General features: G+C 67.2%; 50 protein-coding genes and 1 pseudogene (1 of these 51 cut by a window edge). 19 read left to right on the top strand and 32 right to left on the bottom strand.

The annotated features are described in order from the left end of the window. Positions 1-633, bottom strand: partial view of a lysylphosphatidylglycerol synthase domain-containing protein gene (locus tag AC5JDC_RS22970; RefSeq protein WP_245428282.1) — the 5' portion only. Its footprint begins 267 nt before the window's first position; 633 of the gene's 900 nt are visible here — the first part of the coding sequence; it begins with the start codon at positions 631-633; the stop codon falls past the left edge of the window. 241 nt (positions 634-874) lie between these two features. On the opposite strand from AC5JDC_RS22970, the gene AC5JDC_RS22965 reads away from it, so the two are divergent. Together AC5JDC_RS22965 and AC5JDC_RS22960 are read left to right on the top strand one after the other, a co-directional pair. Beyond that, entirely contained in the window at positions 875-2,245 is a 1,371-nt protein-coding gene (locus AC5JDC_RS22965; protein ID WP_495844897.1) for a Ppx/GppA phosphatase family protein, read from the top strand. Beyond that, complete coding sequence (locus AC5JDC_RS22960; protein WP_495844895.1) at positions 2,242-2,934, top strand: RlmE family RNA methyltransferase; 693 nt, start codon at positions 2,242-2,244, stop codon at positions 2,932-2,934. The genes AC5JDC_RS22965 and AC5JDC_RS22960 overlap by 4 nt, the downstream gene beginning before the upstream one ends. Before the next feature lie 8 nt (positions 2,935-2,942). Here the strand turns inward: AC5JDC_RS22960 and AC5JDC_RS22955 are convergent, their stop codons facing one another. Further along, complete coding sequence (locus AC5JDC_RS22955; protein WP_495844893.1) at positions 2,943-4,352, bottom strand: MFS transporter; 1,410 nt, start codon at positions 4,350-4,352, stop codon at positions 2,943-2,945. Positions 4,353-4,558: 206 nt separating this feature from the next. Here AC5JDC_RS22955 and AC5JDC_RS22950 point away from each other — a divergent pair, with 206 nt between their 5' ends. Continuing rightward, positions 4,559-5,533 carry an MBL fold metallo-hydrolase gene (locus tag AC5JDC_RS22950; protein ID WP_207770943.1) on the top strand — a complete coding sequence of 325 codons (975 nt, stop codon included), beginning with the start codon at positions 4,559-4,561 and terminating at the stop codon, positions 5,531-5,533. 55 nt (positions 5,534-5,588) lie between these two features. Here the strand turns inward: AC5JDC_RS22950 and AC5JDC_RS22945 are convergent, their stop codons facing one another. The 4 genes from AC5JDC_RS22945 to AC5JDC_RS22930 all read right to left on the bottom strand — a co-directional run bounded on the left by AC5JDC_RS22945 (position 5,589) and on the right by AC5JDC_RS22930 (position 9,585). Beyond that, a complete protein-coding gene (locus AC5JDC_RS22945; protein WP_106770341.1) occupies positions 5,589-5,996 on the bottom strand; it encodes an OsmC family protein in 408 nt (135 codons plus the stop codon). A 62-nt stretch (positions 5,997-6,058) separates the two neighbouring features. After that, positions 6,059-6,718: an NADPH-dependent F420 reductase gene (locus AC5JDC_RS22940; RefSeq protein WP_495844890.1), complete on the bottom strand. Its 660-nt coding sequence runs from the start codon at positions 6,716-6,718 to the stop codon at positions 6,059-6,061. A gap of 61 nt (positions 6,719-6,779) precedes the next feature. Then, the gene (locus AC5JDC_RS22935; protein WP_495844888.1) at positions 6,780-8,036 is read right to left on the bottom strand and encodes a flavin-dependent oxidoreductase; all 1,257 of its coding nucleotides are present in this window, start codon (positions 8,034-8,036) and stop codon (positions 6,780-6,782) included. 718 nt (positions 8,037-8,754) lie between these two features. Next, positions 8,755-9,585, bottom strand: a complete 831-nt coding sequence (locus AC5JDC_RS22930; RefSeq protein ID WP_495844886.1) for a hypothetical protein — start codon at positions 9,583-9,585, stop codon at positions 8,755-8,757. 330 nt (positions 9,586-9,915) lie between these two features. Between AC5JDC_RS22930 and guaB the strand changes: the two genes are divergently transcribed. Beyond that, positions 9,916-11,418 carry an IMP dehydrogenase gene (guaB, locus tag AC5JDC_RS22925; RefSeq protein WP_495844884.1) on the top strand — a complete coding sequence of 501 codons (1,503 nt, stop codon included), beginning with the start codon at positions 9,916-9,918 and terminating at the stop codon, positions 11,416-11,418. A 15-nt stretch (positions 11,419-11,433) separates the two neighbouring features. On the opposite strand, the gene AC5JDC_RS22920 is transcribed toward guaB, so the two are convergent. The 5 genes and pseudogenes from AC5JDC_RS22920 to AC5JDC_RS22900 form a co-directional block, all read right to left on the bottom strand. Further along, complete coding sequence (locus tag AC5JDC_RS22920) at positions 11,434-11,757, bottom strand: BrnA antitoxin family protein (RefSeq protein ID WP_495844882.1); 324 nt, start codon at positions 11,755-11,757, stop codon at positions 11,434-11,436. A 91-nt stretch (positions 11,758-11,848) separates the two neighbouring features. After that, positions 11,849-12,102: pseudogene (locus AC5JDC_RS22915) on the bottom strand (BrnT family toxin). An 80-nt stretch (positions 12,103-12,182) separates the two neighbouring features. Continuing rightward, positions 12,183-13,340: a ribonuclease D gene (gene rnd / locus AC5JDC_RS22910; RefSeq protein WP_495844880.1), complete on the bottom strand. Its 1,158-nt coding sequence runs from the start codon at positions 13,338-13,340 to the stop codon at positions 12,183-12,185. A gap of 83 nt (positions 13,341-13,423) precedes the next feature. After that, the gene (locus AC5JDC_RS22905) at positions 13,424-14,671 is read right to left on the bottom strand and encodes an MFS transporter (protein ID WP_495844878.1); all 1,248 of its coding nucleotides are present in this window, start codon (positions 14,669-14,671) and stop codon (positions 13,424-13,426) included. Between the two features lie 119 nt (positions 14,672-14,790). Continuing rightward, positions 14,791-15,465 carry a hypothetical protein gene (locus AC5JDC_RS22900; protein WP_495844876.1) on the bottom strand — a complete coding sequence of 225 codons (675 nt, stop codon included), beginning with the start codon at positions 15,463-15,465 and terminating at the stop codon, positions 14,791-14,793. On the opposite strand from AC5JDC_RS22900, the gene aspS reads away from it, so the two are divergent. Then, positions 15,464-17,254, top strand: a complete 1,791-nt coding sequence (gene aspS / locus AC5JDC_RS22895) for an aspartate--tRNA ligase (protein ID WP_495844874.1) — start codon at positions 15,464-15,466, stop codon at positions 17,252-17,254. The two genes, AC5JDC_RS22900 and aspS, sit on opposite strands and share 2 nt — an antisense overlap. A gap of 5 nt (positions 17,255-17,259) precedes the next feature. Further along, entirely contained in the window at positions 17,260-17,895 is a 636-nt protein-coding gene (locus tag AC5JDC_RS22890) for a pyroglutamyl-peptidase I (RefSeq protein WP_495844872.1), read from the top strand. 6 nt (positions 17,896-17,901) lie between these two features. On the opposite strand, the gene AC5JDC_RS22885 is transcribed toward AC5JDC_RS22890, so the two are convergent. After that, a complete protein-coding gene (locus tag AC5JDC_RS22885) occupies positions 17,902-18,333 on the bottom strand; it encodes a hypothetical protein (RefSeq protein WP_495844870.1) in 432 nt (143 codons plus the stop codon). Between the two features lie 436 nt (positions 18,334-18,769). Further along, positions 18,770-19,960: an aq_1923 C-terminal domain gene (locus tag AC5JDC_RS22880; RefSeq protein WP_495844868.1), complete on the bottom strand. Its 1,191-nt coding sequence runs from the start codon at positions 19,958-19,960 to the stop codon at positions 18,770-18,772. Positions 19,961-20,156: 196 nt separating this feature from the next. Between AC5JDC_RS22880 and parC the strand changes: the two genes are divergently transcribed. From parC to AC5JDC_RS22855, 5 genes are all read left to right on the top strand, one after another. Further along, entirely contained in the window at positions 20,157-22,412 is a 2,256-nt protein-coding gene (parC, locus tag AC5JDC_RS22875; protein WP_495844866.1) for a DNA topoisomerase IV subunit A, read from the top strand. Positions 22,413-22,748: 336 nt separating this feature from the next. Continuing rightward, positions 22,749-23,420 carry a TetR/AcrR family transcriptional regulator gene (locus AC5JDC_RS22870; protein WP_495844864.1) on the top strand — a complete coding sequence of 224 codons (672 nt, stop codon included), beginning with the start codon at positions 22,749-22,751 and terminating at the stop codon, positions 23,418-23,420. Positions 23,421-23,451: 31 nt separating this feature from the next. Beyond that, positions 23,452-24,666: an efflux RND transporter periplasmic adaptor subunit gene (locus AC5JDC_RS22865; protein WP_495844862.1), complete on the top strand. Its 1,215-nt coding sequence runs from the start codon at positions 23,452-23,454 to the stop codon at positions 24,664-24,666. Then, complete coding sequence (locus tag AC5JDC_RS22860; protein ID WP_495844860.1) at positions 24,663-27,800, top strand: efflux RND transporter permease subunit; 3,138 nt, start codon at positions 24,663-24,665, stop codon at positions 27,798-27,800. The genes AC5JDC_RS22865 and AC5JDC_RS22860 overlap by 4 nt, the downstream gene beginning before the upstream one ends. Before the next feature lie 299 nt (positions 27,801-28,099). Further along, positions 28,100-29,278: an AI-2E family transporter gene (locus tag AC5JDC_RS22855; protein ID WP_495844858.1), complete on the top strand. Its 1,179-nt coding sequence runs from the start codon at positions 28,100-28,102 to the stop codon at positions 29,276-29,278. 18 nt (positions 29,279-29,296) lie between these two features. Here AC5JDC_RS22855 and AC5JDC_RS22850 read toward each other — a convergent pair whose 3' ends face one another. Beyond that, positions 29,297-29,755, bottom strand: coding sequence for an Lrp/AsnC family transcriptional regulator (locus tag AC5JDC_RS22850; RefSeq protein WP_106770324.1), 459 nt, complete (start codon positions 29,753-29,755; stop codon positions 29,297-29,299). A gap of 163 nt (positions 29,756-29,918) precedes the next feature. Between AC5JDC_RS22850 and phhA the strand changes: the two genes are divergently transcribed. Beyond that, positions 29,919-30,827, top strand: coding sequence for a phenylalanine 4-monooxygenase (gene phhA / locus AC5JDC_RS22845; protein WP_495844856.1), 909 nt, complete (start codon positions 29,919-29,921; stop codon positions 30,825-30,827). Further along, positions 30,820-31,518 carry an SDR family NAD(P)-dependent oxidoreductase gene (locus AC5JDC_RS22840; RefSeq protein WP_495844854.1) on the top strand — a complete coding sequence of 233 codons (699 nt, stop codon included), beginning with the start codon at positions 30,820-30,822 and terminating at the stop codon, positions 31,516-31,518. Before phhA ends, AC5JDC_RS22840 begins: the two co-directional genes overlap by 8 nt. Before the next feature lie 41 nt (positions 31,519-31,559). On the opposite strand, the gene AC5JDC_RS22835 is transcribed toward AC5JDC_RS22840, so the two are convergent. Next, complete coding sequence (locus tag AC5JDC_RS22835) at positions 31,560-32,633, bottom strand: adenylate/guanylate cyclase domain-containing protein (RefSeq protein WP_495845061.1); 1,074 nt, start codon at positions 32,631-32,633, stop codon at positions 31,560-31,562. Between the two features lie 128 nt (positions 32,634-32,761). Here AC5JDC_RS22835 and AC5JDC_RS22830 point away from each other — a divergent pair, with 128 nt between their 5' ends. Next, positions 32,762-33,196: an SRPBCC family protein gene (locus AC5JDC_RS22830; protein WP_106770321.1), complete on the top strand. Its 435-nt coding sequence runs from the start codon at positions 32,762-32,764 to the stop codon at positions 33,194-33,196. A gap of 129 nt (positions 33,197-33,325) precedes the next feature. On the opposite strand, the gene AC5JDC_RS22825 is transcribed toward AC5JDC_RS22830, so the two are convergent. From AC5JDC_RS22825 to AC5JDC_RS22815, 3 genes are all read right to left on the bottom strand, one after another. Beyond that, entirely contained in the window at positions 33,326-34,612 is a 1,287-nt protein-coding gene (locus tag AC5JDC_RS22825; RefSeq protein ID WP_495844852.1) for a DUF2778 domain-containing protein, read from the bottom strand. Positions 34,613-34,892: 280 nt separating this feature from the next. Beyond that, positions 34,893-35,969, bottom strand: coding sequence for a retroviral-like aspartic protease family protein (locus tag AC5JDC_RS22820; RefSeq protein WP_495844850.1), 1,077 nt, complete (start codon positions 35,967-35,969; stop codon positions 34,893-34,895). Between the two features lie 81 nt (positions 35,970-36,050). Continuing rightward, positions 36,051-37,658 (bottom strand): carboxyl transferase domain-containing protein, encoded by a 1,608-nt coding sequence (locus AC5JDC_RS22815; protein WP_495844848.1) that lies wholly within the window; start codon positions 37,656-37,658, stop codon positions 36,051-36,053. 248 nt (positions 37,659-37,906) lie between these two features. Between AC5JDC_RS22815 and AC5JDC_RS22810 the strand changes: the two genes are divergently transcribed. Together AC5JDC_RS22810 and AC5JDC_RS22805 are read left to right on the top strand one after the other, a co-directional pair. Next, positions 37,907-40,102: a DNA/RNA non-specific endonuclease gene (locus tag AC5JDC_RS22810; RefSeq protein ID WP_495844846.1), complete on the top strand. Its 2,196-nt coding sequence runs from the start codon at positions 37,907-37,909 to the stop codon at positions 40,100-40,102. Between the two features lie 208 nt (positions 40,103-40,310). Then, positions 40,311-41,234 carry an SMP-30/gluconolactonase/LRE family protein gene (locus tag AC5JDC_RS22805; RefSeq protein ID WP_495844844.1) on the top strand — a complete coding sequence of 308 codons (924 nt, stop codon included), beginning with the start codon at positions 40,311-40,313 and terminating at the stop codon, positions 41,232-41,234. On the opposite strand, the gene AC5JDC_RS22800 is transcribed toward AC5JDC_RS22805, so the two are convergent. The 14 genes from AC5JDC_RS22800 to AC5JDC_RS22735 all read right to left on the bottom strand — a co-directional run bounded on the left by AC5JDC_RS22800 (position 41,231) and on the right by AC5JDC_RS22735 (position 54,287). Continuing rightward, positions 41,231-41,614 carry a type II toxin-antitoxin system VapC family toxin gene (locus tag AC5JDC_RS22800; RefSeq protein ID WP_495844842.1) on the bottom strand — a complete coding sequence of 128 codons (384 nt, stop codon included), beginning with the start codon at positions 41,612-41,614 and terminating at the stop codon, positions 41,231-41,233. The two genes, AC5JDC_RS22805 and AC5JDC_RS22800, sit on opposite strands and share 4 nt — an antisense overlap. Then, positions 41,611-41,982, bottom strand: a complete 372-nt coding sequence (locus AC5JDC_RS22795; protein WP_495844840.1) for an AbrB/MazE/SpoVT family DNA-binding domain-containing protein — start codon at positions 41,980-41,982, stop codon at positions 41,611-41,613. The genes AC5JDC_RS22800 and AC5JDC_RS22795 overlap by 4 nt, the downstream gene beginning before the upstream one ends. A gap of 81 nt (positions 41,983-42,063) precedes the next feature. Next, complete coding sequence (locus tag AC5JDC_RS22790; protein WP_495844838.1) at positions 42,064-43,227, bottom strand: isovaleryl-CoA dehydrogenase; 1,164 nt, start codon at positions 43,225-43,227, stop codon at positions 42,064-42,066. Next, positions 43,193-43,837, bottom strand: a complete 645-nt coding sequence (locus AC5JDC_RS22785) for a TetR/AcrR family transcriptional regulator (RefSeq protein ID WP_495844836.1) — start codon at positions 43,835-43,837, stop codon at positions 43,193-43,195. The genes AC5JDC_RS22790 and AC5JDC_RS22785 overlap by 35 nt, the downstream gene beginning before the upstream one ends. A 164-nt stretch (positions 43,838-44,001) precedes the next feature. Further along, positions 44,002-44,931, bottom strand: a complete 930-nt coding sequence (gene dapA / locus AC5JDC_RS22780; protein WP_495844834.1) for a 4-hydroxy-tetrahydrodipicolinate synthase — start codon at positions 44,929-44,931, stop codon at positions 44,002-44,004. Between the two features lie 90 nt (positions 44,932-45,021). Continuing rightward, complete coding sequence (locus tag AC5JDC_RS22775; RefSeq protein WP_495844832.1) at positions 45,022-45,231, bottom strand: hypothetical protein; 210 nt, start codon at positions 45,229-45,231, stop codon at positions 45,022-45,024. Between the two features lie 456 nt (positions 45,232-45,687). Further along, the gene (gene hutC / locus AC5JDC_RS22770; protein WP_495844830.1) at positions 45,688-46,458 is read right to left on the bottom strand and encodes a histidine utilization transcriptional repressor HutC; all 771 of its coding nucleotides are present in this window, start codon (positions 46,456-46,458) and stop codon (positions 45,688-45,690) included. Continuing rightward, entirely contained in the window at positions 46,455-47,477 is a 1,023-nt protein-coding gene (locus AC5JDC_RS22765; RefSeq protein WP_495844828.1) for a zinc-dependent alcohol dehydrogenase, read from the bottom strand. The genes hutC and AC5JDC_RS22765 overlap by 4 nt, the downstream gene beginning before the upstream one ends. Positions 47,478-47,489: 12 nt before the next feature. Continuing rightward, positions 47,490-48,806 (bottom strand): histidinol dehydrogenase, encoded by a 1,317-nt coding sequence (hisD, locus tag AC5JDC_RS22760; RefSeq protein ID WP_495844826.1) that lies wholly within the window; start codon positions 48,804-48,806, stop codon positions 47,490-47,492. A gap of 33 nt (positions 48,807-48,839) precedes the next feature. Beyond that, the gene (locus tag AC5JDC_RS22755) at positions 48,840-49,640 is read right to left on the bottom strand and encodes an ABC transporter permease (RefSeq protein WP_495844824.1); all 801 of its coding nucleotides are present in this window, start codon (positions 49,638-49,640) and stop codon (positions 48,840-48,842) included. Beyond that, the gene (locus tag AC5JDC_RS22750; protein WP_495844822.1) at positions 49,637-50,581 is read right to left on the bottom strand and encodes an ABC transporter permease; all 945 of its coding nucleotides are present in this window, start codon (positions 50,579-50,581) and stop codon (positions 49,637-49,639) included. Before AC5JDC_RS22750 ends, AC5JDC_RS22755 begins: the two co-directional genes overlap by 4 nt. Before the next feature lie 464 nt (positions 50,582-51,045). Then, positions 51,046-52,158 carry an ABC transporter substrate-binding protein gene (locus AC5JDC_RS22745; protein WP_495844819.1) on the bottom strand — a complete coding sequence of 371 codons (1,113 nt, stop codon included), beginning with the start codon at positions 52,156-52,158 and terminating at the stop codon, positions 51,046-51,048. A gap of 89 nt (positions 52,159-52,247) precedes the next feature. After that, entirely contained in the window at positions 52,248-53,393 is a 1,146-nt protein-coding gene (locus tag AC5JDC_RS22740; RefSeq protein WP_495844817.1) for an ABC transporter ATP-binding protein, read from the bottom strand. 123 nt (positions 53,394-53,516) lie between these two features. Further along, the gene (locus AC5JDC_RS22735; RefSeq protein ID WP_106770302.1) at positions 53,517-54,287 is read right to left on the bottom strand and encodes an SDR family NAD(P)-dependent oxidoreductase; all 771 of its coding nucleotides are present in this window, start codon (positions 54,285-54,287) and stop codon (positions 53,517-53,519) included. A 194-nt stretch (positions 54,288-54,481) separates the two neighbouring features. Between AC5JDC_RS22735 and AC5JDC_RS22730 the strand changes: the two genes are divergently transcribed. From AC5JDC_RS22730 to AC5JDC_RS22720, 3 genes are read left to right on the top strand one after another with little or no spacing between them, the layout of a single operon-like run. Then, positions 54,482-55,063 (top strand): hypothetical protein, encoded by a 582-nt coding sequence (locus AC5JDC_RS22730; protein WP_495844815.1) that lies wholly within the window; start codon positions 54,482-54,484, stop codon positions 55,061-55,063. Further along, positions 55,060-55,620: a hypothetical protein gene (locus AC5JDC_RS22725; protein WP_495844813.1), complete on the top strand. Its 561-nt coding sequence runs from the start codon at positions 55,060-55,062 to the stop codon at positions 55,618-55,620. The genes AC5JDC_RS22730 and AC5JDC_RS22725 overlap by 4 nt, the downstream gene beginning before the upstream one ends. Beyond that, positions 55,613-56,197: a hypothetical protein gene (locus AC5JDC_RS22720; protein ID WP_495844812.1), complete on the top strand. Its 585-nt coding sequence runs from the start codon at positions 55,613-55,615 to the stop codon at positions 56,195-56,197. Before AC5JDC_RS22725 ends, AC5JDC_RS22720 begins: the two co-directional genes overlap by 8 nt. Positions 56,198-56,238: the final 41 nt, after the last annotated feature.

Genomic DNA, 56,238 nt, shown 5'->3' with positions numbered 1-56,238 from the left:
GATGATGCCGGCCGCGCCGATCAGCTCGACGGGCGCGATCAGCAGCTGGCGCGCCACGATCGGCAGGCGGGGATAATGGATGGCGAACTTGCCGAGCTTGAGCGGGCGGAGCCGCAGCCAGCTGCCGAAGACGTAGAGCGCCACTAGCAGCAGGATGACGAAGCCGGAGAGGCGTGTCGCCGAGACCGGCAGGAAGTCGAGGAAGTTGTCGAAGACCTGCGGCTCGATGATCAGCAGGAAGGCGGTGAGCATCACGGCGCCGAGGGCGAAGGTGAAGGAGCAGAGCGCGACGAGCACGCCCACTTCCTGCGCCGACAGGCCCTGCGAGGCATAGGCGCGATAGCGGATCACCGCGCCGGACAGCACCGATCCGCCGATGTTGTGCGACAGCGCGTAGGTTGTGAACGAGCACAGTGTGATGAAGCCGAACGGCACCCTGCGGCCGAGATGGGTGAGCGCGATGTGGTCGTAGCCGGCGAGCGCCGCATAGGCCAGCGCCGAACTGGCGGCGGCCAGCAGCCAGCGATGCGCCGGGATGGCCGCGAGGCTGTCGCCGAGGTCCTCGAGCGATATGCCCCTCAGCTCGTTGTAGAGCAGCCATATCGAGAAAGCGACGGCGCACAAGCCGACCATCGGCCAGAAATAGGTCTTCAGTTTGGTCACGTGGCGATCACCGGATCGTTCATCCGCCTCCGTTCGTCTGCTCATGCCGGGATCGCCGAAGGATAGGACGGCCGGACAGGCGCCCGCAAGTTGCGGCGACAATCGGATCGGGCCCCCTTGGTGATCCCCATGGGCGCTGGTATGGTCATTGCAACGCAAAGTATAGGGCCCGCAGCGACATCCTTCAGCGCGGCGCCGGAAGGAAAACTAGGTGGAAGACCCTGAAGCCGGCGCCGCGGCGCGCGGAGGCGGGGTGTCCGAAAGCCGATGGGCGCGAAACGGCGCCCGTGGTGGAAAGTCGCGGCGACGCCCGAAAGGCGCGGTCTCCCGGCCCGATACCGCCCTGTCGGGGCAGGCGAACGGCGCTCCCGAAATTGCCGGGAAAGGCAAGAAGAAGCGCAAGCGCCGGCGCGGGCGCAAGGTCTTTGCCGCCGATGCCGCGCGCATTCAAAATGTCGTGTCCGTGCCCGGTCCGGCGATGCCGGTCGTCCCCGAGGTGCCGCGGACGGCGCCGCTGCCTGCGCCTGCGCCCCTTCGCAACGGCTGGGACAAGGGCGCGGCCGCTGATCCGATTCGCGACGAGGCGCTGTTTGCCGCGCTCGACCTCGGCACCAACAATTGCCGCCTGCTGGTGGCGGTGCCGACCCGGCCCGGCCAGTTCCGCGTGGTCGACGCCTATTCCCGCATCGTCAGGCTGGGCGAGGGGCTTTCGACGACCGGCCGTCTCGGCGAAGCGGCGATGGATCGCGCCATCGAGGCGCTGAAGGTCTGCGGCGACAAGCTCAGGGCCCGCTCGCCGCTGCGTACCAGGCTGGTCGCGACCGAGGCCTGCCGGTCGGCGGGAAACGGGCGCGAGTTCCTCGAGCGCGTCCGCCGCGAGGCGGGTATCGAGCTGGAGATCATCGACCGCAGAACCGAGGCCCGGCTCGCCGTCTCCGGCTGCGGGTCGCTGGTCGAGCGCGACACCGACGCCGTGGTGCTGTTCGATATCGGCGGCGGCTCCTCCGAGATCGCGCTGATCGACGTGTCGCGCCACCGCACGCCGCGGCTTGCCAACCATATCGTGTCATGGACCTCGCTGCCGGTCGGCGTGGTCTCGCTGGCCGAGCGTTATGGCGGGCGCGACGTGTCGCAGGCCGTCTTCGCCGCGATGGTGGCGCATGTCACGGGGCTGATCGAGGCTTTCGAGGGCCGCCACAAGATCGCCCACCTCGCCAAGGGTTCGCGCTTCCATCTGCTCGGCACGTCGGGAACGGTGACGACGCTGGCGGGTGTCCATCTCGGCCTCGAGCGCTACGACCGCCGCCGCGTCGACGGCCTGTGGCTCGACAACGACAATGTCGAGCGCATGGTCGCGACGCTGCTCGGCTGGGATTTCGACCAGCGCGTCGCCAATCCGTGCATCGGCGCCGACCGCGCCGACCTTGTGCTGGCCGGCTGCGCCATCCTGGAGGCGATCCGCGCGCATTGGCCGTCGGAGCGGCTTCGGGTCGCAGACCGCGGTCTGCGCGAGGGCATATTGAGCGAGCTGATGGCCGACGAGGGCGTCTGGCGCAGGCGGCCCGGGGGCATCAGGCCATGAAGGACAAGGCTGGAAAGCCCGGTGCCGGGCGTGTGCTCAGGACGCGGATCAAGAAGAAGAGCGGGCTGAAGGAATCGTCGCGCCGCTGGCTCGAGCGCCACATGAACGATCCCTATGTGCAGCGCTCCAAGGCCGAGGGTTTTCGCTCGCGCGCCGCCTACAAGCTGATCGAGATCGACGACCGGCACAAGCTGCTGAAGCCCGGCCAGCGGGTGATCGACCTCGGCGCGGCGCCCGGCGGCTGGTGTCAGGTGGCGGCGACGCGCACGCGCTCGACCGACGAGCGGCCGCTGGTGGTCGGCATCGATTATCTGGAGATGGACCCGATCCCGGCCGTCGTGCTGCTCAAGATGGATTTCCTCGAAGACGAGGCGCCGGCGCGGCTGGTCGAGGCGCTCGGCGGCGATCCGGACGTCGTGCTCTCCGACATGGCCGCCCCGACCACCGGCCACCGGCGCACCGACCATCTGCGCACCATGCATCTGTGCGAGGTGGCGGCCGATTTCGCCATCTCCGTGCTGAAGCCCGGCGGGCATTTTCTGGCGAAAACCTTCCAGGGCGGCACGGAGGCCGAGCTGCTTACCCGGCTGAAGCAGCATTTCCGCTCCGTCAGCCACGTCAAGCCGCCGGCCTCGCGCGACGAATCGGTGGAGCTGTATCTGCTCGCCCGCGACTTCAAGGGGCGCTGAGCGGCAGCCTACCGCGACGCCGGCGTGTCCTCGCCTGTGTCGCGCAGCCGGTGACCGGACACGGTCTGTCCGGCGTCGGACGGGAGCCTCAGATAGGACAGCGCCGAAAGCGCGGTGATCGCCGCGACGATCAGGAAGGCGATCGAGAAGGCGGACGGCCCGAGCGGCTCGCCGGTCGCGTGGGTGTAGACCTCGAGGATACCGCCGCCGACGGCGACGCCGAGCGCGGCGGTGATCTGCTGGAACACCGAGGCGATCGCGGTCGCCTGGCTCGCCTGCTTGTCGTCGATGTCGGCGAACACCAGCGCGTTCGAGGCGGTGAAGAACAGCGAGCGCAGGAAGCCGGCGCCGATCAGCACGACGATGATCACGGCTGCCGGCGTCTGCGCCGAAAACAGGGCGTTGAAGCCGATGAACAGCGCCGACAGCAGCGCCGCCGCGATCAGCACCGTGCGGAAGCCGCCCAGCCGGAGCGCGGTCGTCGCCAGGAATTTCATGCCGATGGCGCCGAAGGCCGAGGCGAAGGTGAGCATGCCGGACTGGAACGGCGTCATGCCGAAGCCGAGCTGGAACATCAGCGGCAGCAGGAACGGCACGGCGCCGTTGCCGATGCGGAAGATCGAGCCGCCGGCGACCGCCGCGCGGAAGCCGCTGTTGGCGAACAGCCTGAGATCGAGGATCGGAAACGGCGCGCGGCGGGCGTGGCGCAAATAGAGCAGCGTGGTGGCGACGCCCATCACGAGCGTGACGGCACCGACGATCGGCGGCAGCGCCGGCAGGCTGACCACCGACAGGCCGAAGACCACGCCGGAGGCGGCGAGGCCCGACAGCACGAAGCCGGTCACGTCGAGGGGAGGGGTGCCGGCAAGCTCGACGTCCGGCAGGAACCTGCCGGCGAGCCAGATGCCGGCAAGCCCGATCGGAACGTTGATCAGGAAGATCCAGTGCCAGGAGAGATAGGTGGTGATGAAGCCGCCGACAGGCGGGCCGACCAGCGGCCCGACCAGGCCCGGCACGGTGAGCCAGGCCATGGCGCCGACCAGGTCGCGGCGCGGCGTTGCCCTGACCAGCACCAGCCGGGCAAGCGGCGTCATCATCGCCCCGCCCAGCCCTTGCAGCGAGCGGGCGGCGACGAAGGCGAGCAGCGATCCCGACACCGCGCAGGCGATCGAGCCGACCACGAACACGCCGATGGCGATGCGGAAGACGCGCTTGGCGCCGAAACGGTCGCCCATCCAGCCGCTGATCGGGATGAAGACGGCGAGCGACACGAGATAGGCGGTGAGCGCCAGCTTCAGCGCGATCGGGCTGGTGCCGATGTCGGCGGCGATCGCCGGCAGCGACGTCGCGATCACCGTGGAATCCATGTTCTCCATGAACAGGGCGACCGCGAGGATCAGCGGAACGGTGCGTTGCAACTTCGTGGTCCGGTCGGTTGCGGGAGTCCGGGTGATCGGAAATCGATGGCAGGCGCAATCGCATTTAGCGCGCCGACCGGCAAGCACAACCGGGCCAGCGCCGGCCAATCCGCCGCGCCAGCGCTCACAGGGTTGTGACTCGGGTGTCGGGAAGCCGTCGCATACAAATGTCGTTGTCGCCGGACGGGAGGCAGAAGGAGAGAGCGATGCATATCGACCGCAGGACAGCCCTCGGGCTCGGTGCGGCGGGGGCGGCCGTCTTGGCATTCCCGCAGATCATGGTGCGCGCCGCGCAGGCCGACGTCCCCAAGCCCGATGTCGGCAATCCCGGCTTCAACCGCTTCACGCTGGGCGAGTTCGAGGTGACGACCATCCTCGACGGGCTGCGGCCGGGCGAGGGGCCGCATCCGGTGTTCGGCCAGAACCAGCCGGCCGAGACCGTCGCGGCGCTGATGCAGGCCAATCTGCTGCCGGCCGACCGCATGGTGAACGGCTTCACCCCGACCTTGGTCAACACGGGTGCGGAACTGATCCTGTTCGACACCGGCCTCGGCGCCGGCGGGCGCGAGAACGGGCTGGGGCAGCTCGCGGCGCGCCTGGCCGCTTCCGGCTACAAGCCCGAGGATGTCTCCATCGTTGTCGTCACCCACATGCATGGCGACCATATCGGCGGGCTGATGGAGAACGGCGCCCCGGCCTTCGCCAATGCGCGCTACGTCATGGGCCAGGCCGAGTTCGATTTCTGGACCGCGCCTGAGCGCATGTCCGGCCCGACCGAGGGCAACGCCAAGGCGGTCGCGGCCAATGTGAAGCCGCTGGCGGAGAAGGCCACCTTCGTCGGCGACGGCGGCGAGGTCGTGCCCGGCATACGGGCGGTCGCCGCGTTCGGCCACACGCCGGGCCATCTGATCTTCAGGCTGGACTCGTCGGGCAAGTCGCTGGTGCTGACCGCCGACACGGCCAACCACTATGTCGCCTCGCTGCAGCAGCCGGACTGGCACGTGCGTTTCGACGCCGACAAGGACATGGCCGCGGCGACGCGCCGAAAGGTCTTCGACATGATCGCGACCGACCGGCTGCCCTTCATCGGCTACCACATGCCGTTCCCGGCGGTCGGTTATGTCGAGAAGATCGATACGGGCTATCGCTACGTGCCGGAGACCTATCAGCTGGAGCTGTAGGACCGGCCCCGCGCAACGGTTCAGCCTGCGTTTGCAGCAGGCTGGACCGACAGGACTACGCCGCCGCCTGGATCGTCACCGGCACGCCCCTGCGCAGGGAATGGGCGACCGTGCAGACCTCCTTCGCCCGGTCGACGACCTGCTGCGGATCGGAGCCGTCGCGCGTCTCGCAGGAGACGGTCATCGTCGCCGACGTCGCGATGAGCGGACTTCCCTGCATCTCGACGGTGACGCTGACGGCGATGCCGCCGAGTTCGACGCCCATCTCGGCCGAGACGTAGCGCAGGTCGTTGCAGAAGCAGCCGCCGATGGCCAGCGCCAGGAGTTGCGCCCCGTTAAAGCCCAGCCCCATTCCGCCGGCCTTTCCTTCCGGCCGGTCGACGACGATCGTATGGCCGCCGGCCCAGCCCATGGCCGCCTGCGTGCCCTCGACATTGCGCAGTTCCACCGTCGCCGAGACCATGTTTGTTGCCCTCCGACTCCGGACCGTCCGGCGCCCGCCGGCGGCGGGTCGCTCGAATGCCGTCAGCGCCGCCACGACCCGTGCGGCAGCTCGACCGCGCGTTCGGCCCTGGACAGTGCATCGCGCAGCCCGGCCTTGTCGAGCGGTATGCAGTAGGCGGGCTTGGCGCGCTCGAAGCGCCAGCTTTCGGCAAGCGTGCCGGCGTCGACCGTGTCGAAGCCGAACTGCTCGTGCAGCCGCGCGACGACCTGTTTGGATGCGCCGTCGTCCCCCGCGATCGGCAGGGCGCGGCGTCCGGAAAAGCCGGGCGGCGCGGCGGGGTCGTCCAGATCCCCGGCGAGGATGGCGTTGAAGGCCTTGACCACTTTCGCCCGCGGAAAATGACCGGCGACCATGGAACTGGTGGTCGTGCGGAATTCGTCCAGGGCGGCGATCCGGCCATCGCGGTCGGGGTAGTAGTTGTTGGTGTCGATCACCACCTGGCCCGCCAGCAGGGCTGGGTCGAGGTCGAAGACGTTCTTGAACGGGATGGTGAGCACGGTCACGTCGCCGAACGTCGCTGCTTCCATGGCCGTACCGGCCTCGCAGCCGATCGAGCCGACGACTTCCGCCAATGTTTCCGGACCGCGCGAGTTGCTCAGCATCACCTCGTGTTCGGAGGCAACCGCAAGCCTGGCCAGGGCCCTGCCGATATTGCCGGCTCCGATGATCCCGATCCTCATGGCTTCCTCCGTCCTCGCGGTGGGCGGCGGCAACCGCCGCCTCACCCGGCCTGCCGGCGCATCAGGCCGGATCCGGCGGCCGCTCGTTCACCTGTTCCTTCGAGAACCCTGCCATCGAAGCGTAGCCCCGCACGACCGCCTCGCGCTCCTGCCGCGTGGCCACCGCCTCGATGTCGTCGAACCCGTCCGGCGCGCGCGCCTCGATCAGGTCGATCACGCGTTCCGGCCCGCCTTTGCGATTGGCAAGGACGATCTCGGCGGTCGGCGGGCGGCGCTCGGCGTCGTAGGCTGCGAGTGCGTCCTCGATCCGGGCTCCCGCGCCCAGATGCATCGCAAGGCTTTTCGCGTCGAGGATGGCCTGGCTGGCGCCGTTGGAGCCGACGGGATACATCGGATGGGCGGCGTCGCCCAGCAGGGTGACATGTCCGAACGACCAGCGGGCCAGCGGTTCGCGATCGCAGCAGGGATATTCGTAGACGGCATCCGTCGCCCGGATCAGTTCGGCCGGCTCGACGAAGTCGAGCCGAAACCGGTCGGCGACCAGCGCAAGCACTTCCTCGACGACAGCCCTGCGGCTCCAATCCTCGCGCCGGGAAGGTGAGGCATGGTTTTCCCCCGTCCGGGCCATGACCGCCCAGTTGGTGAGCCGCATGTCCGGACGAGCGGGGTCCGATTTGATAGGGTAATAGACGAACTTGGCGTGGTTGCCGCCGGCGATCACCATCGTGCGCCCGTCGCGCCAGGTCGGCCACTCCGTGGCGCCTCGCCACAACATGATGCCGTTCCAGATCGGCGGCCCTTCGTCCGGCTGTAGCGCCGAGCGGACGGCCGAATGTATTCCGTCGGCGCCGATCAGCAGATCGCCGTCGGCCCGTCCTTGCGTTCCGTCGGCCCGCTCGAACCGGACGGAGACACCGTCCCGCTGTTCGAAGCCGGTGATCCGGCATCCCATGTGAATGGCGCCGATCCCCAGCCGGCCGACGGCGGCGCGATGGATCAGGCCGAGCAGCATGCCGCGGTGGATGCTGATCTGGGGCACATCGTATCCGGCGTCGACGCCGCGCAGTTCCTGCCACACAATCTGGCCGAGCCTGTTGGCGTAGATGAGCTCGCGCGTTCTCACTCCCTGCGCGTCGAGGTCGGGCATCAATCCCAGCTCGGCCAGCTCCTTGACGGCGTGCGGCAGCATGTTGATGCCGACACCCAGCTCGCGTACGGCGTCGGCGCGCTCGAAGATCTCGACGTCGATTCCTGCCCTGTGCAGGAAGAGTGCGGCAGTGAGACCGCCAATACCGGCGCCTGCGATCAGCGCTTTCATGACTACCGTCCATCCCTCTCGGTCCGCCGGCAGGCGGTGATCCGCGGCTTTGCCTTGCCCCCGGAGGCATGTGCCAACTCGCACAACGTAACGCGTTCAGGCGTCATGACAACCGGAAGCAGGCGCTCGGTGGGAAATCCGGTGTCGCCGCGCCTTCCATCCGCGCGATCTCTCACCGGGCGCGAAAAGAAAAACGCCGGCCGCCTTGGGGCAAGCGGCCGGCGTGTCGCGCAGATCGATCAGCCTCGTCGGTCAGAAATTGTACCAGGCGTGAGTGATCTGCTCGAGAAAAGGTAGGGAAAGGAGGGTGAGCGGCGCTCGGCTTCAGGGGCAGCGGAGGGCTCGATCGTCGTGCCCGGTGGCTGGGCCTTCAGCGTCGCAGGCAGGTGCCGCCGGAGCAGGCGGGTCCTCCCCGGCATTCCGCCGGGACTTTTGTGTGGAACCACGCCATTCGCACCCCCCTTTTCATCATCTCGGGTCGAGGCGAAGCCGGGCATCCGCAGGCGCCCGCATGCGTGACGCGACTTACCTCGAAGCACAAATCGCGCGCTTGGCAGCGCGCTGCTTTGGGCCTGAAACCGATCTGTCCGAGACCTATCGAAACGCGATGCGGCCGTCTGCGTCCATTTTTGACAGGCCCGGTCCGGCCAGGGCTGTCGCGCGGCGGGCATGATAGGGCGATCGCGGCCGCTCAGATATCTCCTGCGCCGGCAGGATTTTATGCCGGGCTGGTGGCGGCTCCGGCAAAGGCGCCGTCGAGGATGACGAGCTTGCGCGCATGCACGCGGGCATATTCCTGGTAAAGGACGCGCGAGATCCAGATCGGCGAGCGGCCCCGCCGTCCCGTCCAGCCGATTCCGCCGATCGATTCCGCCGACGCGAGGATGCGGCTGGCATGGGCACGGGACAGGCCGAAGGACTGCGCCAGATGGGAGATCGCGCTCACATCCGTCACGAACCTGTCCCGTGCCGGCCCGGCATCCGGATCGATCCCGATGATCAGCCGGTCCATCAGCAGGCCTCCCGCATCGGCCCAGGCGAAGATCCTGTAGCGGGGGCCGGGGAGGCGCACGTCGGGACTCGAGAGCAGGGCCTCCGCCATGACGGGCTGGACGAGCGCGACCATGCTTTCCGGGTCGGCGAGGAAGCGCTCGGTCCTGTTTCCGCCATGGATCAGGTCGATCGCCCGGAAATGCATGACGTACCAATGGATCAGCAGCGACAGGGTCGCGGGCGTGGGCACGACCAGCGCCGCGCGGCCGTCGGCATCGTCTGCCGGCCGGACGACCTCGTATTTCAGCGCTTCGTCGAAGAAGGCATGCGCCGTGTTGCGGCTGGCTATGCCGTGTCGAAGCGCCAGATTGCCGAAGGCCCGCCGCGTCAGGCCGGGCTCTCCGGAATGCGCCGCCGGGAAATGGAGGGCCAGCGCCGCATGGCACAGGAGCCAGCGCTGCCGTGTCGCGAACAGCGCGGCGGCCCGGGGCGACGCTTCGTGCACCTTGATGAAGCTGCCCGCCAGGAGCCGCAGCGCGTGCGGGAATGACTTCATCCGGAGCAAGGTGTCCGCGGGATCGTCCGGCGATGTGGAGGCCCCATCGGAGACAGGCTGCGGGGGTTCTGACAAATCGACGGGTTTTTCCAACGACGAGCGCCCTCGAAATCGCCTCCAACGTCTCCTTACGCAACGTCACGGCCTGAACGTTTCGCCCTTACAGGAACCGGAAACGCTTGTCTTCTCCTCCTCGATCAATCCTGCGTGGCCTTGTCTTCCCAAGGTCGCCGGTTCGTGGTACCAGCCAGCGCCAATCCTGAAAGGGAAGTCGAGAGTCGGCGCCGGCCAGAAGGCCTCAGCGCCCGCTCCACGTTTTGAGGTGAGGCAATGGCGCAGATCATCGAAACCGCAACCGGGGCACTCGCCCTGACGTTCGACGACGTGCTGCTGCAGCCCGGGCATTCGGAAGTGCTGCCGGGCGAGACCGACATCCGCACCCGCATCGCCGGCGACATCGACTTGAACATCCCGATCCTGTCGGCGGCGATGGACACCGTGACCGAGGCGCGGCTGGCGATCGCCATGGCGCAGGCGGGCGGCATCGGCGTCATCCACCGCAATTTTTCGCCGGCCGAGCAGGCCGAGCAGGTGCGGCAGGTGAAAAAATTCGAATCCGGCATGGTGGTCAACCCGGTTACCATCGGGCCGGACGCGACGCTGGCGGACGCGCAGGCGCTGATGCGCGCCCACGGCATCTCCGGCATCCCGGTCGTCGAGGGCGGCGGCACGGGCGGGCACAAGGTCGGCCGGCTGGTCGGCATCCTCACCAACCGCGACGTGCGCTTCGCCACCGATCCGGCCCAGAAGGTTTTTGAGCTGATGACCCGCGACAAGCTGATCACGGTGAAGGAGACCGTCGATCAGACCGAGGCCAAGCGGCTGCTGCACCACCACCGCATCGAGAAGCTGCTGGTCGTCGACGGCGCCGGCAACTGCGTCGGCCTGATCACCGTCAAGGACATCGAGAAGTCGCAGCTCAATCCCAACGCGACCAAGGACGCGCAGGGCCGGCTGCGCGCCGCCGCGGCGACGAGCGTCGGGGAAGACGGCTTCGAGCGCGCCGAGCGGCTGATCGACGCCGGTGTCGATCTGCTCGTCATCGACACCGCGCACGGTCATTCGCAGCGCGTGCTCGACGCGGTGACGCGGGCCAAGAAGATCTCCAACTCGGTGCGCATCATGGCCGGCAATGTCGCCACCGCCGCCGGCGCGCAGGCGTTGATCGACGCCGGCGCCGACGCGGTGAAGGTCGGCATCGGCCCGGGCTCGATCTGCACCACCCGCATCGTGGCGGGCGTCGGCGTGCCGCAATTGTCGGCGATCATGTCGGCGGTGGAGACGGCGCAGAAGTCGGGCGTGACGGTGGTCGCCGACGGCGGCATCAAATATTCCGGCGATCTCGCCAAGGCGCTGGCCGCAGGCGCCGGGGCCGCCATGATCGGCTCGCTGCTTGCCGGCACCGACGAGAGTCCGGGCGAGGTCTATCTCTACCAGGGCCGCTCCTTCAAGGCCTATCGCGGCATGGGTTCTGTCGGCGCCATGGCGCGCGGCTCGGCCGACCGCTACTTCCAGGCGGAGGTGCGCGACACGCTCAAGCTCGTGCCGGAAGGCATCGAGGGGCAGGTGCCCTACAAGGGCCCGGCCTCGGGCGTGCTCCACCAGCTCGCCGGCGGCCTGAGGGCGGCGATGGGCTATGTCGGCGCGCGCACGCTGGCCGAGCTGCAGACGCGCGCCACCTTCGTGCGCATCACCAATGCCGGCCTGCGCGAGAGCCACGCCCACGACGTGACGATCACGCGCGAGAGCCCGAATTATTCGGGCGGGATGTGATCAAACCGCTGGCAGTCAGATCTTCGCCTGCTTCAGGACCTCGTTGATCCGGTTCTGCCAACCTTTTCCGGTGGCCTTGAACTTCTCGATGACGTCGGGGTCGAGGCGGATGGAAATCTGCCGTCGGGGGCTGGCGACAGGTGGCCGGCCCCGCGCCCGCTTGATGCTCTCGTAGAGGTCGGGGTGGACTTCCGCGAAGGGTTTGAACCTGCTGAGTTCCTCGTCTGTGCGCGGGCGTTCCAGTTCCGGGTCCGGTCCGATGAGTTCGCCCGTCTTGTCGTCGACCCACCAGCCATCGGCATCCTGATGAATTCCGCCGGCCGCGATCAGCGCTTTCATCCGCTCGTCATATACCTTCCATCGCCGACGCATCTCGGCGTCGTCCTCGGCGGAATCTCCAAGGTCCCCGGTCACAAAGCTGGGCCACTGCTTAGTCATTGGATCGGCTTCTTTCCCTATAGCTCGCCCGCCGCATCGAGATCACGGAATGGCTTCCGTTCCAAGCGGACGAAAGACTACGGCGATCAAGGCCGAACCGTCGATTCGTCCGATGGCGAGCTGGCGATCGTGCTGCGTCCGCGTCACGCGGGCCGACAGGAAGAACTCAATCGAAAGATCGGCGAAGTCAAAGCCATGCTTGGCGAGATTAACCTACCTCTTTGGTTCGTCCCAAATGATCCGCACAATTTAATGTATCACTTTTAAAGTGATTTTCAACAGATGCGGCGGCGGCAGCGTTGGCCGGCAGCCCAAGCGCGGCGGAACTATTCCGCCAGCTCGAACACCGTGACCCTGCGCCGGTCGAATTTCAGCCCGATCTCGCCGCGCACCAGCTTCGCCGCGACCTCGCCGAACACGGCGCGCCGCCAGCCATGCATGGCCGGAACGTCGGCTTCCTCGCCTTCGGCGGCGATGCGGTCGATGTCGTCGCTGGAGGCGAGCACCTTTGCGGCGACGCCTTCCTTTTCCGCCACCTGGCGCAGCAGCACCTTGAGAAGCTCGGCCGCGGCGCTGGAGCCTTCCGGCGCCTGCACGGACCTGGGCAGCCGCGGCATCTCCTCCTTGGGGATCGCCAGCGCGGTATTGACCACCTGCAGGAGGGCGGTCGCCGTCGCCGAGCGCTCCCAGCCCTTGGGGATGGTGCGCAGGCGCGACAGCCCCGCCGCGTCGCGCGGCTGCTGCTGGGCGACCTCGTAGATGGCGTCGTCCTTGATGACGCGACCGCGCGGCACGTTCTTGTCGCGCGCCTCGCGCTCGCGCCAGGCGGCGACGGCCTGCAGCACGGCGAGCTCCTGCGGCTTGCGCACGCGCATCTTCAGCCGCTTCCAGGCGTCCTCCGGATCTGGATCGTAGGTCTCGCGCGAGGTCAGCACGTCCATCTCCTCGGTCACCCAGTGGGCGCGCCTCTCGCGCTCCAGCTCGGCGGCGAGGTGGCGGTAGACCTCGATGAGATGGGTGACGTCGGCAAGCGCGTAGGCGAGCTGCTTGTCGGAGAGCGGGCGATGGCGCCAGTCGGTGAAGCGCGAGGACTTGTCGATCTGCTCGCCGGTGATCCTCTGCACGAGCTGGTCGTAGGAGACGCTGTCGCCGAAGCCGCACACCATCGCCGCCACCTGCGTGTCGAAGATCGGGTGCGGGATCAGGTCGCCGAGATGGTGGATGATCTCGATGTCCTGGCGCGCGGCGTGGAAGACCTTGGTGACCGCCTCGTTCGCCATCAGGGCGAAGAAGGAGGCGAGGTCGATGCCCGGCGCCAGCGGATCGACCAGCGCCTCAACGCCCGGCGCCGCCATCTGGATCAGGCAGAGTTCCGGCCAGTAGGTCGTCTCGCGGATGAATTCGGTGTCGATGGTGATGAAGTCCGACTTCGCCAGCGCGGCGACGACGGAATCGAGCTCGGGGGTTGTCGTAATGACGTGCATCAAAAAATGTCTTTGGTGATCGCAGTATCCCGGCTTCTTCCCAGCCGGAGCGGATTTCGTCAAGGGCGGCTTTGTGCCGATGGCTATTTGCCGCCCTTCTTGCGCCCGTTATTGCCGGCCTGGCGCGTCAGGCGGGCGAAGATGGTCGAGGTGCGCAGCAGCGCGGTGAAGCGGCCGCGCCGCTCGGCAGGCACGCCCGATCGCGCGCCCATGCGATAGAGGATGAGGACGAGGAATATGGCGTAGACCGCGGCGATGAAGCCGAACAGCGCTCCGGGACCGAAGCGCTCCATGGCGAAGGAGGCGGAGAAGGGCCCGCCTATGGCGCCGAAGGAGTAGAACAGCATCAGCGCCGCGTTGACCAGCACGAACTCGCCCGGCCCGGCGCGGTCGTTGGCATGCGCCGCCGACAGCGAATAGAGCGGCATGGCGAAGGAGCCGAAGACGAAGACCAGCATGAAGTTCGCCGCGGTGCCGGCGCCCGACAGCACGGCGAGCGCGATCGCGGTGACCAGCGCCCCCGCCGTCGTCACCAGCAGCACCATGCGCCGGTCCCAGCGGTCCGACAGGTAGCCGAGCGGATACTGGATGACGGCGCCGCCGATGATGCCGACGCTGACGAAGGTGACGACGTCGGCAACCGACATGCCGATCTCTTCCGCATACACCGGCGACAGGGTGCGGAACGCGCTGTTGGTGACGCCGACGGCGATGCAGCCGATGCAGCCGAGCGGCGAGATGCGGAAGACGCGGCCGAGGTCGAGCTTGACGTCCTCCGGCGCCGTCGGGTTGGAGCGGTCGCCGAGCGACACCGGCACCAGCGACAGCGTGATCATGATCGACATGACCGCGAAGATGGTGAAGCCGCCGGCGCCGAATATCGGGATCAGGAACTGCGCGCCGGTCACCGAGGCGATGTCGACGATGCGGTAGAGCGCCAGCACCCGGGCGCGGTGCTCGTTGGGCGCGCCGGAGTTGAGCCAGCTTTCCATGATGGTGAACAGCCCGGCGAAGCAGAAGCCGGTGGCGAAGCGGATCGCCGACCACATCAGCGGGTCGATGACCAGCACCAGCATCAGCGTGCCGGCCGAGGCGATCGCGGCGAGCGCGGAGAAGGAGCGGACGTGGCCGACCGCCTTCATGATCCGGCCGATCGCCAGGCAGCCGAGCAGGAAGCCGCCGAAATAGGCGGTGCCCATCAAGCCGATCAGCGGCGGCGTAAAACCTTCCTGGGCGCCGCGCAGCGCGATCAGCGTGCCCTGCAGCCCGTTGCCGCCGAGCAGGATACCCGCGGCGATCAGGAGGGGGATGAGCGGGCGGATTGCGGACATGCAGCGCGGCCGTTGCCGGAGTTTGTTCCTCTATAGGGACGGTCGCCGGCGAAGACCATGCGCCAGGGCCGGACAGGGGTGGGCCAATTTGCGTTTCCGCGTCAACTATCTACTATCTGTCACGAATAAGCGTTCCGAAGGATATCGAAATGACGACCGTAAGCGTCGCACTTCCCGGCAAGATGAAAGAATATGTCGACGCCCAGGTCGAAGGCGGCGATTTCGTGGACGCCGGCGACTATCTGCGCGATCTCGTCCGGCGCGAACAGGAGCGGCGGCTGGAGGAGTTGCGCCGAGTCGTGGCGGAGGCCAGGGCCGGCGGCGTAAGTTCGAGAACCACGGACCAGATTTTTGCCGAGGCCGTGGAAATAGCCAAGGCGCGCGGTATCTATCGTGAGTAGGTATCGGCTTCCGAGCGAGCTGATATCGATCTCCTGAACATATTTATCTACGGCGTTGAGAATTTCGGAGAGCGGCAGGCGAAGAGATACAAAGGCGGGCTGGAAGGCTGCTTCGAATTGTTCGCCACGCAGCCTCGGATGGGCCGGTTGGCCGGACAGTTTGGCACGGCGACGCGGCGCCATGCCCATGGCAGTCATGTCATCTTCTATGAGATCGAGGGCGATTCGATACTGATTCTCACGGTGATCGACGGAAGAGCCCTGCACGGCCTCGAACTCTGAAGCCGTGCCTTCCCGCCTTGACAAACCACACCTCCCATGCGCTTTTCCGCGCGAAATTCGGGCCGCATGCGTCGGTCCGGTCAGCAAATCATCGCCGGAAAAGCAGATCATGCACCGCTACCGCAGCCACACCTGCGCACAATTGAGGAAGTCGGAAGTCGGGCAGGCCGTGCGCCTGTCGGGCTGGGTCCATCGCGTCCGCGACCATGGCGGGCTGCTGTTCATCGACCTGCGCGACCATTACGGCATCACCCAGATCGTCGCCGATCCGGATTCGCCGGCTTTCAAGGTGGCCGAGACGGTGCGCGGCGAATGGGTGATCCGCGTCGACGGCGAGGTCAAGGCGCGCACCGCCGAGACCGTCAACAAGACCATGCCGACCGGCGAGATCGAGCTCTATGCCGGCGAGATCGAGGTGCTGTCGGCGGCCAGGGAGCTGCCGCTGCCGGTTTTCGGCGAGCCTGACTATCCGGAAGACATTCGCCTGAAATACCGCTTCCTCGACCTGCGCCGCGAGACGCTGCACAGGAACATCGTGGCGCGCACGAAGATCATCGCCGAGATGCGCAAGCGCATGGGGGAGGAGGGTTTCACGGAATTCTCGACGCCCATCCTGACGGCCTCCTCGCCGGAGGGCGCGCGCGACTTCCTGGTGCCGAGCCGCATCCATCCCGGCAATTTCTACGCCCTGCCGCAGGCGCCGCAGCAATACAAGCAGCTGATCATGGTGTCGGGCTTCGACCGCTACTTCCAGATCGCGCCCTGCTTCCGCGACGAGGACCCGCGCGCCGACCGGCTGCCGGGCGAGTTCTACCAGCTCGACCTGGAGATGAGCTTCGTCGAGCAGGACGACGTGCTCGGCACCATGGAGCCGGTGCTGCGCGGCGTCTTCGAGGCGTTTGCCGAGGGCAAGCCGGTCACCCAAAAGTTCCCGCGCATCGCCTATGACGTCGCCATGCGCAGATACGGCTCCGACAAACCGGACCTGCGCAACCCGATCGTCATGGAAGAGGTCTCCGAGCATTTCCGCGGCTCCGGCTTCAAGGTGTTCGCCGGCATCCTGGCCAACGATCCCAAGGCCGAGGTGTGGGCGATCCCGGCCAAGACCGGCGGCTCCAGGGCCTTCTGCGACCGCATGAACTCCTGGGCGCAGGGCGAGGGCCAGCCGGGTCTGGGCTACATCTTCTGGCGCAAGGAGGGTGACAAGCTCGAGGGCGCCGGCCCGATCGCCAAGAACATCGGCGAGGAGCGCGCGGAAGCGATTCGCCAGCAGCTCGGCCTCGGAGAGGGCGACGCCGCCTTCTTCGTCGCCGGCGACCCGAAGAAATTCGTCTCCTTCGCGGGCGCGGCGCGCACCCGTGCCGGCGAGGAGCTGAACCTCGTCGACCGCGACCGCTTCGAGCTGTGCTGGATCGTCGACTTCCCCTTCTACGAGTGGAACGAGGAGGAGAAGCGCGTCGACTTCGGCCACAACCCGTTCTCCATGCCGCAGGGCGGCATCGACGCGCTGTCGGGACAGGACCCGCTGTCGATCAAGGCGTTCCAGTACGACATGGTCTGCAACGGTTTCGAGATCGCTTCGGGCGGCATCCGCAACCACCTGCCGGAGACGATGGTCAAGGCCTTCGAGATCGTCGGGCTCGACCGCGCGACGGTGGAGGAGCGGTTCGGCGGCCTCTACCGCGCCTTCCAGTATGGCGCGCCGCCGCATGGCGGCATGGCGGCCGGTATCGACCGCATCGTCATGCTTCTGGTCGGCGCCAAGAATCTGCGCGAGGTCACCATGTTCCCGATGAATCAGCAGGCCTACGACCTGCTGATGAGCGCCCCGTCGCCGGCGACCACCACGCAGATGCGCGAGCTGTCGCTGCGCGTCGTGGCGGACAAGAAGCCGGGGTGATTTCGATGCGCGCGGGAGGTGGGAAAAACCTGCCGCGCGTGCTCGTCACCGGCTTCGAGGCCTTTCCGGGCCAGCCGGTCAATCCGACCGAAGCGCTGGTCGGGCGGTTGCGGCAGAACCCGCCCGTGCTCGACGGCATGGCGGCGTTCCGGGCCGAGCTGCTGCCGGTCGACTATGCCGCGATCGGTCCGCGCCTGTCCGTGATCGGACGCCAGTTCAAGCCCGACATCGCCATCCATTTCGGCCTTGCGGCCGGATGCGGCGGGTTTCGGTTGGAACGGCAGGGAAACAACCGCTTTCTCGCCGCGCGGCCGGACAATCTGGGCTTCGCGCCGCCCGACGGTCCGATCTGCGCCGGGCCGGCCATGCTGCCGTCGACCCTGCCGCTACAGGCCATGTACGACGCGCTGGCTGCCGCCGGCCTTCCGGTCGAATGGTCGGACGATGCGGGCGGCTATCTCTGCAACGTCACGCTGACCTTGTCGCTGGCGGCTGCCTGCGCGGATTTTTTGCCGCGCGCCAGCGGCTTCGTGCATGTGCCGCTGGTGGGGGAGAGGTGCGCGCTGACTGAGCGGCAACTCGAACAAGGGCTTGAGATCATGTTGGCGACGGTGCTGCGGCACTGGCCGCCGGCGGGTTGAGCCCGTTTAGCGCTCCGGAAGGACCAGTGCCGCCGACTGCCGCAGCAGATCCATGGCGGCCCCGGTTGTCCGGTCGACCCCGGTCGTGAGCATCGCGTAGCCGTCCGCGGTCCGCCGGAAGACGATACGGCTGCCGTTCAGCAAGCTGCCGTACAGGCCGGATGATGGACCGGTGTCTTCAGCCGGGGTAAGAGGCAACACCTGCATGGTGTCGGCGGTGGACGCCGCGGTTTGCGCGGGCGGGCTCGGCATCGTCCGGCAGATGCCGGAGATCAGCGGGTAGTCGAAATTGTCCCGGCGGAGGATCTGAGACGTCATCTCCGCCTCGCATTCGGCCACCGTCGCCCATTGCGCCGGCGTCTCGGAGATGAACTCGCACAGTTTCGCGTCGCAGTCGCAGCCGACCACCGTCATGGCCACCAGCGCGGTCTTGATCATCTCGATCGTCCCCTTGAGATCGGCCGGAATGTCGCGCCGGATCGCGGCCGCATTTGGACGGCATCTGGGATTAAGCTTGGCGTTGCGGTGGCGCAGCCAAATCGGCGCTCGATTTGCGACCGGCCACATCTCCCCCGAGAAGGCAGGGCTATCGCATATGAGTTGTATCGGAGCGGCAGACAGCCCTGCGTCGTCATTCCGGGGCCGCGCAGCGGAACCCGGAATCCGGAGTGCCGACGTTGCTCGAAATGGCTGGATATTTGCGAGGTCTCGCTTTTCTTCCGACACCAACGCTCTGGATTCCGGGTTCCGCTGCGCGGCCCGGGAACGACGGTCATCATCGGCATATACGATTGCCCTGCCCGAGAAGGGGAGAGGTGGCCCGAAGGGCCAGTGACGGAGTGCTTGCAGTCAGCGCCGCAAGTTCGACGCAGCCTCAGTCGTTGGCCGTCACCGAGACGGCGAGCGACTTGGTCAGCTCCGTCGGGTTGGCCGCGCCGGCCGCCATGATCTGCGCGAAGGGGACGGGGGCGTCCGGCTCGGCCGTCACCTCGAGGCTCTTCGGATCGTCGAGATATTTCGTCACCGCCGCGGTGATCGCCGAGGACAGCTCGGGATTGTTGAGCTGCGCGGCCAGGAACGGCGCGATCGCCTTGGCCTGGTTCTTGATGTCCTCCGGCTTCATGTTCTGCTGCTTGGCGATGTAGTCGATCGCCTTGCCGGTCAGCGAATCGTCGTCCCAGCGCAGGCTCGCCGAATGGAAGGTGAGCTGCTGCATCAGCCCCAGCATGGCGAGGCCTTGAGCCGAATTGTCGGCCCCCTCGGGCTGCGCCGCCATCTTCTTCTGCAACTCCTGCAGCGTCTTGATGAAGTCCAGCGTGTAGCCGCCGAAGTCGAAGGTCATGCCGAAGGTGCCGGCCTCGTTTACCGTCACGTCATACTGGCTGAAGCCCATGCGCCCGTCGACGGGGTTCCACGAACCCTCGATCTCCATGTCGCCGGAGATGGTCTGGTAGCCCATTGCCTCGATCGCCGCCTTGGACCGCGGGTCCTCGATGAGCGTCAGGTCGGCGGTGAATTTTTCCGCCGCGCCGGCGAATCCCATCGGCTTGCCTTCGGCGGGCTCGCTGATCTCGGCGGTGACGTTCTGCAGCGAGAAGGCCGTCTTGTCGCCTGCCTTGACGTCGAGGCTGGCAAGCTCGGCGCCCTCGTAGAAGAGCAGATCGGCGAGGGGGCCGGTCGTGCCGGGAGCGGGAAGCCTCACGCCGGTCATCTTGAACGGGCTGGAGGTGATCGTCAGGCCGTCACGCGTGCCGCTGAATGGTTCGGTGCTCACCGTTTCGACGCGGTAGCCGCCATTGTCGTCCGAGACGCCCTCGAAGCTGATCTTGCCGAGTTCGAACGGCTTCGGATTGCCGGCTACGACCAGCCTGGTTCCTTCGAGAGAGAAGGCCGAGGCGTCGCCGCTCACGGCTGACCAGGTGATGTCCATGCCCTGCACCGCCATGAGCTGCTTGAAGCGCTCGGCGATCGGCGCCGCGTCCTGCGCGCGCACGGACGCCGCGGCCGCGGCCAGGATGCAGGCGGAAAGGGCAAGCTTGCTGAAGAAATGGCGATGGATCGACATGGGCGTTCCCTGAGAGCGGCCGCGACGGCCTGATGATATTTTGCCCCGGTCCTGTCCGCGAAGAACTGGTCGGCAAAAAGGCATTGATGGCAGAATGGCCGGAAAGCGCTGAAAAACGCAAGAAGTTGCCATGGCCCCGCTGCAAAGACAGCATCCGGACTTGCCGCGAATCACCCTGTTGGGATAACCGGACCGCATGGGCAAGGAGCTTCCGCCGGCCGGATCCGGCGGCGATTCGATAGAACCGGTCGACCTGAAGAAGGCGCTCGAGGAGCGCTACCTCGCCTACGCGCTGTCGACCATCATGCATCGGGCGTTGCCGGACGTGCGCGACGGGCTGAAGCCGGTGCACCGGCGCATCGTCCATGCCATGCGTCTGCTCCGGCTCAACCCCGACCAGGGCTTCGCCAAATGCGCGCGCATCGTCGGCGAGGTGATGGGAAAATTCCATCCGCATGGCGACCAGTCGATCTACGACGCGCTGGTGCGGCTGGCCCAGGACTTTTCCATGCGCTACCCGCTGGTCGACGGGCAGGGCAATTTCGGCAACATCGATGGCGATAACGCCGCCGCCATGCGCTACACCGAGGCGCGCATGACCGAGGTCACCTCGGCGCTGCTGGAAGGCATCACCGAGGACGCCGTCGACTTCCGTCCGACCTACAACGAGGAGGACGAGGAGCCGGTGGTGCTGCCCGGCGCCTTCCCGAACCTGCTCGCCAACGGCTCCTCCGGCATCGCCGTCGGCATGGCGACCTCGATCCCGCCGCACAACGCCGCCGAGCTGTGCGACGCGGCGCTGCATCTGATCGAGAAGCCGCAGGCGTCCGTGGCCGACCTGCTGCACTTCGTACAGGGGCCGGATTTCCCGACCGGCGGCATCGTCGTCGATGGCCGCGACGCCATTTTGGAAGCCTACGAGACCGGCCGCGGCTCCTTCCGGGTGCGTGCCCGCTACGCCACCGAGGACCAGGGCAGGGGCACCTGGCAGATCGTGGTGACCGAGATCCCCTACCAGGTGCAGAAGGCGAAGCTGATCGAGAAGATCGCCGAGCTGCTGGTGGCGCGAAAGCTGCCGCTGCTCGATGACGTGCGCGACGAGAGCGCCGAGGACATCCGCGTCGTGCTGGTGCCGAAGAGCCGCACCGTCGATCCCAGCCTGCTGATGGAATCGCTGTTCAAGCTCACCGACCTGGAGAGCCGCTTCCCGCTCAACATGAACGTGCTGTCGCGCGGCAAGGTGCCGAACGTGCTGTCGCTGAAGTCGGTGCTGCAGGAATGGCTGGACCACCGCAAGGAAGTGCTGGTGCGCCGCTCGCGGCACCGGCTGGGCGAGATCGAAAAGCGGCTGGAGATTCTTGCCGGCTACCTGATCGCCTACCTCAACATCGACGAGGTGATCAAAATCATCCGCGAGGAGGACGAGCCGAAAAAGGTGATGATGGCGCGGTGGGAGCTCACCGACAATCAGGCCGAGGCCATCCTCAACATGCGCCTCAGGGCGCTGCGCAAGCTTGAAGAGTTCGAGATCCGCAAGGAGTTCGACGGCCTCACCGCCGAGAAGGGTCAGATCGAATCGCTGCTCGCCTCCGACGCCAAGCAGTGGCAGATGGTCGCCTGGCAGATCCAGAAGGCGCGCCGCGACTTCGGGCCCGAGGAGAATCCCGAACTCGGCCGGCGCCGCACCGCCTTCGCCGAGGCGCCGGAGCACGACGACGCCGACATCCACCACGCCATGATCGAGAAGGAGCCGGTGACGGTCGTGGTCTCGGCCAAGGGCTGGCTGCGCGCCATGAAGGGCCATCTGAGCGACCTGTCGACCCTCACCTTCAAGGAAGGCGACAGCCTGAAGCTGGCTTTCCCGGCACAGACCACGGACAAGATCCTGGTCCTCACCACCGGCGGCAAATTCTACACCATCGGCGCCGACCGCCTGCCCGGCGGCCGCGGCCATGGCGAGCCGATCCGCATCATCGTCGACATGGAGAACGACCAGGACATCGTCACCGCCTTCGTCCACGACCCGGCGCGAAAGCTGCTGCTGGTGTCGCGCGCCGGCAACGGCTTCGTCGTGCCGGAAGCCGAGGTGGTCGCCAACACCCGCAAGGGCAAGCAGGTGATGAACGTGAAATCGCCCGATGAGGCGCAGCGCTGCGCGCCGGTCGGCGGCGACCATGTCGCCATCGTCGGCGAGAACCGCAAGATGCTGGTGTTCCCGCTCGCCCAGGTGCCGGAAATGGCGCGCGGCAAGGGCGTGCGCCTGCAACGCTACAAGGACGGCGGCGTGCTCGACGCAAAGCTGTTCGCCATCGACGACGGCCTGACCTGGCAGGATTCCTCCGGCCGCACCTTTACGCGCACCAGGGCGGAGCTCGCCGAATGGCTGGGCGACCGCGCCGGCGCCGGCCGCATGGTGCCGAAGGGTTTTCCGCGGACCGGCAAGTTCGGGTGATCCCGGGAATTTCGCGCTAGATTGCGAGCATGGCCCGCCGCGCTGAGGCGGCGAGCAATGGTCCGCCGTGCGATCGGCGCTGCTGTCAAATCTCGTCCAGCGCCTCGGCACAACGTTTCGCTCAGTATCTCCGACAGCGTCCTGCTCGCCGGCAGGGGGGCGGCACACAGGCTCGGGTTCGGCGCTATCGCCGGAATCCGATCTTGCCATCCATCACGAATTGCTGGCACTGTCCGACAAGAGTGTACGCGTACGACCCTTTTGTCGCAGCGCAGCACATTGACCGAGAATGATCATTCGCATAAAGAGAGAACGATCATTCTCATCGGTGCGCGCATGGAAGACTTTTCGCAATTGAGCTTTGAGGCCATCGACGCCGCGGAGGGGCAGTCGCTCAGCCGTGCCGAGCGGCGCGACCAGCAGGTCCAGCGCATTCTCGAGGCCGCCAAGGCCTGCTTCATCCGTTCCGGCTTCCAGGGCGCCTCCATGCAGCAGATTTGCACGGAGGCCGGCATGAGCCCGGGCGCGCTCTACCGCTATTTCCCCTCCAAGGAGGCCATCGTCGAGGCGATCTGCGAGGCCGACCGCCGCGAGGACGCCGAACTGTTCGCCCAGGTGCTGAAAGAGCCCGATGTCGTCGAGGGCCTGGTGATGGGCGCGCTCGCCCACATCAGGCACATGCACGAGGACAGTGCCGCCGTGCTGTTCGCCGAGATCTGCGCGGAGGCCATGCGCAATCCGGCGATCGAGCAGACCTGCATGAAGAACATGCTGCAAGTGCAGGAAATGTTTATGAATTATCTCGGCGCTGCCAAGGCGAGGGGCGAGATCGACCCGCCGGTAGAGCTCGAGGTCCTGCTGCCGACGCTGATGTCGATCGCCCACGGGATGGCGCTGAACGACCTGCCCGGCATGGGCGTTCCGTTCGACAAGCTCGAGATCATCATCCGGGCGATGGTGGTCGGCATGCTGCGGCCGACCGCTTCCGGACCGCTTTCCCAAGATTGACCGTAGACTTTCTCCTGTCGCGAGACACACGATGATCCGCCTCAAGCTGCCTTCGTCCCGCTTTGCCGCAGCCCTGCTGGCGGCCGCCGCGCTTCCACTCGCGGCCGGCCAGGGCTTTGCCGCGGACACCAAGCCGAACCCCGTGGCCGCGAGCCCGCTGCCGGCCATCCGCGTAGTCGCCGCCGAGCGCCGCGAACTGGTGGAGACGCTCGCCGTCAACGGCACCGTCGTGGCCCGCGACGAGGCGGCGGCGGGCACCGACCTCAACGGCATGATCGTCACGGCGCTCAATTTCGATATCGGCGACATGGTCAGGAAGGGCGACGTGCTGGCCGTGCTCGACCGCTCCATGCTCGACACCCAGCTTGCGCAGATGCGGGCGACGCGCGGCCAGGCCGAGGCGAGCGTGGCGCAGATGGACGCCCAGATCGCCGACGCGAAGGTGAACGTGAAGCAGGCCGACGAGGAGCTGGAGCGCGCCGTCGCCCTGCAGAAGAAGGCGGTGGCGAGCAAGGCGCAGCTAGACAATGCCCAGAACGCCGCCGCCGGTGCACGGGCCAGGCTCGACACGGCGGTGAAGGCGCTCGCCGCCAGCCAGGCGCAGATCGCCGTCATCGACGCGCAGATCAGCGGCGTCGAGGTGCAGATCGACAAGACCGAGCTGCGCGCCCCGGCCGACGGCCTCGTGCTGGCGCGTGCCGCCACCGTCGGCGGCGTCGTCTCGCCGAGCAGCGGCCCGCTGTTCCGCATCGCCATCGATGCAAAGTTCGAGCTTGAGGCGAGCGTCGCCGAGACGGCGCTGCCGCGGCTTGCCGTCGGCATGGAGAGCGCCGTGGCGCTGCCCGGCGTGGTGGAGCGGATCGACGGCAAGGTCCGCCGCATCGCGCCGGAAGTCGACCAGGGCTCGCGCCTCGGCCTGATCCGCATCGCCCTGCCCAAGGAGGCGCCGGCGCGCGCCGGTTCCTTCGCCCGCGCCGAGATCGAGCTTTCCCGCCGCGAGGGCGTCGCCGTGCCGGTCTCGGCCGTGCTCTACCAGGGCGAGACGCCGCTGCTGCAGGTGGTCCAGGAGGGCCGCGTCGCTACCACCCCTGTGACGCTCGGCGCCCGCGCCGCCGGCAATGTCGAGGTGCTGTCCGGCGTGGCCGAGGGCGAGGAGGTGGTGGCGCGGGCCGGCACCTTCGTGGCCGATGGCGATCAGGTGACCCCGGTGCGCGATGTCGACACGACGGGGGCGGTCAAGCCATGAACTGGAACTTTTCCGCCTGGGCGATCCGCAACCCGGTTCCGCCGATCCTGCTGTTCATCGTGCTGACCATTCTGGGGCTGATGAGCTTCGAAAAACTGCCGGTCACCCGCTTTCCCAACATCGACGTGCCGATCGTCAACGTCACGGTCACCGACCCCGGCGTGGCGCCGAGCGAATTGGAAACGCAGGTGACCAAGCGCGTCGAGGACGCCGTCTCCAATATCTCCGGCGTCAAGAACGTCACCTCGACCATCACCGAGGGCAATTCGCAGACGCTGGTGGAATTCCGCCTGGAGGTCGATACCCAGACGGCGGTCAACGACGTCAAGGACGCCGTCGAGCGCATCCGCAGCGACCTGCCGGCCACCGCCGACACGCCGATCGTCAGCCGCGTCGACGTCGAGGGCCAGGCGATCCTGACCTATGCGGTGTCGGCGCCCGCCATGACCATCGAGGAACTGTCCTGGTTCGTCGACGACACCGTCATCCGCAAGCTGCAGGGCCTGAAGGGCGTCGCCCGCGTCGACCGCTATGGCGGCGTGACGCGCGAGATCAAGGTCGAGCTCGACCCCGACCGCCTCAACGCGCTCGGCGTGACCGCGGCCAACGTCAACCGCGCGCTGTGGTCGGCCAATGTCGATTTGACCGGCGGCAGCGGAAAGTTCGCGGCCCGCGACCAGGCGATCCGCGCGCTCGGCGGCGCCAAGACGGTAGCCGACCTGGAGGCGCTGGAGATCCCGCTGTCGGGCGGGCGCATGGTAAAACTCTCCGACATCGCCACCGTCACCGATGCCTGGGCCGAGCCCAAGAGCTTTGCCCGGGTGAACAACCAGACCGTCGTCTCCTTCGGCATCTTCCGCGCCAAGGGCGCCAGCGACGTCGAAGTGTCGGAGCGCGCCACTGCCGCGATCGCCGCTCTCGAGCAGGCCCATCCCGGCGTGAAGATCAACAAGGTCGACGATTCCGTCACCTATACGGAGGGCAATTACGACTCGGCGATGGAGATGCTGTTCGAGGGCGCGGCGCTCTCGGTCATCGTCGTGCTCTTGTTCCTGCGCAATATCCGCGCCACGATCGTGGCCGCGACGGCGCTGCCGCTCTCCATCATCCCGACCTTCTGGGCGCTCGACATGATGGGCTTTTCGCTCAATCTCGTCAGCCTGCTCGGCATCACCCTGGTGGTCGGCATCCTGGTCGACGACGCCATCGTCGAGATCGAGAACATCGTGCGGCACGTGAAGATGGGCAAGTCGCCCTACCGCGCCTCGCTGGAGGCGGCGGACGAGATCGGCCTCGCCGTCATCGCCATCTCGGCGACGATCATTGCCGTGTTCGCGCCGGTCTCTTTCATGGGCGGCGTCGCCGGCCAGTATTTCAAGCAGTTCGGCCTCACCGTCGCGGTCGCCGTGTTCTTCTCGCTGCTGGTGGCGCGGTTGCTGACGCCGATGATGGCGGCCTATTTCCTGCGCGGCGGCGGCCATGAGGAGCCGAAGCCCGGCGCCTTCCTGCGCGGCTATCTCGCCCTGCTGCGCGGCACGCTGCGCTTCCGCTGGCTGACGCTGCTCGCCGGCATCGCCTTCTTCGCCGGCTCGATCTACGCCACCGGCTTCCTGCCGTCCGGCTTCATCCCGCGCGAAGACGCCAGCCGCATCGTCTTCTCGCTGGAGCTGCCGCCCGGCAGCCTGCTCGACGACACGCGCGACACGACGGACGAGGTGACGCGGCTCATGCGCGAGAACCCGGAGGTGGAGAACGTCTACGTGATCGGCGGCGCCAGCCCGACCGGCACGCTGGAGACGCGCCGCGCCACGGTGATCGCCGACTTGAAGCACAAGTCTGAGCGCGACGTGCCGCAATACGTCATCGAGGAGGAGCTGCTGCAAACACTGTCGGCGCTGCCGGACCTGCGCGTCTACTTCGTCAACGACCGCGGCGAGCGCGCACTGGCCTTCGGCGTGATGGGCAATGACGGCGCCGTGCTCGACGAGCAGGCGGGGAAAATCCAGAGCGCCATGACCGAGACCGGCAAGTTCCGCGCCGTCAGCTCCAACGCCGCGCTGGACCGGCCCGAGGTCATCGTCGCGCCAGACCTCGTCCGCATGGCCGAGCTCGGCATCTCGACGGCGGCGCTGTCGGAGACCTTGCGGGTGGCCACTATCGGCGACATCGACGAGAATCTGGCGAAATTCACCGTCGGCGACCGCCAGATCCCGATCCGCGTGCAGCTCAACGAGAAGGCCAAGGACGACCTGTCGGTGGTCAGCACCCTGCCGGTGCCGACCGCCAATGGCGGCACCGTGCCGCTGTCCTCGGTCGCCGACATCCGCTTCGGCCAGGGCCCGTCCTCGATCAACCGCTTCAACCGCGAGCGGCGCGTCGTCATCGGCGCCGACATGGCTGAGGGCGCCGAGCTCAGCGAGGGGCTCGGCATCGTCTGGTCGCTGCCGGAGGTGAAGAACATGCCGGCCGGCACGCGCATCCAGGAGACCGGCGACGCCGAGATCATGGGCGAGGTGTTCGAGGGTTTCGCCACCGCCATGAGCACCGGCCTGATGCTGGTCCTGGTGGTGCTGATCCTTTTGTTCGGCTCGGTCTTCCACTCCTTCACCATCCTCGGCTCGCTGCCGCTGGCGATCGGCGGCGTGGTGGCGGCGCTGTGGCTGACCAATTCGGCCGTCTCCATGCCGGTCGTCATCGGCATCCTGATGCTGATGGGCATCGTCACCAAGAACGCCATCATGCTGGTCGACTTCGCGGTCGAGGAGGTGAAGCAGGGCGTGCCGCGCGCAGAGGCGATCATCGATGCCGGCCGCAAGCGGGCGCGGCCGATCGTCATGACCACCATCGCCATGTCGGCGGGCATGATCCCGGCCTCGCTCGGCATCGGCGACGGCGGCGAGTTCCGCGCGCCGATGGCCATCGCGGTGATCGGCGGCCTCCTGGTCTCGACGCTGCTGTCGCTGGTGTTCGTGCCGTCCTTCTACACCATCATGGACGACGCGGCGCTGCTGACCGCGAAGCTGTTCCACTGGCTGGTCCGGCCGAACCGGGCCGACGAGCCGGATGTTTTGGAAGAGAAGGGACACGGGCTGCATATCGTACCACGCCCGACACTGCCTGTGGCGGCGGAATAGGGCGCCATTCCCTCCCCCTTGAGGGGAGGGTGGCCGCGAAGCGGTCGGGTGGGGTCGCCGCTGCAGTGCTCGACGTTTTCTCTGGCTGCGGTGACTGTTTGCGCCGCAGCCGGCCGCTTGTACCCCACCCGCCTCGCTTCGCTCGGCACCCTCCCCTCAAGGGGGAGGGAATGTGCCGCGCCCAATAAATTTGCGGTTCGGTCGTAAATCTGCGCTATAGGATGACAAGCGCCGCCGGGAGGGCGGGCGCATTCCAAATCCGGAGACCCGTGCGCTTGACCCGGCACGAATCGCGAAAGATGCCGACCGAACCGCGCCTGATGGGCCCGGCGGCGCCGATGCGCTTCGCCCTGGTGCCGCCCCTGTCGGCGGCGCGCTGGCTGCTGCTTTTGATCATCGCCGCCGGCATCTACTTTTTTCACGGCTTCCTCGTGCCGGTGCTGGCCGCGCTGGTCATCGCCTTCGCCTCCTGGCCGCTCTACCGGCGGCTGCTGGTCGTGGTCGACGGCAGCCGCACGGTCGCCGCGGCGGTCGCCATCCTAGCCATCCTGATCTTCCTCGTCGTCCCCATCGCGATCGCCGGCAGCTATGCCACGCACGAGGTGCGCGAATGGATCGGCTGGGCCTTCGAGACCAACCGCAACGGCGCCGCGACGCCGGACTGGATCACCGCGTTGCCGATGGTGGGCGAGTGGCTCGACCAGCAGTGGACGCGCCATATCGGCCATCCCGGCGCCATCGGCGAGCTGATCCAGATCGTCAGCGGCGCCAATATCGGCAACATCTACCGGGCGGTGCTGCAGGTCGGCACCGGCGCCTTCAGCCTGCTGCTGACGCTGCTGTTCATGATGATCGCGCTGTTCTTCGTCTATCGAGACGGCGAACGGTTCGCCGGGCAGCTCGACACGGTCGGCGAGCGCATCCTGCCGATGCGCTGGGGCCGCATCTCGCGCGTGGTGCCGGCGACGATCAGCTCGACGGTGACCGGCATGACCCTGATCGCCATCGGCGAGGGCGTGGTGCTGGGCGTCGCCTACTGGATCGCCGGCGTGCCGTCGCCGGTGACCCTCGGCGTCATCACCGGCATCATGGCGCTGATCCCGGGCGGCGCGCCGCTCTCCTTCACGCTGGTCTCGATCTACCTGGTCTCCAGCGGCTCTCCGGTCGCTGGCCTGGCGCTGTTCATCTGGGGCTCGGTCGAGTTGTTCATCGTCGACAAGACGCTCAGGCCCAAGCTCGTCGGCGGCCCGATAAAGCTGCCCTTCCTGCCGACCTTCTTCGGCTTGATCGGCGGCGTGAAGACCATGGGTTTTCTTGGTCTGTTCATCGGTCCCGTGCTGATGGCGCTGCTGGTCGCCATCTGGCGCGAATGGCTGCGCGAGGTGGAACTGACCGACGAGGCGGCAAGCGCGCTGCCGACGGCGGAGCCGGTCGCGCTGCCGCTGGAGGATGAGGAGCGCAAGCGCCAGGCGGGGTAGGGCGGGTCGACGCCAGCCTCAAATCGGCAGCACGGCGCTGCGCTTGTGCTGGCGCAAGGCCAGGTTGGACGAGGCGGTCGCCACGCCGGGCTGCGACAGCACCTGCTTCATCAGAAAAGTCTCGAACTCCTCGACCGTGCGGGTGCGCACGATCAGCGTGTAGTCGTGCGCGCCGGTGACGGAATAGCAGTCGACGATCTCCGGCGCGCTCTGGGCGAAAGCCTCGAAGCGGCTGCGCACTTCGGTGCTGTGCGCCGTCATGTTGACGTTGACGAAGACGCAGACGCTCAAGCCCACCGCCAGCGGGTCGACCAGCGTCGCCCGCCCGAGGATGACGCCGTCCTTCTCCATCTCCTGGATGCGTCGCCAGATGGTCGACTGCGACATGGCGAGGCGTTCCGACAATTGCTTGAGCGTCAGCGTGGCGTCGCGCTGCAGCTCGCGCAGGATTCGGCGGTCGCTTTCTTCGGTCTTCATGGCGGCAACTTCTTTCAGGATCGGCCGTGGTTTGAAAAATGTAGCCACATACCAGCCTTGAGTTCGGAAGATTGGCAAGATTTTTCAGCGGATTCGCGGGATAATTCCTTCATGGATGCGGCCGCCGCCGCAGGGCCGGCGCCGCCAACGGATGGAGGAAGAGATGGCGACGCAGAATTCCGCCAGGGCCGCAGAGCCCAAGCCGAAGAACCGCTACAAGAATGCCAGGCGCAACGCAGACTGGACGATCGACCAGGACTGGCAGTCCTATTCCGCCGACGAGCATGATCGCTGGGACCGCCTGTTTGCGCGCACGCTGAAGGTGCTGCAGGGCCGCGCCTGCCGGGAGTATCTCGACGCGGTGAAGACGCTGCGGCTTTCCGAGAGCGGCGTGCCCAACATGGAGCGGCTGAGCGACCGGCTGGAGAAGATCACCGGCTGGCGCATCGCGCCGGTCACCGACCTCGTGCCGGACGACATCTTCTTCGACCACCTCGCCAACCGGCGCTTTCCCGCCGGCGCCTTCATCCGTTCCGAAAAGGAGATGGAGTATCTCGAGGAGCCGGACATCTTTCACGACATCTTCGGCCATGTGCCGCTGCTGGCCAATCCGCTCTATGCCGACTTCATCCAGGCCTACGGCAAGGGCGGCCAGCGCGCGCTGAAGCTCGGCCGGCTGAAGAATCTGGCGCGGCTCTACTGGTATACGGTGGAGTTCGGCCTCGTGCGCGAGGCGAGCGGGCTGAAGATTTTTGGGGCCGGCATCATGTCGTCCACCGCCGAGAGCGTGTTCTCGCTCGACGATCCGTCACCGCACCGCATCGGCTTCGACCTCGAGCGGGTGATGCGCACCAACTACATCATCGATGATTTCCAGAAAGTCTATTTCGTCATCGACAGCTTCGAGCAGCTTGTGCGGGATTGCACCGAGGATTTCGGCCCGCTTTACGAGCGGCTGGGCAGCGGTCCGACCTACGAGCCGGACGAACTGGCCGCGGGCGACCGCGTGATCCACCACGGCACGCTCGACTATTTCCGCGGCAGGCAGACCAAGGCGACCGCCAATGGCTGAACGCGTGGTGCTGATCACCGGCGCGACCGGCAATCTCGGCCGCGCCGTTGCCGCCGCCTTCGAGGCGGAGGGGGCGCGGCTGGTGCTGGTCGGCTCGCGGAGCGAAAGCCTCGACGAGGCCTTCCCGAAACGCGATCCGCGCCACCTGAAGCTCGCTGCCGACCTCGTCGACGCCGGCGCGGCCGCCGGCGCGGTTGCCGAGGCGGAGCGGCATTTCGGCCATATCGACGCGCTCTGCGCGCTGGCCGGTGGCTTCCACATGGGCGAGCCGGTGCACGATATGCCGCCGGACGCCTGGAAGCGGATGATGGAGCTGAATGTCGCCACCCTGATGAATGTGGCGAAGGCGGCGGTTCCAGGCATGATCGCACGCAAATCCGGGCGGATCGTCACCGTGGGCTCGATGGCGGCGTTGAAGGGCGGCGCCGAAATGAGCGCCTATGCGGCGTCGAAGAGCACGGTGATGCGGCTGACGGAATCGATGGCGGCCGAATTGCGCGGCCAAGGCATCAACGTCAATTGCGTGCTGCCCTCGACCATCGACACGCCGGAGAACCGGGCGGCGATGCCGAAGGCCGATCCGGAGAAGTGGGTGAGGCCGGCCGACCTCGCCGCCGTCATCGCCTTCCTGTGCTCGGACGGCGCGCGGGCGATGCATGGCGCGCTGGTGCCGGTGGTCGGTCTGGTGTGAGCCATCGGCGCCGCCCTGCCTCCGCGAGGCAGGACGGCGGGTCAGGATCGCTCCGCCGGCGCAAACACCGGGCAGGGGACGGCGATGCCGCGCAGCGCGTGTTCGCCGAGCGGCATGAGCGCTTGCGTCGTCTCCGCCGCGAACGCGCCCGATACGAGCACGGTACGGCCGAGCGGCCGGCAGAGCCCTTCCAGCCGGCTGACCAGATTGACGGCCGGGCCGATCGCGGTGAAATCCAGCCGGTCGGCGGTGCCGATATTGCCCCACAGCATCTCGCCGACATGCAGCGCCGTGCCGAAGGGCAGCGGCGGCAGGTTCTGCGCGGCGCGGCCGCGGTCGAGATGGTCCATGCCGGCGCGTGCCGCTGCGACCGCGCGCAGTGCCGCGTCGCAGGCGGCCGCGGGGCCGCGCTCGCCGATCGGGAAGATCGCCAGCACGCCGTCGCCGATGAATTTCAGCACCTCGCCGCCGAAAGCGTGGACGGCGCCGGCAATGCGGTCGAACCAGGCGTCGAGCGCCGCCACCACCTGCTGCGGCTCGGTGTTTTCCGACAGTTCGGTGAAGCCGCGCAGGTCGGCATAGAGCAGGGCGGCACGGATGGTCTCGCCGGGCTCGCGCCGCAGTCGGCCGGACAGAACCTGCGCGGCGCTGCGCCGGCCGAGATAGGTTTCGAGCAGCGCCGCCAGCGTCGATCGCGCGCCGAGCGCCGCCAGCGGCGCTGCGGCAAAGCGGGCCACGTCGCGCAGCAAATCCAGCTCGAAGCCATTGAACGGCCGGGTGCTCGCCCAACCGAGCAATGCGCCGTCGGAAAGGCTGCCGACCGGCCTCTCATGCACGGCGCCCAGCGCCGCCAGCCAGTCGCGCCCGACATCGCCTTGCCCGGCGCCGGCGGTCGCGGCGAAGCCGAGCGACTCGACGATCCGTCCGCTGTCGGCGCGCCACAGCCATGTCCGCCGCGCGATGATCGGATGCGGCGCCGCCTGGGTGAGCGCGCCGCCGGCGAGCGGCACGCCCCCGGCGACGAGCCGGGTGCCCAGCGCGCCGAGCAGCGCGTCGGCGCCGGACAGGCCGGCCGCCTCGTCGACGAGGAAGGAGAGTATCGACGCCAGTTTCATGGCGGCGATCATGCAATGCTGTCAGGCTCCTGTCATGAGGACTTGGCAGCTTTCTTGTCTCCGGCTCGCGCTGGACTACATTGTGGCGGTATCGGGCGCCGTTGCGCGCCGGGACGGGGAGATGGCCGATGACGGAGACGCTGCGCACCGAAATCCAGATCGCGGCCCCGCAGGCGACGGTTTTCGCCTTCCTGACCGATCCCGACAAGATCATGCGCTGGATCGGGCCCGCCACGACGGAGCCGCATCCCGGCGGCATCTATCTCGTCGATGTCGGCGGCAAGCATGTCGCCCGCGGCGAGTTCACCGAAGTGATCCCCGTCCATCGGCTCGCCTACAGCTTCGGCTGGGAAGAGCGCGACAACATGCCCCCCGGATCGAGCCTGGTTGAGATCGATCTCGTCGAGAAGGACGGCGGCACGCTGGTGCGCTTCACCCACAGCGGGCTGCCGGACGAGAACGAGCGCGCCAGCCACCAGAAGGGCTGGAACCACTATCTCGCCAGGCTGAAGATCGCGGCATCCGGGGGCGATCCAGGACCGGACGGGCCGGTCGAGGGATAGGCCGGCCGGGATTTCCCGGACTTCAAGCGGCCGCCGCAGTCGAGATACGAGCCCCGCTACGCGGCGGGCGTTATCGGGAGTGGTCCGGTCGTGCCGGCAGACAGCGCGTTTCCCGCACCGGCAGGCCGGTCAGGTACTCCTGCCGTTGGAGGCGACCATGGTCGCCCGGCCGCCGCTGGGCACCACGACGAGCTGCTTCACCTTGCCCTGCTTGAAGGCGTTGAGAAAGCGGTTGTAGTCCTTGAAGGCGACGCAGCCGTGCGATTCCGCCCGTCCGCCGCGCAGCAGGTAGCTGTGGGTGAGAAAACCGTCGCGGCCGTGCTTGTTCCTGCCGTCGACCGGCAGCATGCGGATCGCCTCGACGCCGTGGAACCGCTTTTCCCGCATCCTGAGATTGTAGGTGTGCGGCGGCGTCGGGCCGTTCATCTTGACATGCACGTAGCGCGGATTGTCGGCCATCTTGCCGATGCCGGAATGGGCCTCCAGAACGCTGCCGTCAGGCATGTAGACCTTTGCGGCGCTGATGTCGTAGACGGCCACGCCGTTGCCCGCCCGGGTCCCGCCGCCGAACAGGTTGCGCAGCGTCTGGCCGAACGTGCCGTTGGACTTTTTCTCGGTCGGATTGCTCGGCCGCGCATAAGCGAGCTTTTGCGGCTTTGCCGTCTCGCGTTCATTGGCCTTCCGCGGCTCGCCGGTCCTGGGTGCCGCCGCCTCTTCGCCGCGACGGCCATCGGGCTGCTCCGTCTCCACGACGGGCTTGCGCTCGCCGCGCGGACGAAGCTGCGGCAGCGGACCGTCGGGCGGCGTGTTCTCGTAGTCCGGCAGGATGACCATGTCGTCCGTGTCGAGGTCCGGATCCTGCGATGCGAGGTCCTCGCCGGCAGGCGGTGTCAGCAGGGCCGACAAGGCGGCACCCGCTCCGGTCGGCGACGGGTCGGCATAGGCCAGCAGCGTCTGCGGCCGATCGGCCGCGACGGCCGGCGGCGCCGCGAACCGTTCGGGCGCGGGCCCGCCGGCTTTCGCCGATGGCCGGCTCGACTTGGTTGAGCCGGAACGGGGGAAAAGGCTGGCGAGTTTTTCGGAGGTCAGGCCCGCTTGCTTCACGGCGGCGTCGAAGCGGGCGGCACTGTCGCTCGCATCGGCACCCTCGAGCGCCAGGCGGGCGGACTTCCCGCCGGCGGAATAGCTCGCGGCCACGACCGGCGGCGCCTTGGCCGCCGCGAGCCGCGCCGCGGTGCCGGGTCTCGCCTGCTCGTCCGGCAGCCGCGCCTGTCTCATGTCGAGGCCATGCGGCCTGGGCAGGAACTGGCTCGAACCCAGCGCGAACGGGCCGCTCATCGCGACCATGCCGGCCGCCGACCACACCGTCGCCCCGGCAAGGACAGCGCCGAAGGACGTGATCAGGAGCGGGCGCAACAAGCGGCGCAAAGACTGTGTACGAACGACTTTACTCACAAACGCGTAGCAATCCGGCAATCCCACAAATGTCCTCGGGTCGGCGCGCGACCGCGGCTGCGTGACTTCCGGATTGTCCCCATCTTGAACGAGCGATCGAGAAAGGATGGACAAATATGGTTAAATTTTGCTTTGCGGCCGTCGATCGCCCAGGCGGTTGGTTTGCGGGCCGAAAAACGGAAGGGGATGGCCGGCCGGACGTCGAGGGCGGGCGGCGTTTCCGCAGCGATCCAGCCGGTCCTTACTGCACCTCTCGCGGCCGTATGCGCAGCATCTTCCTTTCCAGGACAACGTCGAAGCGCGACAGAAAGCTCATGCCGATCAGGCCATCCACTCCGTCGCCGAAATCGTCCTCGTCGTCGGACTGGATCACCACCTGCACTCTGCGCGATTCCAGCGAACGCAGCTTCACTGTCTTGGCGCGGGTCAGATAGCCGTCGACGGCACCGTTTGCCGTATTGAGCCGTATCTTCTGTCCTTCCGAGATCTTAAGATCCGCTCTTTCGGCAAAAGACTTCTTGATCGTGACGAAGGATGCGCCGGTATCGACTATGAACGTGCCACGAACTCCGTTGACCTGACCCTCGACCGTGATGACGTCGGAACCCTTGCGGCGGATCTTCTCTTCCTTGACCCCCGTGCTTGCCTGCGCGCACTTACCTTTGTTGCTCAGCCGCCGCAGAATTGCTTGCGTCTGGTCGTTGTCGTGCTGCTCCGGATCGATGGCGACCCAGTTCTCGATGGGCAGCATGGCGTCGCAATATTGGCCGAGCTGCTCATAGCAGCGCGACATGCTCTCATAGCCGACGCTGGAAATTTTCTCCTTGTCGCCGAACAGCTCCACGGCGGACGAGTAGTCGGCGATTGCCTGTTCGCACCGGTTGTTGCGGTCGTAAGCCAGGGCGCGCAGATAATAGCCGTTGTCGCCGTTCGGCTCCATGTCGATCAGATCGGTGGCAAGCTCGACCGCCCGCTGATAGTCGGAGAGGTCCAGCAACAAGTTGATTGCCCGCCGCAGCGCCTCGCCGTATCCACCGCAATTCGTCGAGAAGGCCACCAGGCTTTCGGCCGCTTCACGCCGATAGCTCTCGTCCTCGAGTTCCTTGGAAAGTCTGTAGATCGCCTGGCGGTCGCATTTTTCGCGCGAAAGCGCCCGAAGTTCGCGTGAAATCGCCGGCCTGCGGGCGATTTCCGGCGGCAGGGTTATCCCAAGCTCCGGGTTTGCGACCGGCTCGGTCGCATTCTGAGCCCGGGCCGATAACGCTCCCAGACCCATGAATTGCAGAAGAACTGCAAAGCAGACAAACCAGCGGCTCAATCTACGCTCCCCCCAAAGCATCGAGCCCAATTCTTTTGCAAAAACACGAGCGCTTTGAAAGCCCTCGGAAAACAATAATCATCACATCCTGAACACGCCGAACTTCGTGTCCTCCACGGGCGCGTTGAGCGCCGCGGAAAGGCTGAGCGCCAGCACCTCGCGGCTTTTCGCCGGGTCGATGATGCCGTCGTCCCACAGCCGCGCCGAGGAATACAGCGGGTGGCCCTCGCGCTCGTATTTTTCGAGGATAGGCGCGCGGAAGGCGGCTTCCTCCTCGGCGCTCCAGGCGCCGCCCTTGCGCTCGATGCCCTCGCGCTTGACCAGCGCCAGGACGGTTGCCGCCTGCTCGCCGCCCATCACCGAGATGCGGGCGTTCGGCCACATCCACAGGAAGCGGGGCGAATAGGCGCGGCCGCACATGCCGTAATTGCCGGCGCCGAAGGAGCCGCCGATGATCATGGTGAGCTTCGGCACCCGCGCCGTCGCCACCGCCGTCACCAGCTTGGCGCCGTCCTTGGCAATGCCGCCCGCCTCGTATTTGCGTCCCACCATGAAGCCGGTGATGTTCTGCAGGAAGATCAGCGGAATCTTGCGCTGGCAGCACAGCTCGATGAAATGCGCGCCCTTGAGCGCGCTCTCGGAGAACAGCACGCCATTGTTGGCGATGATGCCGACCGGCATGCCGTGCAGGTGGGCGAAGCCGGTGACCAGCGTCGTGCCGTAGGTCTGCTTGAACTCGTCGAGCTCGGAGCCGTCGACGATGCGGGCGATCACCTCGCGCACGTCATAGGGCTTTCGCGTGTCGTCGGGGATGATGCCGTAGAGCTCTTCGGGATCGTGCAGCGGCGGCCTCGGCTCCCGCAGGGCGAGGCCCGCGCTCTTCGTCCGGTTGAGGTTTCTGACGATGCGCCGGGCGATCGCCAGCGCGTGCCCGTCGTCGAGCGCGTAATGGTCGGCCACGCCCGAGAGCTTCGCATGGACCTCGGCGCCGCCGAGGTCCTCGGCGGACACGTCCTCGCCGGTCGCCGCCTTGACCAGCGGCGGGCCGCCCAGGAAGATCGTGCCCTGGTTCCTGACGATGATCGCCTCGTCCGACATCGCCGGCACATAGGCGCCGCCCGCCGTGCACGAGCCCATGACGCAGGCGATCTGCGGGATGCCCGCCGCGCTCATCGTCGCCTGGTTGTAGAAGATGCGGCCGAAATGCTCGCGGTCAGGAAAGACCTCGTCCTGGTTGGGCAGGTTGGCGCCGCCGGAATCGACGAGATAGACGCAGGGCAGCCCGTTCTCGCGGGCTATCTCCTGGGCGCGCAGGTGCTTCTTCACCGTGAGCGGATAGTAGGTGCCGCCCTTCACGGTGGCGTCGTTGACCACCACCATGACCTCCGTGCCTTCGACGCGGCCGATCCCGGCGATCAGGCCGGCCGAGGCGATGTCGCCGCCATAGAGATCCCAGGCGGCGAACTGGCCGATCTCCAGGAAAGGCGCGCCGGGGTCGAGCAGTTGCGCCAGCCGCTCGCGCGGCAGCAGCTTTCCGCGGCCGACATGGCGCTGGCGCGCTTCCTCGGAGCCGCCGCGCTGCACCGTCGCGGCTTTCTCTGAAACGTCGGCGACCAGCGCCTCCATGCGGGCCGCATTGGCACGGAAAGCCTCGGAACCGGGAGAGATTTGCGATCTTATGACGGGCATGGCGGCTCTCTGAAGTCGGGGCCTCAGATGCTTACACGGCGGGGGAGGGGCTGGGCAACAGCGGCGCCCCGCTGCCGCCGTCGGCCGGAATGCAGAAGCTTGAGAGCCGGTCCGGCAGGTGCGGGTTGTAATTGTTACACGTTTTACGGGCATATAATGTAATAATTCATAGTTTTTGCAACTTTTGCGATTTCATGTGATCTTCACGTGAAGATGAAAAGATAAGAACCGGCAAAGGGGAGGTGGCAATGCAGAGAAAGTTTCGTTTTTCGCGTTCGCGCGCCGATGAGGCCGCAAAGCACTGGCAGGAAAGCGCTGGCGAGCGCGACAAGCGGGCACGCGCGAGGGCTGAGGGCCGGCTGAACGAGATCGATACGCCCGAGCGCATCGTCAAGCGCGCCAACAGGCTGCGCGAGCAGGTCCGCACTTACCGCCCGCTCTTGCGGGAAATCGCTCCCGCACGCCAGGCCGCACCGGCGCGGGCGCACGAGCTGGCTATCGGAAAGCCGATTGTGAAGGCCACTCCGCGTCTGGTCGAGCGCGTCATAGGTCCGACCAAGGATTTTCTGGCGGCGGCATTCTTTGATCTCGGGTCGGCGGCAATCCGCTCGGTGGCCCGGATCTCCACGAATACCGACGGCAACGCGTATTACGGCACCGGCTTCATGGTGACGCCGTCACTGATGCTCACCAACGAACATGTGCTTGAGGAACCCGCGTGGGCGGCGGCGAGCGTGGCCGAGTTCGACTTTCAGCACGACCTCAATGGTCACCAGAAGCAGGTACAGACTTTCCGGCTGGATCCGGATACTTTCTTTCTCAACGACAAACGCTTGGACTACGCCCTGGTCGCCGTCAGCCCCGCACCGTCGGTCGGCGCCGCCAGGCTGGCCGATTTCGGCTTCTGTCCGTTGATTGCCGCCGAGGGCAAGATCCTCGTCACGGAGCCGGTCAATATCATCCAGCATCCCCTCGGTGACCCGAAGCAGGTGGTCATCCGCGAAAACCAGCTCAGCGCCCTGCCAGCAGACGAGCTTGACCACGTCGCCCACTATCTGGCCGACACCGAGCCCGGTTCTTCAGGCTCGCCGGTTTTCAATGACCTCTGGGAGGTAATCGCGCTGCACCATCAGGGCGTGCCGGCGACGGACGCCAACGGCAATTACCTGACCAAGGATGGCGGCGTCTGGGACGATTCCATGCCGCTCGACGCGATCAAATGGGTCGGCAACGAAGGGATTCGTATCTCCCGCATCATCCGTCACCTGAAGGGTCGCAAGGACGTGCCTGCCCATATGGCCGGACTGCTGAAGGAACTGCTCGACCGGTCGGACACGGTTCGGATGGGGCCTGTGGGGCCGGAAGGCGGGCGCAGACCTCTGCCGCCGAACGACGGTCAGCCCGACGACAGCCAACCCGATAACGGTCCAAAAGGACCGGCAAACCAGGTCGGATTGCTCTCCGGCGAGGCGACGATCACCGTGCCGGTGACCATCACGGTGCGGGTCGGCGACGGCCGCGCCGTCGGTGCGAGCCTGGCCGGCACGGAGGTCGAGCGGGTGCGGCCCGAGCGCGACTATGCCGGCCGGCCGGGCTTCGATCGCGATTTCCTCGGCGTGTCCGTTCCGATGCCCGACGTCGTTGACAGCCGCCACGGCAGGCCGGCGGTCCTGGCCGACGGCTCGCTCGAGCTGAAATATCACCACTTCAGCGTCATCATGAATGCCGAGCGCCGCCTGGCCTACGTCTCGGCGGTCAACTACGATGCGGCGGCGCCCTATACCGAGGAGCGCGGGGACGATGAATGGTTCATCGATCCGCGCATCGACGCCGCCTTCCAGGCCGACAACCGCTTCTACAAGAACAATCCGCTCGACCGCGGCCACCTCACCCGCCGCTACGACGCCGGCTGGGGCATGACGCAGGAGGAAGCCAAGCGCGCCAACGACGACACCTTCCACTGGACCAACTGCTCGCCGCAGCATGAGGTCTTCAACCAGAGCAAGCTGTCGCAGCCGCAGGACCTCCGGCTGTGGGGCGAGTTGGAGAACCACGTCACCGACCAGGCCAAGCGCGACCTGCAGCGGCTGTCGATCTTCAACGGTCCGGTGTTCGGCAAGGACGACCGCACGCATCGCGGCCTTTTGATCCCCAGCGCGTTCTGGAAGATTATCGCCTACCGCACGCGCGAGGACGGGCTCGCCGCCGTCGGCTTCGTACTGCACCAGTCGGACCTCATCTCCAACCTCGCCGTCGAGCGTTTCGACCCCGGCCGCTTCGACCTGAGGCAGGTGCGCATCAGCCGCATCGAGGAACTGACCGGCCTCGACTTCAAGGGCCTGCGCAACGTCGACCCGATGGCGGCAAGCGGCGTGCGCGAGGTGTTCGAGGGCGCGGTGGCGACGGAGCGGAAGCTGGGCTCGGCGGCGGATATCAGGTTCTGAGACTGAGGCTGGTAGATTTCGCCGATCCCACCTGCTGGGTGCTGGCGCACTGGGCCAAGGTGCGCGGGGTCGTCCTCGTACGACGAAGTGTCCGCGCGCCAAGACGTCGGCGCGCGGACACCCGGCCGCGCTTCACCCTCGACTGCCGGTAGACGGCGAAGCTATAGCTGGCTCGCCAAGAACCGCCGAGGCGAGAGGGGGATTCGATTTGCCTGACCACACCATCCTGGCCGAAGGGCTGCTCTTTCCGGAAGGCCCGGTCGCCTGTTCCGACGGCTCGGTGCTGCTGGTGGAAATCCAGCGCAGGACGATCACCAAAGTGGCTGCGGGTGGAGCAGTCTCGATCGTGGCGGAGCTCGACGGCGGCCCGAACGGCCTGGCGGTCGGTCCGGACGGCTGCCTCTACATCTGCAACAATGGCGGCTTTCTGTTCCAGGAGATCGAGGGGTTGAGCCGTGTGAAACCTGGCGTGCCGGAAGGTTATGCCGGCGGCTGGATCGAGCGGTTGGACCCGACGACGGGCGCGCGAAAAGTCCTCTACACGCATTGCGGCGAGCACCGGCTGGTCGGGCCGAACGATCTCGTCTTCGACCGGCACGGCGGCTTCTATTTCACCGATTTCGGAAAACTTTACCCGCGTCACCGCATGAACGGCGGGCTCTATTATGCGCTGGCCGACGGCTCGCGCATCGTCGAGGTCGCCTATCCCCTGCTGATGCCGAACGGCGTCGGCCTGTCGCCGGACGGCGGCACGGTCTATGTGGCCGAGACGGAGAGCGGCCGGCTCTGGGCCTTCGACCTGAGGGAGCCCGGCTTGGCGCCGCGCCATTCCAACCTGGCGCCGCATGGCGGGCGGCTGGTCTGCGGCCTGCCCGGCCACCAGCGGCTCGACAGCCTGGCCGTCGATGCGGCCGGCAACATTCATGTGGCGACGCTGAGCACCGGCTGCATCACGGTGATCAGCCCGGCCGGCGCCATGCTGGAACAGATCATGACGGGCGATCCGATGACGACCAATGTCTGCTTCGGCGGGCCGGACCGCCGGACCGCCTATGCGACGCTGTCGGGCCGGGGGCAGTTGATCGCGATGGCATCGAACTACACCGGCCTCGCGCTCGCCTGGGAGGTTTAGCGGATCAGCTCGACAGGGCAGGGGAGATCGAGCTGCGCCCATATGCGGTCCGCCGTGACGGCGGCGGCGCCGGCCCGGACCGCGGTGGCGAGGCAGGCGCGGTCGCCGAGTGACAGGACGCCTTTGGGCGTGCGGGCGCTCAGTTGCCCGGCCAGCCTGGCATCGTCGAAGTCGAAGCCGACCACGATTATGTTGCTGTTCTTCATGTAATCGAGAGCGGCCTGTTCAGATTCGGCCTTCTCCAGGCATTTGGTTACGATCTCCCCGACGTTGACGCTGCTGATCAGCGCACCTCTCGACAGCCGGACGGCCTCTTCGCGTCCCCGCTCTCCGAAGACGATTGCGAGAATGACCGAGGAATCGAGGACCCGGACCGTCATTCGAGGGGCGGCAAACCGCGCGTGGCACGCCAGGCGTTGGCTTCCTCGAGATCCTTGCGTGCCTCTTCTCGCCGCTCCGCGATCAATTCGTCGACCACACTTATACCCGGATGATCCGCCTTGAACTTGTTGGCGAACGCCTGTGCGCGCCGGACGGCCACATCCGGCGACACGATGCGGAATTCACCTTCCACGACTTCCGCCGTCACGGTATCCCCGGGCTTCACCATCATTGCTGCGCGCATTTCGGCGGGGATGACGATGCGGCCCGCACTGTCGATCTTCAGTCTCGCATGCGCTACGGATTGCAGCGCGCCGGCGCCTTCATACGGTTGCTGATCCTCGGAAAAGCCCTTCGGCCCGGGCATTGCGGCCTCCTGTCATATGGAGGGAAGAATGCCATATCTGCGCCGATCTGCCAAATCATGGCAGAAATGGCACCCCCCCCTTCAGCTCCCTTCTGCCATGATCTCGCGGCCGATCAGCCAGCGCCGGATCTCGCTGGTGCCGGCGCCGATCTCGTAGAGTTTCGCGTCGCGCAAAAGCCGGCCGGTGGGGAATTCGTTCATGTAGCCGTTGCCGCCGAGAAGCTGGATGGCGTCGAGCGCCATCAGCGTGGCGCGCTCGGCGGCAAACAGGATGCAGCCGGCGGCGTCCTTGCGGGTGGTCTCGCCGCGGTCGCAGGCGGCGGCGATCGCATAGACATAGGCGCGCGCCGCGTTCATCGTCACATACATGTCGGCGAGCTTGCCCTGGACGAGCTGGAAGTCGCCGATCGCCTGGCCGAACTGGCGGCGCTCGCGCACATAGGGCACCGCCACGTCGAGGCAGGCCGCCATGATGCCGAGCGGCCCGCCGGCCAGCACCACGCGCTCGTAGTCGAGGCCGGACATCAGCACCTCGACGCCCTTGCCTCCCTGGTGGAGCACGTTCTCGTAAGGCACCTCGACGTCCTCGAACACCAGCTCGCCGGTGTTGGAGCCGCGCATGCCGAGCTTGTCGAGCTTTTGCGCGACGGAAAAACCCTTCATGCTGCGCTCGATGATGAAGGCGGTGATGCCGCGCGAGCCCATGGTCGGCTCGGTCTTGGCATAGACCAGCAGCGTGCCCGCGTCCGGCCCGTTGGTGATCCACATCTTCGAGCCGTTGAGCACGTAGCGGTCGTTGCGCTTCTCGGCGGCGAGCTTCATCGACACGACGTCGGAGCCGGCGCCGGTCTCCGACATGGCGAGCGCGCCGACCGTGGTACCGGCGCACAGGTCCGGCAGGTATTTCGCCTTCTGCTCCGCCGTGCCCCAGCGGTTGAGCTGGTTGACGCAGAGGTTGGAATGGGCGCCGTAGGAGAGGCCTACCGAGGCGGAAGCGCGGGAAATCTCCTCCATGGCGACGACGTGGGCGAGATAGCTCATGCCCGAGCCGCCATGGTCCGGATCGGCCGTGACGCCGAGCAGGCCGAGCCCGCCGAGTTCCTGCCACAGATGCATCGGGAACTGATTGGAGCGGTCGATCTCGGCCGCGAGCGGCGCGATCCTGTCCTGGGCGAAGCGCCGCACCATGTCGCGCAGCGCATCGATCTCCTCACCCTGCCCGAAATTCAGCACGGTCTCGTACATGGCGCTCCTCCTGCTTCGCGTTGGCGCCGACCAGGCGCATCGTCATGGTAAGATAGTTTCTGGTCACTTCTTCGACGGACAGCCGCTCGTCCGGCCGGAACCAGACGATGACGCCGGTGATCATCTGGATGATCGCCATGGCCGTCAGCGCCACGTCGTCGATGCGGAAGGCACCGTCCTCGGCGCCGTCGCGCAGGATGCGGCGCAGCTCCTTCTCGTAGGCCGTCCGCAGTTTGAGGACCTGGCTCAGCCGCTCGCGCGACAGGCTGCGCAGCTCCATGTTGGAGACGTGGGTGGAGTGCCGTCGCGCCACATGGAAGGCGATGTGGTTGGCGACGAAATGCTCCAGCCGCGCCGCCGGGCCGAGGGCGGCCGGGCGGGCGGCCTTCCAGCTTTCGATCAGCCCGTCCATATGCTCGCGCATCAGCGAATAAAGCAGGTCCTCCTTGGTCGGGAAATAACGGTAGAGCGCCGCCGCCTGCACGCCGACTTCCGCCGCCAGCTGGCGCATCGACATCGCCTCGTAGCCGTGGCGCGCAATCAGCGCCGCCGCCGCTTCGCGCGTCGCCGCCTGCGTCCTCTCGCCATCCGATCCGACGGTGCGGGCCAAGTGCTCCTCCACTGTCGGACAATAATAAAACAAACGTTCAATTCATTCAATATGAGCACGAAATCTCGTTAGCGGGGTGTCCGCAAATGAGCGTATGGCCGTCGGCTGTCGCCGGCGACCATGATAGCTTCTCTAGTAGCGCGGCAGGAGGGCCGATCGTCCGTTCAGGCGACCCGGTCCGCCTGCCGGGCCTCATGCATCTCGGCGACCAGCGCGAGGATGGCGGCGCGGACCGCCTCCCGGGTTTCCGGGAGCACATCGGTCAGCGGCAGGCGGACATCCGATTTCAGTCCCAGCATCAGCTGCAGCGCGTATTTCACCGGGATCGGGTTGGTCTCCAGTTCCAGCGCGGCGATCATCGGCCGCAGGCTGCGGTGGATCATCCTGGCGCTGTGGTGATCCCCGTTGCGGCAGGCGTCGTGCATGTCGGCGCAGAGCCGAGGGGCGACGTTCGCCACCACCGATATGGTGCCGCTGCCGCCCATCGTGTTGAAGCCGAACGCGGTCGCGTCGTGTCCGGAAAACAGCAGGAACCTGTCGCGCAGGGTTGCCGGGAATCTCTGCGGCCGGCTCAGATCGCCCGTCGCGTCCTTGAGACCGACGATCCCGGGAACATCAGCCAGGCGTTCGACGGTCGCCGGCAGGAGATCGACGCCGGTGCGCGAGGGGACGTTGTAGGCGATGATCGGAATGCTGACCGCGCGCGCGACCGCCTCGAAGTGGCGGAAAAGCCCTTCTTGGGTGGGCTTGTTGTAATAGGGCGTGACCACGAGCGCCGCGTCCGCCCCGGCCGCCTCCGCCGCCGCGGTGGCCGCGATGGTCGCATCGGTGCCGTTCGACCCGGTCCCGGCGACGACCGGCACCTTGCCGCTGGCGGCGTCGACGCAGGTGCGGATGACCGCCAGCCGCTCTTCCGGGGACAGGGTAGGGGCCTCGCCGGTGGTGCCGCAGGGAACAAGCCCGTCGATGCCGCCGTCGACCTGCCAGCGCACGAGCCTGGCCAGGCCGTCCAGGTCGACCTCGCTTTTGCTGAAGGGAGTGACGAGGGCCGTCATCGCTCCCTTCAGCCGGCTTTTGATGTGTTCGGGTTCCATGGGGAAAACCTCCGAGCTCTGTTTCCATGGCGGCGCCGGCGGCATTTTCGATCGCGGCGGCGGCGCAGCAAGACGGCTTTGGGAGTTTCGTCAGTTGAAAAGACTGAGCGCGGGAACGAGTCTTATGGCGCCCGGCCGACGGTTGCTTTCCGCCAAGGCAAAATGGATGGCGGCGGCCCTGTCGACGAAGACGCCGCCGGTGTGGCCCTGCTCGTCGCGGGCGACCCAGCGCCCGTCGAAATCCCGGCCGACCAGAAAACGCTGAGCGGCGGCTTCAAACTGCAGAGAAGAGTTTCGCATGGTGTCTCGACCGATGCACCGACGGCGCAGGCCAGCATCACCCAGCAAGAGCAGGGGAGATGGTGCGCGCGGCGTCGCGGTGACTGTGGTTCCTTCCGTGGGGCGACGCCTGGCTGACAGTCTCGTCGCTGTGCAGGCTGGAAGGTAGCCACCGCGAAATTTGTATTCGAGATGCCTCCAATCGCTAAGACATTAAATTCTCATAGGAATCTTACCTGCGACTGTCAGACGGCCATCCCGCGCCTGCCGTTACCCCCACCCCTAACCCCTCCCTACAAGGTGGAGGGGGACTGGCTTGCGCTTCCGCTAGGCGCCAATCGTCGGCGGTTTTGCGCTGCGTAGCGGCCGCAAAGTCCCCCTCCCCCTTGTGGGGAGGGGTTAGGGGTGGGGGTACGGAGCCATCCAAATTCCGCGCCACTTGCCATAGGCGACAAGTCCCCTGGGCGCCGATATGCTTCAGCGCACCGCCGACGGCGAGTAGCGGCTGCCCAGCGAGCAGCGGCTGCCGGCGTAGACCAGCCGGTTGACGGTCGCGATGGTCTTGCCCGACCAGGTGCGGCGATGCAGCAGCAGGCAGGGGTCGCCCGGTTCGAGAGCCAGCAGCCGCGCCGTCTCCTCGTCGGCGGGAATGGCGGAGATGACGTGCTCCACCTCGGTCAGCGGCGTGCTCTGCTGCAGATAGTCGTAGGTGGTGACCGCCTCGAAATCCTGCTTGTCGTAGTCCGGCACGAGCCCCAGGTTGACGAACCGCTCCTCGAGCTGGACGGGCGCGTCGTTCTCGTAGTGGACGATGACCGAGTGGCCGACCGGCGCGCTTCTCGCGAATTCGAAGGCGGCGACGAGGTCGGCCGACGGCGCGATCGTCTCCAGCACGATGACGCTCGCCCGGTGGCGGGCGTTGCGCGCGCGGATCTCGTTGGCGATGTTGTTGATCTCGACCAGCGCCGAGCGCGGCTTCGGCGGGGCGACGAAGGTGCCGACGCCCTGCACGCGCAGCAGGTAGCCTTCCGAGGTGAGTTCCCTGAGCGCCCGGTGCACGGTCATGCGCGAGACGCCGAGCGAGGCGACGAGCTCGTTCTCCGACGGCAGCTTGTGGTCGCGGCCCCACTTGCCGCTGCCGATATTGGCCAGCACATAGGCCTTGACCTGCTCGTAGAGCGGGCTGGCGCTGGCGGGCAGCGCCGTCGTCCCCGCCGGGCTGCCGCCCGGTCCGTCGCCGTCCTTCATGGCTCGCCTCCCGGCATCCGCAGGATCGTCTTCAGGCCGTGGCTTTCGCCGGCGAGCAGCCGCGCATAGGCGGCGGGGACGTCGTCGATGCCGATCTCCCGGTCGACGAGGCGGGCGAGCGACGGCGCGAGGTCTGGAAGCATCGCCACGGCCTCCGGCAGTTCGCCGGCGAAGGCGTGGCAGCCGATCAGCGCGGTCTCGCGCTCGACCAGCAGGTTGGGGTCGAGCGGGATCGTGCCGTGGCTGATCCCGACCAGCGCCAGCGAGCCGCCGCCGGAAAGCAGGTCGAGCAAAGTTTCGAGCACGCCGACATTGCCGGTGGCGTCCAGCGCGTGGCGCAGGACCTTGTCGCCGAGCGCGGAGCGGATCGCCGCGCCGTCGAGGCCGACGACCGCCGCGCCGGTGACCTGCGCTACCAGTTCCGCCCGCTGCACATTACGGTCGGCCACCAGAACCGGCCCGTCGTGCAGCCGTGACAGGATCAGCGCCGCGAACCCGCCGATCGGCCCGCAGCCGGCGACCAGAACCGGCTCGCCCGCCGGCACCCTCTGCCGGCGCACCGCATGCAGAGCCACCACCAGCGGCTCGGCCATCGCCGCGATGGCCGGGTCGAGTTTCGGATCGTGCCTGACCAGCAGCCGCGCCGGCAGCGACACCTCCTCGGCGAAACCGCCGTCGCAGACCTCGCCGACGAAGCCGAGTTTTGTGCAGACATTGCGCCGGCCGGAGCGGCAAGCCGGGCAGTCGCCGCACCAGAAGCGACTGTCCGCCACGACGCGATCCCCGAGGGCGAAATCCCGGACGCCTTCGCCGAGCGCCGTTACCGTGCCGGCGAATTCGTGCCCGGCGACCGACGGCGAGCGGCTGATCCACTGCCCGGTGCGGAAGTTGTGCAGGTCGGAGCCGCAGATGCCGGCGGCCGTCACCTTCAGGCGCACCCATCCCGGCTGCGGCGCGCCCGGCGGGTCGATGTCCTCGATCCTGAGATCGCCCGCCGCGTAGAGCCTGGCAGCCTTCATGAGCAAAATCCCTCAGAGATAGGCCTTGCGCACGTCGGAGACGGCGTGCTCGTGCGATGAAAAGCCCTCGTAGCGCGCCAGCGTCCACGCGTTTTTCGCGAACTCCGGATAGGCCGAGGCGGTGACGTAGCCGATCGACGAGCGCTTGACGAAGTCCATGACCGACAGCGGCCCGACGCTGCGCGCCCAGCGGCTCGTCGGCAGCACGGCGTTGGGGCCGAGGCCGAAATTGGCGATCGACACAGGCGTGTGCGGGCCGAGCAGCACCTCCGCCGCCTCGGTGATGTGGCCGAGATGCGCGAAAGGGTCGGTGGACAGGATCTCCAGATGCTCCGGCGCATAGTCGTTGACGAAGCGGTAGCTCTCCTCGACCGATTGCGTCAGCACGATGCCGCCATAGCTGCCGGTCAGCACGGTTTTCGAGAAGTCGACGCGCTGCGCGGTCATGCGCGTCCAATGCTCGGGCAGGGCGGCCAGCGCCTCTTCCGCCACGCGCCGGCTGTGGGTGACGAGATAGGCTGACGAATCGGGCCCGTGCTCGGCCTCGATGAGCAGGTCGAGCGCCGCCAGCCCACCCTTCACCGTGTCGTCGGCGAAGATGACGGCCTCGGAGGGGCCGGCCGGCAGGCCGGGGTCGATCGTCCCGGCAAGCAGCCGCTTGGCCGCCACCACCCAGGGGCTGCCGGGGCCGACGATCTTCAGCGCCGGTTTAACAGTCTCGGTGCCGTAGGCGACGGCCGCCACGGCCTGGGCGCCGCCCACCTTGTAGACCGTCTCGACGCCGGCGAGGCGGGCGGCGACCAGCGTCGCGGCATCGACCGAGCCGTCCCGCGCCGGCGGCGTGACGATGGCGATGTCCGGCACGCCGGCCACCACGGCCGGCACCGCCGTCATCATGGTCACCGACGGGAAGGCGCCCTTGCCGCGCGGCACATAGAGCGCCACCGACTTGATCGGCGTGAAGCGGTCGCCGGCATAGGCGCCCGGCCGCATCTCCTTCAGCCACATCGGCTCCGGCTTCTGCTCCTCGTGGAAGCGGCGGATGTTGTCGATGCCGAAGCGGATGGCCCCGATGACCTCGGCGTCGACCTTGCCGAAGGCCTCGTCGAACTCGGTCTCGCTGGCCTTCAGCCGGCCGGCGTCGAGCTCGGCCTTGTCGAGCTCGCGGGCAAAGCGCACCAGCGCGGCGTCGCCCTGCGTCCGCACCGCCTCGATGATCGGCTTCACCTTGTCGATGAAGCCGGAGAGATCGGTCTCGGAGCGGCGCAGCAGGGCGGCGCGGCCGGCCTCGTCGAGCTTTGCGAGTTCGTGGAAGGAGACGTCGGCCATTGTTCTATCCCGTTCGACCGGACCAGCCGGCCGTCATTTCGATTTGAGGAAGATGTCGAGCCCGACCAGCCGGTCGAGCAGGAACACCGCGGCGCCCGCGCAGGCGATGAAGACCACCGAGATCGCCGCGAGGTCGGGCGTGATGATCGAGCGGATGGAGTTGTAGATCTGCACCGGCAGGGTGACGATGCGCGCGTCGACCAGCAGCAGGCTCACCAGGAACTCGTTGAGCGCCAGGATGAACATCAGCAGCGCGCCCGAGATGACGCCCGGCATGACGGCGGGCAGCGTCACATGGAAGAAGGTGGAGAGCGGCGGCGCTCCGCAATTGGCCGCGGCAAGCTCGAGGTCGGGGTCGAGCCGGGCCGCGCTCGCCATCACCGCCCAGATCATGAAGGGCAGGTTGATGACGCAGCAGGCCACGCCCACCGGCCAGAGCTGGCCGAGCAGCCGCGCCTCGCCGAACACCAGCATCAGCCCGATGCCGGAGCCGATCAGCGGAATGGTGAAGGGCAGCAGCAGGTAGATCTGGATCGTCTTCTCGAAACGCACCGCGTATTTCGACAGCGCGATGCCGGCCAGCGTGCCGACGGGAATGGCGACCAGCGTGCAGATCGTCGCCACGTAGAGCGAGCGCAGGAAGGCGTCGCGCAGGTCGGTCGCGCCGGCGATCCGGGCATACCATCTGAGCGACAGGCCTTCCGGCGGGAAGGTGATGATGTTGCCGGCGGTGAAGGAGGCGCCGAGCACCACGACGGTCGGCGCCGACAGCATCACCAGCACGGCGATGACGAAGGTCCAGAGAAAAACCTGCTTGCCGGCCGCGCCCGTCATCGCCGCGTCCTTCCCATGGCCAGCGTGCCGGCGCCGAACAGCGTGAAGACGACGCCGACGAGCAGTGACCCGATGCCCACCAGCAGCAGCGCCAGCGTCGAGCCGAGACCCTGGTCGGAGGTGCGGAAGAACTGGTCGTAGATGGCGTTGGCGATGAAATCCTGGCTGCCGCCGCCGAGGATCGCCGGCATGGCGAAATCGGTGAGCGACAGCGTCAGCACCACGATGCCGGCGCCGATCAGGCCCGGACGGGCGAGGGGCAGCACGATATAGAGGAAGGTGCGCACCCATCCCGCGCCGAGCGAGCCGGCGGCAAGCTCGAGCTCTTCCGAGATTGCCGTCAGCGCCGGCGCCAGCATCAGCACGGCGAAGGGCAGCATGTACTGCACCAGGCCGAACAGCACGGCGGGATAGTTGTAGAGCAGCCGGATCGGCGCGACGCCGACCAGCCCCAGCGCCTCGTTCACCATGCCCTGGTTGCCGAGGATGATCAGCCAGCCATAGGCGCGCACCACCTGGCCGATGAAGAAGGGCAGGAACAGCGCGATCAGCAGCAGCTTTCTCAGCAGCGCCGAGGGCGTGCGCACCATCACATAGGCATAGGGGAAGGCGAAGACGAGCGTCACCACCGTGACGATGAGCGAGCCGGCGAGGCTGCGGGTGGCAACCGTGGCGAACAGCGATTCCGTCACCGCCCGCCGGTAGTTGGCGAGCGTATAATGCTCCGACAGGAGGAAGGTGGTGGTGTCCAGCGTACGCAGGCTGGTGTCGGCGATCTGGATCAGGCCCAGCACGAGCAGTCCCACCAGCAGCAGCGCCGGCGCCAGCATCAGCCATGGCAAGGCGCGGTGGAGGCGCGCCGGCCAGATGGCGGCGGCGACGGCCTCCAGGGCGTCCATGACACGCCATGTCAGCGGATAGGCGGTTCGCGCCGCTCGCATTCAAATATCCCCGGGTTGCACGGCGCCGCCGCGAGGGGCGCCGCCGCCACGCCCGAAAGCCGGACGCGGCGAAAGGCCCTTGGTGGTTCGCTTTGGCTCGCCGTCTGGCCACCCCACCCGCCTCGCTTCGCTCGGCATCGGGGGGAGCGAGAGGCGCCAGATTCTCCGTCCTCCTCCCCTTCGATGCAGGGCAATCGCATATGAACCTACCCCCGCCCCTAGCCCCTCCCCACAAGGGGGAGGGGGACAAGCTGGCATCTCCGCCAGTCGCCAATCGTCAACGGTTTCGCGCGGCATGGCGGCCGCAAAGTTCCCCTCCCCCTTGCGGGGAGGGGTTAGGGGTGGGGGTGTGAGGCCACCGAATTCCTTGCCGGTTGCCATATGCGATTACCCTCCCCCTCGATGGGGGAGGCGGCCCGAAGGGCCTGAGGGGGTGAAGTGCTCAATCATGACGGCCGTCGGTATCAGCCCTGCATGATCGCCTTGAACTTGCCGAACCAGTCGCTCTCGTTCTCGACCTGGATCTTGGACGAGATGCGGATGAGCTTGTCGAAGTCCGCCGCCTTGGTCGGGTAGGACGGATCGTTGACCAGGTCGGCCGGCGGCTTGAGCCCGGGCACGACACCCGGCAGGCCGAGGCCGTCGAGCCAGACCTGCTGCGCTTCCGGCGTCAGCGCATGGTCGATGTACTGCTTGGCCCAGTAAAGCTCGTTCTCCGGCAGGCCCTTCGGGATCCACAGCCCGTCGGTGTCGAACTTGGCGCCTTCCTCGGGCACCACCCAGGCGACGTCTATGCCGTTCTTCTTGGCCTCGCGCGCATTGGTCGAGATGGTGCAGGCCGCGTCGATCTCGCCCTTCTGGAACCAGGTGGTGAAGTCCGGGTCCTCGCCCAGCAGCGGCTGCTGCTTCTTCACCTCGGCGATGAAGTCCCAGGCCGGCTGCATGTTGCCGGGAATGTCCTCCAGCTTGCCACCGCCGGCCACCTGCGCCGGGAAGTGGAAGCCGATGCCGTCATTGTAGAGCGCGATGCGGCCCTTGAATTTTGGCTCCAGCAGCGCCTTCCAGGACTTCGGCGGGCCGTCCGGGAAAGCCTCCGGCCGGTAGGCCAGCACGTAGACGTAGCCATAGGTGTTGACGATCGGGTAGCCGTCGAGCCCGACCGGCTTCGCCAGTTCCGTGGTGTTCTTGAGGTTGGGCAGGTCGGACAGGTCTTCCGTCACGCCGCGCAGGGCGGATTTGGTGGCGTTGGTCGTCGTGTCCCAGTTGATGTGGATCGGCGGCACGCGCCCCTGGGCGACGGCGGCCCAGACCTTGGGCTGGATCTCGTTGTCCTCGGTCAGGTCGTGGCGCACAGCGATGCCGGTCTTGGCGGTAAAGCTGTCGGAGACGCCGGCCTTCAGGCTGTCGACCCAGCTGCCGCCCCAGGCGCGCACGATGATCTCCTTGGGCTTTTCCGGTTCCTGCGCGAAGGCGCGGCTTAGCGGCAGCGACGACAGCCCCGCGGCGGCGCCGGCGGCTGCGGCGCTTTGCAGAAGCCGCCTGCGGCTGAGTTCGAAAGTAAGCAGTTTTCCTGTCATGTCCGTTCTCTCCTCTGGTTCGCCGGTTGTGCCGGCTTTGCATGTCTCGGAATCCGGCGGTGCCGGTCCGGTTGAAGTCTTGGGTGGTCCTAGTCGTTGAACACGAGGACATCCCGTCTATTCCAGCCGAGATGCACGGTGGCACCCGGCTCGAATTCCGTATGGCCGGCCGGGTCATGGTCGAAGACGCGGATGACGGCGTCGCCGAGCGCCGCCACCCGCGCCTCGTAGACCACCCGCTCGCCTTCGAATATGGCATCGGCGACGATCGCCTCCACGACCGTGTCGAGCTCCGACAGGGTCTTGCTGTCGGCCGAGAGGCGGATCTGCTCGGCGCGGATGGCGCCGGAGGCGATATCGCCCGCCTTGGGCTGCCGGCGTTGGTCGGCGAGCACGCCGGAAACGGCGAGGCCGCCTTGCTCCAGCATCACCTCGTGGCCGGCGACCAGGCGGACCTTGCCGCGAATGAAGTTGGTGACGCCGATGAAGTTGGCGACGAAGGCGTTGGATGGCTGCCGATAGGTTTCCGCCGGCCGCGCCTTCTGCTGGATCCTGCCGCCCTCCATGACGATGATCTCGTCGGAGACCACCAGCGCCTCGCGCTGGTCGTGGGTGACGTTGATCGTGGTCACGCCGAGCTCACGCTGGATGCGCCGGAATTCGAGCTGCATCTCCTCCCGCAGCTTGCGGTCGAGAGCGGCGAGCGGCTCGTCGAGCAGCAGCAGGTCGGGCTCGAACACCAGCGCCCGCGCAATCGCCACCCGCTGCTGCTGGCCGCCGGACAGCTCATGCACCCGACGCGCCCCCAGCCCGTGGAGCTTCACCAGCTCGAGATAGCGCTCCACCTTCTCCGGTATGCCGCGTGCATCATGGCGCCGCATCTTCAGCGGAAAGGCGACGTTTTCCGCCGCCGTCATATGCGGGAAAAGCGCCAGTCGTTGGAACACCATGCCGATCGAGCGCCTGTGCGGCGGCACGGCGCTGACCTTCTCGCCATTGATGACGATCTCGCCGCTCGTCGGCCGCTGGAAGCCGGCGATCAGCCGCAGCAGCGTCGTCTTGCCGGAGCCGGAGGGGCCGAGAATGGTGAGGAACTTGCCTTTGGGCAGGTCGAAGGAGGCGTCGTCGACGGCGAGAAAACCGTCATAGTTCATGCTCACGTTCTGGACGGACACCGCGACCGCCGCTTCGGCGGCCGTCCCTGCAGCCACGGCTTCCCCGCCAACATGTCGCATTCCGTTCCCCTTGGGCCGCGTCGTTCACGAGGCCTTAAGTGGTATAGACAACCATATACAAATCGGCAGGGCAAGCGGCTTTCGCCCGGCTGGCTTTCACAAGGAAGCGACATTTTCGCCGCGTCAGATCGAAGCCAGGAAGCCGCCGTCGACCGGGATGCAGTGGCCGGTCACATAGGCCGACGCGTCGCTCGCCAGGAACAGCACGGAGCCGGCCACGTCCTCCATCTTTCCGAAGCGCTGCTGCGGAATCCTGGCCAGCATGCGTTCCTGCCAGGCCTCGTCCTCGTAGAACACATCCGTCATGGCGGTGCGGAAATAACCCGGCGCGATGGCATTGACGCGGATGCCGAGCGGCGCCCATTCGACGGCGAGCGCGCGGGTCATCCCCAGCAGGCCGGTCTTCGACGAGCCGTATGGCACGGCCGTCGGCACGCCGACATAGGAGGTGAGCGAGCAGAGATTGACGATGGCGCCGCGCTTGTGCTGCGCCATTCTGCGCGCCGCCGCCTGCGCGCAGAAGAAGGCGCCCTTCAGATTGGTGGAGACGATCCGCTCCCACAACGCCTCGTCGACCTCCAGCGACGGGCGGATTTCCTCGTAGCCGGCATTGTTGATGAGGATGTCCAGCCCGCCGAGCGCATCCGCTGCCGCCGCGATCGCCTCGCCGCAGGCCATCGCATCGCGCACGTCGAGCGCAAATCCTTCGGCCTTGCCGCCCGCCGCCTCGATGCGGCCGCGGGTCTCCTCGAGCGAGGCGACGTCGCGCGCGCTGATCGCGATCTCGGCGCCGGCCGACGCCAGCGCCTCCGCTATCGCCTGTCCCAGCCCGCGGCTGGCGCCGGTGACGATGGCCTTGCGGCCGCTGAGATCGAAGAGGTGCGATGTGCCCATGGGAATGTCCGCCGCCGCTGATGCCGTGCTGAACATCGTCTCTTAGCGACTGCCGGCCTCAAGGAAAGAGCAAACTTGCCTGTCGCTACCGTGCGCGCCGCCGCCACCACGCATGTCAGTCGGCGGCAGGAGGCAGGGCAACTGACGATTGCAGCGGGTGGCCGACCGTCCCAGACGATGCTAGACAGCCTGGCATGAGCGGATTCTCGGCTCTCAAGCGGCGCACCGTTTCGTGGATCGTCGCCGGACTGGGTGCGTCGGTCGCGGCAGGCCTCTCGCTGGGACTGGCGGTGATGGCGGCGTCGCAGCCGGCACCGCTGAAGATCGTCGGCGCGGGCGAGGAGGTCGATACCGGGCGCTGGCGCGTTGCGGCGACAGGCGCCGGCTTCAAGCCGGCCAACCCGAAGGCCGCCGTTTACCTCGACCGGCAGGACCTGCTCTTCGTGCGCCTGCGCTTCACCAACCTGTCGGCGGCGTCGAGCAACGCCTATGTGAGCGTCGCCTCGCTCGATCTTCCCGCGGACGGCCTGGAAGCTCCCACCTATCTGCTCGCGCGTGACGGCGCCATGGTCTTCGATCTGCATCCCGACATGCCGGAAGACGTGGTGGCGGCCTGGAAATGGCCCGAGGGCAGGGCGGTGCCGCAAACCCTGCGCGTGACCTTCGCCGGTCAGCTTCACAAGCGCCGCGACAACCTTTACGGCGCCCCCGGCTGGTTCCCGGCCGATCCGGCGGCGGCGGTCGACCTGCCGGTCAAGACGGTGGCGGCGCAATGAGCATCCTGAAGCCGGCCGCCGCCCTGGTGCTGGCGGTCCTTGCGCTTGCCGTGATGCAGCGCACCGCGCCCGGCTATGCCGACATCACGCGGCCGATCACGGTGTCCGGCAAGCTCGGCGAGCGCCTGACGGGACGGCAGTTCGACATCCGGGCCGAGTCGGTCCGCCTCGGCCGCGATCTCGTCTACGAGGCCTACGGGCGACGCCAGACGCTGACGACCAACGGTGTCTGGGCCCTGCTCGAGGTCTCGGCGGAGGCCACGACCGAGAGCGTCTCGATTATCGCCGCGAGCTGGCAGGCGCCGAACGGCGCACGCTATGCCGCCAGCAAGCGGCCCTCGACCTATCCCGGCATGCTGTCGCTGCAGCGCCTGGAGCCGGGCCTGCCGAAGCGCGGGTTCATCCTGTTCGAACTGCCACGGGACCAACTCGCGGGCGGCACCGTGCTGATCGCGCGCACCGAGTTCGCGCCGCTCGACACCGAATTCGCGTTTCACATGGACGGCATCGACACCCTCCCGCTGCAGGGCGAGCTCGTGCTGACGGCCGATGACTGACCGCGCCGCCGCCCTTGCTCCGATCTCCGCCGGCGCGCGCCGCACCCGCCGCCTCAGCCTGCTGGCGCTGCCCTTCGTCGTCGCGGTGGCGCTGGTCGTGCATTCCTGGGAAACGGCGCTCGAATGGTGGCGGGTGAGCGATCTCGTCGAGCGGCGCGTGGAGGCCGGCCAGTCCGCCTCCTATGCGGGCGCCGACTGGCGCCTGCTCCGGTCGACCCGTGTCGTCGACAGGCCGGACGGCAGCGCCGTGGTGCTGGTCGAGTTCGAGGCGGTGATCCGCGATCCCGATGCGTTCGCGCGGCTTCCATGCGCCATCGCCCTGACCGACGCGGAAGGGCGCAGATGGCTGCCCTCCTTCATGCGGCCGCGGGAGCTGCGTGGCTTGCAGCGCAACGTCGCCATTCCCGAGACCTGCGGATCGGTAAGCTTGACACGCCCGCAGGCGGGAACGCGCGTCGAGATCGCGGAAAGTTTCGTTTTGCCGAAGGAAAGCCTGGCCGAGGCGCAGCCGATGGTCAGCCTCGCCGCCGGAAGGCCGTATTTTCTGAGATTTGAAGAGCTGGGAGTAGGGGAGTAAGGGGAAAATGCTTGCCCGCATGCGAACCCGGCGGCACCCTA

It is taken from the genome of Kumtagia sp., from assembly GCF_059502445.1.
Note: the sequence above shows the minus strand (reverse complement) of the source record. Positions and strands in the feature narration are given on the sequence as shown.

Bases quoted from the DNA above. Each gene is read 5' to 3' on its own strand.
- AC5JDC_RS22960 (WP_495844895.1), top strand. From the start codon at position 2,242: ATGAAGGACAAGGCTGGAAAGCCCGGTGCCGGGCGTGTGCTCAGGACG.
- AC5JDC_RS22950 (WP_207770943.1), top strand. From the start codon at position 4,559: ATGCATATCGACCGCAGGACAGCCCTCGGGCTCGGTGCGGCGGGGGCG.
- AC5JDC_RS22945 (WP_106770341.1), bottom strand. From the start codon at position 5,996: ATGGTCTCGGCGACGGTGGAACTGCGCAATGTCGAGGGCACGCAGGCG.
- AC5JDC_RS22940 (WP_495844890.1), bottom strand. From the start codon at position 6,718: ATGAGGATCGGGATCATCGGAGCCGGCAATATCGGCAGGGCCCTGGCC.
- AC5JDC_RS22935 (WP_495844888.1), bottom strand. From the start codon at position 8,036: ATGAAAGCGCTGATCGCAGGCGCCGGTATTGGCGGTCTCACTGCCGCA.
- AC5JDC_RS22930 (WP_495844886.1), bottom strand. From the start codon at position 9,585: ATGAAGTCATTCCCGCACGCGCTGCGGCTCCTGGCGGGCAGCTTCATC.
- guaB (WP_495844884.1), top strand. From the start codon at position 9,916: ATGGCGCAGATCATCGAAACCGCAACCGGGGCACTCGCCCTGACGTTC.
- AC5JDC_RS22920 (WP_495844882.1), bottom strand. From the start codon at position 11,757: ATGAAAGCGCTGATCGCGGCCGGCGGAATTCATCAGGATGCCGATGGC.
- rnd (WP_495844880.1), bottom strand. From the start codon at position 13,340: ATGCACGTCATTACGACAACCCCCGAGCTCGATTCCGTCGTCGCCGCG.
- AC5JDC_RS22905 (WP_495844878.1), bottom strand. From the start codon at position 14,671: ATGTCCGCAATCCGCCCGCTCATCCCCCTCCTGATCGCCGCGGGTATC.
- aspS (WP_495844874.1), top strand. From the start codon at position 15,464: ATGCACCGCTACCGCAGCCACACCTGCGCACAATTGAGGAAGTCGGAA.
- AC5JDC_RS22900 (WP_495844876.1), bottom strand. From the start codon at position 15,465: ATGATCTGCTTTTCCGGCGATGATTTGCTGACCGGACCGACGCATGCG.
- AC5JDC_RS22890 (WP_495844872.1), top strand. From the start codon at position 17,260: ATGCGCGCGGGAGGTGGGAAAAACCTGCCGCGCGTGCTCGTCACCGGC.
- AC5JDC_RS22885 (WP_495844870.1), bottom strand. From the start codon at position 18,333: ATGATCAAGACCGCGCTGGTGGCCATGACGGTGGTCGGCTGCGACTGC.
- AC5JDC_RS22880 (WP_495844868.1), bottom strand. From the start codon at position 19,960: ATGTCGATCCATCGCCATTTCTTCAGCAAGCTTGCCCTTTCCGCCTGC.
- parC (WP_495844866.1), top strand. From the start codon at position 20,157: ATGGGCAAGGAGCTTCCGCCGGCCGGATCCGGCGGCGATTCGATAGAA.
- AC5JDC_RS22870 (WP_495844864.1), top strand. From the start codon at position 22,749: ATGGAAGACTTTTCGCAATTGAGCTTTGAGGCCATCGACGCCGCGGAG.
- AC5JDC_RS22865 (WP_495844862.1), top strand. From the start codon at position 23,452: ATGATCCGCCTCAAGCTGCCTTCGTCCCGCTTTGCCGCAGCCCTGCTG.
- AC5JDC_RS22860 (WP_495844860.1), top strand. From the start codon at position 24,663: ATGAACTGGAACTTTTCCGCCTGGGCGATCCGCAACCCGGTTCCGCCG.
- AC5JDC_RS22855 (WP_495844858.1), top strand. From the start codon at position 28,100: ATGCCGACCGAACCGCGCCTGATGGGCCCGGCGGCGCCGATGCGCTTC.
- AC5JDC_RS22850 (WP_106770324.1), bottom strand. From the start codon at position 29,755: ATGAAGACCGAAGAAAGCGACCGCCGAATCCTGCGCGAGCTGCAGCGC.
- phhA (WP_495844856.1), top strand. From the start codon at position 29,919: ATGGCGACGCAGAATTCCGCCAGGGCCGCAGAGCCCAAGCCGAAGAAC.
- AC5JDC_RS22840 (WP_495844854.1), top strand. From the start codon at position 30,820: ATGGCTGAACGCGTGGTGCTGATCACCGGCGCGACCGGCAATCTCGGC.
- AC5JDC_RS22835 (WP_495845061.1), bottom strand. From the start codon at position 32,633: ATGAAACTGGCGTCGATACTCTCCTTCCTCGTCGACGAGGCGGCCGGC.
- AC5JDC_RS22830 (WP_106770321.1), top strand. From the start codon at position 32,762: ATGACGGAGACGCTGCGCACCGAAATCCAGATCGCGGCCCCGCAGGCG.
- AC5JDC_RS22815 (WP_495844848.1), bottom strand. From the start codon at position 37,658: ATGCCCGTCATAAGATCGCAAATCTCTCCCGGTTCCGAGGCTTTCCGT.
- AC5JDC_RS22810 (WP_495844846.1), top strand. From the start codon at position 37,907: ATGCAGAGAAAGTTTCGTTTTTCGCGTTCGCGCGCCGATGAGGCCGCA.
- AC5JDC_RS22800 (WP_495844842.1), bottom strand. From the start codon at position 41,614: ATGACGGTCCGGGTCCTCGATTCCTCGGTCATTCTCGCAATCGTCTTC.
- AC5JDC_RS22795 (WP_495844840.1), bottom strand. From the start codon at position 41,982: ATGCCCGGGCCGAAGGGCTTTTCCGAGGATCAGCAACCGTATGAAGGC.
- AC5JDC_RS22790 (WP_495844838.1), bottom strand. From the start codon at position 43,227: ATGTACGAGACCGTGCTGAATTTCGGGCAGGGTGAGGAGATCGATGCG.
- dapA (WP_495844834.1), bottom strand. From the start codon at position 44,931: ATGGAACCCGAACACATCAAAAGCCGGCTGAAGGGAGCGATGACGGCC.
- AC5JDC_RS22775 (WP_495844832.1), bottom strand. From the start codon at position 45,231: ATGCGAAACTCTTCTCTGCAGTTTGAAGCCGCCGCTCAGCGTTTTCTG.
- hutC (WP_495844830.1), bottom strand. From the start codon at position 46,458: ATGAAGGACGGCGACGGACCGGGCGGCAGCCCGGCGGGGACGACGGCG.
- AC5JDC_RS22765 (WP_495844828.1), bottom strand. From the start codon at position 47,477: ATGAAGGCTGCCAGGCTCTACGCGGCGGGCGATCTCAGGATCGAGGAC.
- hisD (WP_495844826.1), bottom strand. From the start codon at position 48,806: ATGGCCGACGTCTCCTTCCACGAACTCGCAAAGCTCGACGAGGCCGGC.
- AC5JDC_RS22755 (WP_495844824.1), bottom strand. From the start codon at position 49,640: ATGACGGGCGCGGCCGGCAAGCAGGTTTTTCTCTGGACCTTCGTCATC.
- AC5JDC_RS22750 (WP_495844822.1), bottom strand. From the start codon at position 50,581: ATGCGAGCGGCGCGAACCGCCTATCCGCTGACATGGCGTGTCATGGAC.
- AC5JDC_RS22745 (WP_495844819.1), bottom strand. From the start codon at position 52,158: ATGACAGGAAAACTGCTTACTTTCGAACTCAGCCGCAGGCGGCTTCTG.
- AC5JDC_RS22740 (WP_495844817.1), bottom strand. From the start codon at position 53,393: ATGCGACATGTTGGCGGGGAAGCCGTGGCTGCAGGGACGGCCGCCGAA.
- AC5JDC_RS22735 (WP_106770302.1), bottom strand. From the start codon at position 54,287: ATGGGCACATCGCACCTCTTCGATCTCAGCGGCCGCAAGGCCATCGTC.
- AC5JDC_RS22730 (WP_495844815.1), top strand. From the start codon at position 54,482: ATGAGCGGATTCTCGGCTCTCAAGCGGCGCACCGTTTCGTGGATCGTC.
- AC5JDC_RS22725 (WP_495844813.1), top strand. From the start codon at position 55,060: ATGAGCATCCTGAAGCCGGCCGCCGCCCTGGTGCTGGCGGTCCTTGCG.
- AC5JDC_RS22720 (WP_495844812.1), top strand. From the start codon at position 55,613: ATGACTGACCGCGCCGCCGCCCTTGCTCCGATCTCCGCCGGCGCGCGC.